This is a genomic window from Actinomadura spongiicola (genome assembly GCF_003432485.1).
GTDB classification, from domain to species: domain Bacteria; phylum Actinomycetota; class Actinomycetes; order Streptosporangiales; family Streptosporangiaceae; genus Spirillospora; species Spirillospora spongiicola.
On the sequence record NZ_QVNQ01000006.1, the window covers coordinates 1 to 56663 of the forward strand.

At 72.2% G+C, this 56663-nt stretch carries 56 protein-coding genes and 1 pseudogene (1 of these 57 running past the window's edge); 42 read left to right on the forward strand and 15 right to left on the reverse strand.

From position 1 onward, the window contains the following. Positions 1-386, forward strand: a pseudogene (locus tag D0T12_RS19740) (NDP-hexose 4-ketoreductase); the annotation flags it as partial. Positions 387-509: 123 nt separating this feature from the next. Then, positions 510-1175, forward strand: coding sequence for an ArsR family transcriptional regulator (locus tag D0T12_RS19745; protein ID WP_117401139.1), 666 nt, complete (start codon positions 510-512; stop codon positions 1173-1175). Positions 1176-1194: 19 nt separating this feature from the next. Here D0T12_RS19745 and add read toward each other — a convergent pair whose 3' ends face one another. Together add and D0T12_RS19755 are read right to left on the reverse strand one after the other, a co-directional pair. Further along, positions 1195-2172 carry an adenosine deaminase gene (gene add, locus D0T12_RS19750; protein WP_117401140.1) on the reverse strand — a complete coding sequence of 326 codons (978 nt, stop codon included), beginning with the start codon at positions 2170-2172 and terminating at the stop codon, positions 1195-1197. Positions 2173-2727: 555 nt separating this feature from the next. After that, a complete protein-coding gene (locus D0T12_RS19755; protein ID WP_117401141.1) occupies positions 2728-3612 on the reverse strand; it encodes an HhH-GPD family protein in 885 nt (294 codons plus the stop codon). 135 nt (positions 3613-3747) lie between these two features. Here D0T12_RS19755 and D0T12_RS19760 point away from each other — a divergent pair, with 135 nt between their 5' ends. Beyond that, positions 3748-4305, forward strand: coding sequence for a hypothetical protein (locus D0T12_RS19760; RefSeq protein WP_233526180.1), 558 nt, complete (start codon positions 3748-3750; stop codon positions 4303-4305). Positions 4306-4604: 299 nt separating this feature from the next. Here D0T12_RS19760 and disA read toward each other — a convergent pair whose 3' ends face one another. The 4 genes from disA to D0T12_RS19780 form a co-directional block, all read right to left on the reverse strand. Next, on the reverse strand, positions 4605-5609 hold the full coding sequence (gene disA / locus D0T12_RS19765) for a DNA integrity scanning diadenylate cyclase DisA (RefSeq protein WP_117401143.1): 1005 nt from the start codon (positions 5607-5609) through the stop codon (positions 4605-4607). A 113-nt stretch (positions 5610-5722) separates the two neighbouring features. Further along, entirely contained in the window at positions 5723-7168 is a 1446-nt protein-coding gene (gene radA, locus D0T12_RS19770) for a DNA repair protein RadA (protein ID WP_117401144.1), read from the reverse strand. A gap of 30 nt (positions 7169-7198) precedes the next feature. Further along, positions 7199-8317, reverse strand: coding sequence for an alpha/beta fold hydrolase (locus D0T12_RS19775; RefSeq protein WP_233526182.1), 1119 nt, complete (start codon positions 8315-8317; stop codon positions 7199-7201). 66 nt (positions 8318-8383) lie between these two features. Next, positions 8384-9082 carry a class I SAM-dependent methyltransferase gene (locus D0T12_RS19780; RefSeq protein ID WP_117401571.1) on the reverse strand — a complete coding sequence of 233 codons (699 nt, stop codon included), beginning with the start codon at positions 9080-9082 and terminating at the stop codon, positions 8384-8386. Positions 9083-9269: 187 nt separating this feature from the next. Between D0T12_RS19780 and D0T12_RS19785 the strand changes: the two genes are divergently transcribed. The 17 genes from D0T12_RS19785 to D0T12_RS19865 all read left to right on the forward strand — a co-directional run bounded on the left by D0T12_RS19785 (position 9270) and on the right by D0T12_RS19865 (position 24643). Then, a complete protein-coding gene (locus tag D0T12_RS19785; RefSeq protein WP_117401145.1) occupies positions 9270-10154 on the forward strand; it encodes a sugar phosphate isomerase/epimerase family protein in 885 nt (294 codons plus the stop codon). Continuing rightward, on the forward strand, positions 10151-10756 hold the full coding sequence (locus tag D0T12_RS19790; protein ID WP_117401146.1) for a TetR/AcrR family transcriptional regulator: 606 nt from the start codon (positions 10151-10153) through the stop codon (positions 10754-10756). The genes D0T12_RS19785 and D0T12_RS19790 overlap by 4 nt, the downstream gene beginning before the upstream one ends. A gap of 109 nt (positions 10757-10865) precedes the next feature. Next, complete coding sequence (locus tag D0T12_RS19795) at positions 10866-12056, forward strand: LCP family protein (RefSeq protein ID WP_117401147.1); 1191 nt, start codon at positions 10866-10868, stop codon at positions 12054-12056. Positions 12057-12158: 102 nt separating this feature from the next. After that, complete coding sequence (locus tag D0T12_RS19800; protein ID WP_117401148.1) at positions 12159-13079, forward strand: proline dehydrogenase family protein; 921 nt, start codon at positions 12159-12161, stop codon at positions 13077-13079. Positions 13080-13146: 67 nt separating this feature from the next. Beyond that, positions 13147-13941 (forward strand): pyrroline-5-carboxylate reductase, encoded by a 795-nt coding sequence (proC, locus tag D0T12_RS19805; RefSeq protein ID WP_117401572.1) that lies wholly within the window; start codon positions 13147-13149, stop codon positions 13939-13941. A gap of 73 nt (positions 13942-14014) precedes the next feature. Next, positions 14015-14449 carry a hypothetical protein gene (locus D0T12_RS19810; protein WP_117401149.1) on the forward strand — a complete coding sequence of 145 codons (435 nt, stop codon included), beginning with the start codon at positions 14015-14017 and terminating at the stop codon, positions 14447-14449. 70 nt (positions 14450-14519) lie between these two features. Further along, on the forward strand, positions 14520-15893 hold the full coding sequence (locus D0T12_RS19815) for an efflux RND transporter periplasmic adaptor subunit (RefSeq protein WP_158581544.1): 1374 nt from the start codon (positions 14520-14522) through the stop codon (positions 15891-15893). A gap of 13 nt (positions 15894-15906) precedes the next feature. After that, on the forward strand, positions 15907-16623 hold the full coding sequence (locus tag D0T12_RS19820; RefSeq protein ID WP_325050825.1) for an ABC transporter ATP-binding protein: 717 nt from the start codon (positions 15907-15909) through the stop codon (positions 16621-16623). Positions 16624-16630: 7 nt separating this feature from the next. After that, on the forward strand, positions 16631-17818 hold the full coding sequence (locus D0T12_RS19825) for an ABC transporter permease (RefSeq protein ID WP_117401151.1): 1188 nt from the start codon (positions 16631-16633) through the stop codon (positions 17816-17818). Between the two features lie 32 nt (positions 17819-17850). Next, entirely contained in the window at positions 17851-19071 is a 1221-nt protein-coding gene (locus D0T12_RS19830; RefSeq protein WP_117401152.1) for an acetoin utilization protein AcuC, read from the forward strand. A 7-nt stretch (positions 19072-19078) separates the two neighbouring features. Beyond that, entirely contained in the window at positions 19079-19930 is an 852-nt protein-coding gene (locus D0T12_RS19835; RefSeq protein ID WP_407642097.1) for a phosphatase, read from the forward strand. A gap of 353 nt (positions 19931-20283) precedes the next feature. Then, entirely contained in the window at positions 20284-20487 is a 204-nt protein-coding gene (locus D0T12_RS19840; protein ID WP_021591693.1) for a helix-turn-helix domain-containing protein, read from the forward strand. A gap of 401 nt (positions 20488-20888) precedes the next feature. After that, positions 20889-20987: a 30S ribosomal protein bS22 gene (locus tag D0T12_RS19845; protein ID WP_018654693.1), complete on the forward strand. Its 99-nt coding sequence runs from the start codon at positions 20889-20891 to the stop codon at positions 20985-20987. Positions 20988-21025: 38 nt separating this feature from the next. Continuing rightward, positions 21026-22033 (forward strand): NAD-dependent epimerase/dehydratase family protein, encoded by a 1008-nt coding sequence (locus D0T12_RS19850; protein WP_117401575.1) that lies wholly within the window; start codon positions 21026-21028, stop codon positions 22031-22033. Next, entirely contained in the window at positions 22030-22872 is an 843-nt protein-coding gene (locus D0T12_RS19855) for a lysophospholipid acyltransferase family protein (RefSeq protein ID WP_117401153.1), read from the forward strand. Before D0T12_RS19850 ends, D0T12_RS19855 begins: the two co-directional genes overlap by 4 nt. A 12-nt stretch (positions 22873-22884) precedes the next feature. Next, positions 22885-24051 (forward strand): low temperature requirement protein A, encoded by a 1167-nt coding sequence (locus D0T12_RS19860; protein ID WP_199487577.1) that lies wholly within the window; start codon positions 22885-22887, stop codon positions 24049-24051. A gap of 94 nt (positions 24052-24145) precedes the next feature. Further along, positions 24146-24643, forward strand: a complete 498-nt coding sequence (locus D0T12_RS19865) for a hypothetical protein (RefSeq protein ID WP_117401155.1) — start codon at positions 24146-24148, stop codon at positions 24641-24643. Positions 24644-24798: 155 nt separating this feature from the next. Here D0T12_RS19865 and D0T12_RS19870 read toward each other — a convergent pair whose 3' ends face one another. Together D0T12_RS19870 and D0T12_RS19875 are read right to left on the reverse strand one after the other, a co-directional pair. Further along, positions 24799-25386, reverse strand: a complete 588-nt coding sequence (locus tag D0T12_RS19870) for a TetR/AcrR family transcriptional regulator C-terminal domain-containing protein (RefSeq protein WP_147339557.1) — start codon at positions 25384-25386, stop codon at positions 24799-24801. 233 nt (positions 25387-25619) lie between these two features. Beyond that, entirely contained in the window at positions 25620-26942 is a 1323-nt protein-coding gene (locus D0T12_RS19875) for an MFS transporter (RefSeq protein WP_117401157.1), read from the reverse strand. A gap of 365 nt (positions 26943-27307) precedes the next feature. Between D0T12_RS19875 and D0T12_RS35420 the strand changes: the two genes are divergently transcribed. The 11 genes from D0T12_RS35420 (at position 27308) to D0T12_RS19930 (ending at position 37687) form a co-directional block, all read left to right on the forward strand. After that, the gene (locus D0T12_RS35420) at positions 27308-28084 is read left to right on the forward strand and encodes a hypothetical protein (RefSeq protein WP_158581545.1); all 777 of its coding nucleotides are present in this window, start codon (positions 27308-27310) and stop codon (positions 28082-28084) included. Beyond that, entirely contained in the window at positions 28081-29475 is a 1395-nt protein-coding gene (locus D0T12_RS19885) for a CocE/NonD family hydrolase (protein WP_158581546.1), read from the forward strand. Before D0T12_RS35420 ends, D0T12_RS19885 begins: the two co-directional genes overlap by 4 nt. Next, positions 29475-30869 carry a YcaO-like family protein gene (locus D0T12_RS19890; RefSeq protein ID WP_117401160.1) on the forward strand — a complete coding sequence of 465 codons (1395 nt, stop codon included), beginning with the start codon at positions 29475-29477 and terminating at the stop codon, positions 30867-30869. The genes D0T12_RS19885 and D0T12_RS19890 overlap by 1 nt, the downstream gene beginning before the upstream one ends. Further along, positions 30866-32113, forward strand: a complete 1248-nt coding sequence (locus tag D0T12_RS19895; protein WP_117401161.1) for a YcaO-like family protein — start codon at positions 30866-30868, stop codon at positions 32111-32113. Before D0T12_RS19890 ends, D0T12_RS19895 begins: the two co-directional genes overlap by 4 nt. Before the next feature lie 40 nt (positions 32114-32153). Further along, a complete protein-coding gene (locus tag D0T12_RS19900) occupies positions 32154-33098 on the forward strand; it encodes an ABC transporter substrate-binding protein (RefSeq protein ID WP_117401162.1) in 945 nt (314 codons plus the stop codon). After that, the gene (locus D0T12_RS19905) at positions 33095-34183 is read left to right on the forward strand and encodes a FecCD family ABC transporter permease (RefSeq protein WP_199487578.1); all 1089 of its coding nucleotides are present in this window, start codon (positions 33095-33097) and stop codon (positions 34181-34183) included. The genes D0T12_RS19900 and D0T12_RS19905 overlap by 4 nt, the downstream gene beginning before the upstream one ends. 5 nt (positions 34184-34188) lie before the next feature. Further along, positions 34189-35007: an ABC transporter ATP-binding protein gene (locus D0T12_RS19910; protein WP_407642101.1), complete on the forward strand. Its 819-nt coding sequence runs from the start codon at positions 34189-34191 to the stop codon at positions 35005-35007. A 75-nt stretch (positions 35008-35082) separates the two neighbouring features. Further along, positions 35083-36120 (forward strand): permease, encoded by a 1038-nt coding sequence (locus tag D0T12_RS19915; protein WP_117401164.1) that lies wholly within the window; start codon positions 35083-35085, stop codon positions 36118-36120. Continuing rightward, positions 36117-36785, forward strand: coding sequence for a DUF1980 domain-containing protein (locus D0T12_RS19920; RefSeq protein ID WP_117401165.1), 669 nt, complete (start codon positions 36117-36119; stop codon positions 36783-36785). Before D0T12_RS19915 ends, D0T12_RS19920 begins: the two co-directional genes overlap by 4 nt. A 103-nt stretch (positions 36786-36888) precedes the next feature. Next, positions 36889-37332 (forward strand): helix-turn-helix domain-containing protein, encoded by a 444-nt coding sequence (locus tag D0T12_RS19925; protein ID WP_117401166.1) that lies wholly within the window; start codon positions 36889-36891, stop codon positions 37330-37332. Beyond that, positions 37325-37687, forward strand: a complete 363-nt coding sequence (locus tag D0T12_RS19930) for a DUF4180 domain-containing protein (protein WP_199487579.1) — start codon at positions 37325-37327, stop codon at positions 37685-37687. The genes D0T12_RS19925 and D0T12_RS19930 overlap by 8 nt, the downstream gene beginning before the upstream one ends. Positions 37688-37711: 24 nt before the next feature. Here D0T12_RS19930 and D0T12_RS19935 read toward each other — a convergent pair whose 3' ends face one another. Next, complete coding sequence (locus tag D0T12_RS19935) at positions 37712-38653, reverse strand: phytanoyl-CoA dioxygenase family protein (RefSeq protein ID WP_117401167.1); 942 nt, start codon at positions 38651-38653, stop codon at positions 37712-37714. A 154-nt stretch (positions 38654-38807) separates the two neighbouring features. Between D0T12_RS19935 and D0T12_RS19940 the strand changes: the two genes are divergently transcribed. Beyond that, entirely contained in the window at positions 38808-39527 is a 720-nt protein-coding gene (locus tag D0T12_RS19940; protein WP_117401168.1) for a response regulator transcription factor, read from the forward strand. After that, positions 39514-41280 carry a sensor histidine kinase gene (locus D0T12_RS19945; protein ID WP_199487580.1) on the forward strand — a complete coding sequence of 589 codons (1767 nt, stop codon included), beginning with the start codon at positions 39514-39516 and terminating at the stop codon, positions 41278-41280. Before D0T12_RS19940 ends, D0T12_RS19945 begins: the two co-directional genes overlap by 14 nt. Positions 41281-41290: 10 nt before the next feature. Here D0T12_RS19945 and D0T12_RS19950 read toward each other — a convergent pair whose 3' ends face one another. From D0T12_RS19950 to D0T12_RS19960, 3 genes are all read right to left on the reverse strand, one after another. Then, positions 41291-42181, reverse strand: coding sequence for an HAD family hydrolase (locus D0T12_RS19950; protein ID WP_117401169.1), 891 nt, complete (start codon positions 42179-42181; stop codon positions 41291-41293). A 9-nt stretch (positions 42182-42190) separates the two neighbouring features. Beyond that, a complete protein-coding gene (locus D0T12_RS19955) occupies positions 42191-42379 on the reverse strand; it encodes a hypothetical protein (protein WP_117401170.1) in 189 nt (62 codons plus the stop codon). A gap of 120 nt (positions 42380-42499) precedes the next feature. Beyond that, positions 42500-43165, reverse strand: coding sequence for a sigma-70 family RNA polymerase sigma factor (locus tag D0T12_RS19960; protein WP_117401171.1), 666 nt, complete (start codon positions 43163-43165; stop codon positions 42500-42502). A gap of 249 nt (positions 43166-43414) precedes the next feature. On the opposite strand from D0T12_RS19960, the gene D0T12_RS19965 reads away from it, so the two are divergent. From D0T12_RS19965 to D0T12_RS20000, 8 genes are all read left to right on the forward strand, one after another. Beyond that, on the forward strand, positions 43415-44806 hold the full coding sequence (locus D0T12_RS19965; protein WP_117401172.1) for an antibiotic biosynthesis monooxygenase: 1392 nt from the start codon (positions 43415-43417) through the stop codon (positions 44804-44806). A gap of 47 nt (positions 44807-44853) precedes the next feature. Continuing rightward, on the forward strand, positions 44854-45099 hold the full coding sequence (locus tag D0T12_RS19970) for a glutaredoxin family protein (RefSeq protein ID WP_117401579.1): 246 nt from the start codon (positions 44854-44856) through the stop codon (positions 45097-45099). A gap of 269 nt (positions 45100-45368) precedes the next feature. Continuing rightward, entirely contained in the window at positions 45369-46112 is a 744-nt protein-coding gene (locus D0T12_RS19975; protein WP_117401173.1) for a redox-sensing transcriptional repressor Rex, read from the forward strand. A 49-nt stretch (positions 46113-46161) separates the two neighbouring features. Next, complete coding sequence (locus tag D0T12_RS19980) at positions 46162-47661, forward strand: glutamyl-tRNA reductase (protein WP_117401174.1); 1500 nt, start codon at positions 46162-46164, stop codon at positions 47659-47661. After that, positions 47658-48620, forward strand: a complete 963-nt coding sequence (gene hemC / locus D0T12_RS19985; RefSeq protein ID WP_117401175.1) for a hydroxymethylbilane synthase — start codon at positions 47658-47660, stop codon at positions 48618-48620. Before D0T12_RS19980 ends, hemC begins: the two co-directional genes overlap by 4 nt. After that, entirely contained in the window at positions 48617-50263 is a 1647-nt protein-coding gene (locus D0T12_RS19990) for a bifunctional uroporphyrinogen-III C-methyltransferase/uroporphyrinogen-III synthase (protein WP_407642098.1), read from the forward strand. Before hemC ends, D0T12_RS19990 begins: the two co-directional genes overlap by 4 nt. Positions 50264-50295: 32 nt before the next feature. After that, positions 50296-51300, forward strand: coding sequence for a porphobilinogen synthase (hemB, locus tag D0T12_RS19995; protein WP_117401176.1), 1005 nt, complete (start codon positions 50296-50298; stop codon positions 51298-51300). Positions 51301-51405: 105 nt separating this feature from the next. Beyond that, positions 51406-52068: a bifunctional DNA primase/polymerase gene (locus D0T12_RS20000; protein ID WP_117401177.1), complete on the forward strand. Its 663-nt coding sequence runs from the start codon at positions 51406-51408 to the stop codon at positions 52066-52068. A 39-nt stretch (positions 52069-52107) separates the two neighbouring features. Here the strand turns inward: D0T12_RS20000 and D0T12_RS20005 are convergent, their stop codons facing one another. Further along, positions 52108-53832 (reverse strand): serine/threonine-protein kinase, encoded by a 1725-nt coding sequence (locus D0T12_RS20005; protein WP_117401178.1) that lies wholly within the window; start codon positions 53830-53832, stop codon positions 52108-52110. A gap of 109 nt (positions 53833-53941) precedes the next feature. On the opposite strand from D0T12_RS20005, the gene hemL reads away from it, so the two are divergent. Further along, on the forward strand, positions 53942-55237 hold the full coding sequence (hemL, locus tag D0T12_RS20010) for a glutamate-1-semialdehyde 2,1-aminomutase (RefSeq protein WP_117401179.1): 1296 nt from the start codon (positions 53942-53944) through the stop codon (positions 55235-55237). A gap of 28 nt (positions 55238-55265) precedes the next feature. Here hemL and D0T12_RS20015 read toward each other — a convergent pair whose 3' ends face one another. Together D0T12_RS20015 and D0T12_RS20020 are read right to left on the reverse strand one after the other, a co-directional pair. After that, positions 55266-56135: a dihydrodipicolinate synthase family protein gene (locus D0T12_RS20015; RefSeq protein ID WP_117401180.1), complete on the reverse strand. Its 870-nt coding sequence runs from the start codon at positions 56133-56135 to the stop codon at positions 55266-55268. Between the two features lie 7 nt (positions 56136-56142). Then, positions 56143-56663 carry the 3' portion of an EamA family transporter gene (locus D0T12_RS20020; RefSeq protein WP_117401181.1) on the reverse strand. 400 nt of this gene lie beyond the right edge of the window, so only the last 521 of its 921 coding nucleotides appear in the window; the start codon falls outside the window, past its right edge — the gene reads right to left on this strand; it ends in the stop codon at positions 56143-56145.

Below are 56663 nucleotides of genomic sequence, written 5' to 3' on the forward strand. Positions count from 1 at the left end.
AGCTCACCCCGAACGAGATCATCCAGATCGTGGACCTGATGATCGCCAAGGTCGATGACCGGCTCAAGGACCGCGACATGGGGATCGAGCTTCAGCAGGAGGCCAAGGACCTGCTGGCCCTGCGCGGCTACGACCCGGTGTTGGGTGCGCGGCCGTTGCGGCGCACGATCCAGCGGGAGATCGAGGACCAGCTGTCGGAGAAGATCCTCTACAGCGAGCTCAAGGCCGGGCAGATCGTGCTGGTCGGCACCGAGGGCTTCGATCCCGACGACAAGGAGAACACGGTGGAGAACGCCAAGTTCACCTTCAAGGGCGTGCCCAAACCCACCACCGTCCCCGACAGCCCGCCGCCCATCGAGGGCGCGGTCAACTTCAACAAGGACTGACCAACGTCCAGGAGGGCCCGCACCGGATCCGTTCCGGTGCGGGCCCTTCCGCATGCCGGGCATCCCTGCCCGGGGAGCCGCTCCGTCGCCGTGGATGTCGGACGCGGACCGTAGTGTTCGAACATGCGATCGAATGCGGCGGGATCCGGACGGGAAGGACGCACGCGCGAGGCGCGGGTCGCGCGGGCGTTCCCGCGGGACGTTCGCGCTCCCGCCCCGGCCCAACTCCCGATCTTCCGATCGCGCCTCCAGGGCGAACTCCTCGCCCGGCTGCTGCTCGGCCCGGAACGCGAGATGTCGATGCTCGATCTCGCGGTGATGCTCCACACCGACCTCGCCTCCGTGATGCGCGAGGCGGAGCGGTTGGCCCGCGCGGGCATCCTCGCCCTCCGCCGCACCCTGGCCGGCCGGCTGGTGAAACGGAACCTCGACAGCCCGCTGTACGAGCCGCTCGTCCACCTCCTGATGGTGACCTTCGGCCCGGCGGCGGTGGTGGCGGAGGAGTTCGGCCGGCTGCCCGCCGTCCGGGAGATCCATCTGTTCGGCGCCTGGGCGGACCGGTACGAGCACCCGACCGGTATCCACCCGGCCGATGTCGACGTCCTGGTCATCGGGCACCTCACCCCGGACGCCGCCTTCGACGCCGCGCAGGAGGCCGCCGCGCGACTCGCCCTTCCCGTTCATCCCGTCGTCCGCACCCCGTCCCAGTGGCGGGACGACACCGACCCTTTCCTTCGCGAGATCCGCAACGGCCCGGTCGTGGCCGTCCGGCCCCTCAGGCCGACGTGACAGTCCGGCGCCGCGGTGTTCAAGCGGGACCGGCCGTCAGCCAGGACGTGATGTCCTCGTGGAGGCGGGCCTTGACGGTGGCGGGTGCGAAGGAGGCGTCCACACCCGCGCGGGCCAGGTCGGCGAGATCCTGGTCGCCATAGCCGAAGGTGTCGCGGACGCGGGCGTACTCCGTGGCCAGGGGCGTACCGATGAGCGCGGGAATGTCGGTGTTGAGGGTGACGATCAGACCCGCGTCGCGGAGGCGGGGGAGGGGATGCTCGTCGAGGACGGCGAAGCCCAGAGCCACGTTCGACGACGGGCACACTTCGAGCGCTATCCCGCGTGCGCGGACTTCGGAGACGAGCTCCCGGTCGTCCAGGATCCGGATGCCGTGCCCGAGGCGCTCGGCCCGCCCCGGGCCGAGCGCGTGCCGAATGCTTGCCGGGCCTTCGCTTTCGCCCGCGTGATGGACGACATGGAGGCCCGCGTCGCGGGCGGCGGCGAACACGGCGTCGAACGGGTCGCCCGGGTGGGCCTCGTCACCGGCGAGCCCCACGGCGACGACGCCGTCATGGCGGCGGGCGAGATCGAGGGTCCGCCAGGCGCGCTCGACGGACCGGCGGCGGGAGTGATCGAGGATGAGGCGGCACTCGATCCCGAAAGCCTCCCGTCCGGCCTCCAGGCCCTCCAGGACGGCCGTCAGCGGCATGTCCAGGTCGCCGAGCCGTTCACCGTGCGCGGCGGCGGTGAAGGACACCTCGGCGTAGCGGGTGCCCTGCGCGGCCTCGTCCGCGCAGAACTCGTAGGCGATCCTCCGGAAGTCGGCGGGACGGCGCAGGCAGGAGCGAACAAGGTCGTTCTGCGCGAAGAAGGCGGCAAAGCTCCCGAACGTGCCCACATCATCGGGCACCCGCACCCCGTTGGCCGCGCCGATCTCCCGCAGCGTGGCCCACCGCACGGCGCTCTCCAGATGGACGTGCAGATGGACCTTGGGCAGGCTCAGCAGATCGCGCACGTCCGCACCGTAGGCTAACCAGACACTGCTGACCAGTCATTATTTCGCGTTGCCCAAAGCCTCGACTCAGCCTCAGCCCGCGCGGACGCGTGACCCGCCTGGTGGAGCGATGCCGGAGGCGAGTGGAGCCGGGTGGATCGCGAAGCGATGTCGCGTTTGTCTTAGGGATGGTCACGTAGTGAGCCGTCAGGGGAGCGGAGTGGGCCGTGCCTGTAGTCAATGCAGTGGCCTCAGCCCGCGCGGACGCGTGACCCGCCTGGTGGAGCGATGCCGGAGGCGAGTGGAGCCGGGCGGATCGCGAAGCGATGTCGCGTTCGCCCTAGGGATGGTCACGTAGTGAGCCGTCAGGGGAGCGGAGTGGGCCGTGCCTGTAGTCAACGCAGTGGCCTCAGCCCGCGCGGACGCGTGACCCGCCTGGGTGGAGCGATGCCGGAGGCGAGTGGAGCCGGGCGGATCGCGAAGCGATGTCGCGTTCGCCCCAGGAACGGTCACGCAGCGAGCCGCCAGGCGAGCGAAGTGGGCCGGTCCTGTAGTAAACACAGCGTCGGCGGACGGTCAGGTGGGGAGGGCGTAGCGGCCGTCGTCGAGGGGGTCGACCAGGCCGTCCGCGATCAGGCCGTCGAGGGCGCGTTCCCGCTGGGGGCCGTCCGACCAGACGACGTCGATGGCCGGTTTCGGAACCGGGCCCTCGGCGTCGCGGAGGACGGCGAGGATGCGGCCCCGGCACTGGCGGTCGGTGCCCGCGTACGTCTGGCCGCGGCGCGGCGGGCCGTCGTAGGCGGGCCGGCCGTTCCGCTGCCACGCGCACCTGTCGAGCACCGGGCAGTCGACGCATCGGGGCGCGCGGGCGGTGCAGACCAGCGCGCCGAGCTCCATGGCGGCGACGGACCAGCGGGCGGCCGTCGCGGGATCGGCGGGTAGAAGGGTCTCGGCGAGCCTCACCTCGGCCCTCGTCTGGGACTTCGGCGGGTACTCGGCGCCGGTCAGCATCCGGGCCAGGACGCGCCGGACGTTGGTGTCGAGGACGGCGTGCCGCTGCCGGAAGGCGAAGCTCGCGACGGCCGCGGCGGTGTAGGCCCCGATGCCGGGCAGCGCGAGAAGGTCCTCGTGTGACGACGGGACCTCGCCGCCATGCCGTTCGGTGATCGCGCGGGCGCTTGCGTGCAGCCGCAGCGCGCGGCGCGGATAGCCGAGCCGTCCCCAGGCCCGGACGGCCTCCCCGGACGGTTCGGCCGCCAGCGCGGCGGGCGTCGGCCAGCGGGTCAGCCAGGCGTCCCACACGGGCAGGACGCGCGACACCGGTGTCTGCTGGAGCATGATCTCGCTGACCAGAACGCCCCACGGTGTGGCGTCCGGGGCCCGCCACGGAAGGTCGCGGGCGTTCGCCTCGTACCAGGCGAGGATCGGGGCGGTGTAGGCGGTGTCGTCGAAGGTGTTCATGGCGCGCCGCCATTGTGGCACGCGGCGGGTCGTCCGCTCTTTCCGGACCGGGAAATGCATACTGAACGTATGGGGTTGGACGCTGAACGTGACCCTGGCGGTTCTCGACTCGATCCATACCGGCGGCGTCGTGCGGTGGCCCTGGCCTGCGTTCTCGGCGTCGTCGGCGCGCTCGTCTGGGCCTGCGCGGGTGACCCGGGGAGCGAGGAGCCGGTGCGGCAGGCGGGCGCGGTCGCCGACGCGACGTCCGCGCCCCCGCCGACGGCGATGCCGACGGTCACCGTCACCACGACGACCACCCCGAAGCCTGCGGGCGACGGTGGCCCCTGCCGCGCCCGGGACCTCGTCGTCAACCTGTCGGGGGCCAGGGACGCCTACGTGGGCCGCGACCGGCCCGAGTTCCGGGTCACGGTGGTGAACATGGGCGGGGGCTCCTGCGTGTTCGACCGGGGGTCGGTGGACGTGCGCGTCACCTCCGGCTCCGACCGGATCTGGTCATCCGCCGAATGCCGCCGCGGCGAGGCGTCCGGTGCCACGTCGAAGGCGACGCTCCGTCGCGGCATTCCCCTGGTCGAGAACGTCGTCTGGAACCGTGGGCGCGGTTGTGGCCGCGGCACCGCGGCCCGCCCCGGCACCTATGTCGCCGACCTGAGGGGTCACGAGGTCAAGCGGCAGGTCTTCCACCTCCGCTGAGCAGAGCACGGGCCTTGAGAGCTGTCGTTGGTGAGGCCGGGAGGGTGGTTGAGGCGCGGTTCCGCGGCCCGTCCCGGCACCTACGTCGCCGACCTCAGGGGGCACGACGTCAGGCGGCAGGTCTTCCACCTTCGCTGCCGGATGAGGGGCCTTGAGACGTGTCGTTGGTGAAGTTCGTCGTCTGGGGCCGTGAGGGTGGTTGTGGGCGCGGTTCCCGGCTTATGTCGCTGACCTGAGGGGGCACGACGTCAGGTGGCGGGTTTCCGTCTGCGTTGATCGGGGGCGGGGGCGGGGGCGGTTCAGACGTAGCGTTCGAGGATGGAGGACTCGGCCAGGCGGGAGAGGCCTTCGCGGACGCTGCGGGCCCGGGACTCGCCGACGCCGCCGACGGCCTGGAGGTCGTCGATGCTGGCGGCGAGAAGTTTTTGCAGGCCACCGAAGTGCTCGACGAGCCGCTCGACGACCATGCTCGGCAGGCGGGGGACCTTGGCGAGGAGCCGGAAGCCCTTCGGGCTGACGGGCAGGTCGAGCGCGTCGGGGCCGGAGAAGCCCATCACCTCGGCGACCGTGGACAGGTCGAGCAGCTCGGTGGCCGACAGCGTGTCGAGCGCCGAGAGGATCGCGGCGACGCCGCGGGCGCGGGTGTCGTCGGACGGGTAGTCGCGGACGATCAGTTCCCGGTCGACGTCGACGCCGGAGACCAGCTCGTCGAGCTGGAGGGACAGCAGCCGGCCGTCCGTGCCGAGTTCGACGACATAGCCCTCGATCTCGAGCGCGGAGAGCGTGCCGGACACCTCGTCCAGCCGCAGTTTGTAGCGTTCGAGCGTCGCCAACGCCTGGTTGGCCTTGGACAGGATCGCCGCCGAGTCCTCAAGGACGTAGCGGATGCCGTCCAGGTACAGCGCGATGATGTGCATCGACTGGCTGACCGAGATGACCGGGCACCCGGTCTGGCGGGCGACGCGTTCCGCGGTGCGGTGGCGCGTGCCCGACTCCTCGGTGGGGATGGTCGAGTCGGGCACGAGGTGGACGGCGGCGCGGACGATGCGGTTGTGGGTGTCGTCGAGGACGATCGCGCCGTCCATTTTGGCGAGCTCGCGCAGTCGGGTGGCGGAGAACTCGACGTCGAGTTCGAAGCCGCCCGTGCACAGGTCGCGGACGGGTTTGTCCCAGCCGAGCACGATGAGGCCGCCGGTGTGGCCCCGCAGGATCCGCTCCAGTCCGTCGCGAATCTGGGTGCCCGGGGCCACCGCTGCCAACGTGGCGCGGCGGCGTTCGTCATGACCCTTGTCGTGTGATGGCACCTGACCCCCGGAGGTCGCTGGACGGCGTCAGTTTACCGAGGAGGGCCGCGTGCCGGTTCCTCCCCTGGTCGCAAGCGTCGATCGCGCTGAGTGACACTGTAGTGCCATTCGCGTTACGGTGCCGTGAAAGAGACCTGGAGGGCCTGCTGGAGGCTGTCCACCTCCATGACCTTCATTCCCTCGTAGCTGGTGAGTTGCGGGTCGGCGCGGCGCAGCGGCCCGTCGGCGAGTTCGAGGGAGCCGCGCGGGACGACGGCGTGCTTGAAACCGAGCCGGGCGGCCTCGCCGAGGCGCCGCTGGACGCCGGGCACGACGCGGACCTCACCGGCGAGCCCGACCTCGCCGAGGGCGATGAGGGTGCTCGACAGCGACTGCTCGACGGTCGATCCCGCGACGGCGAGGGCGAGGGCCAGGTCGACGGACGTCTCGGTGAGCCGGACCCCGCCGACCGTCGACACGTAGACGTCCTGCTCGTGCATGGAGATCTTGCAGCGTTGCGCGAGGACGGCGAGGACCATCGCGACGCGGGAGGTGTCCAGCCCGGACGTGGCTCGCCGTGGCGACGGCAGATGCGACTTGGCGACCAATGACTGCACTTCGGCGACGAGGGGACGGCGGCCTTCGAGCGTCACGGTGACGCAGGTACCGGGAACGGGCTCGTCCCGCCGGGTGAGGAACAGCCCGCTCGGGTCGGGCAGCCCCACGATGCCGACCTCGGACAGGTCGAAGCAGCCGAGTTCGTCGGTCGGCCCGTACCGGTTCTTCACGGCGCGGATCATGCGGAGCCGGGAGTGCCGGTCGCCCTCGAAGTACAGGACGACGTCGACGAGGTGTTCCAGCAGCCGCGGCCCGGCGATCGCGCCGTCCTTGGTGACATGGCCGACGAGCACGACGGTGATGCCGCGTTCCTTGGCGACGCGGATGAGGTTGGCGGCGACCTCCCGGATCTGGGTCACGCCGCCGGGAGCGCCGTCGACCTCGGACGTCCCGACCGTCTGGATGGAGTCGACGACGAGCAGCGACGGCTCCACCGTGTCGACGTGCCCGAGGATGGCGGACAGTTCGGTCTCGGCCGCCAGGTACAGGTCGTCGGTGATCGCCCCCACGCGGTCGGCGCGCAGCCGCACCTGCTCGGCCGACTCCTCACCCGTCACGTACAGGACGCGGGATCTCTCGTCCGGGTCGCGCCGTTCCTTGCCGGTGCCGGCCGCGGGGGACGAGGCGAGCGCGGCGACCTCCAGCAGCAGCGTCGACTTGCCGATGCCCGGTTCGCCCGCCAGCAGCAGCACGGCCCCCGGGACGATGCCGCCGCCGAGGACCCGGTCGAGTTCGTCGAGGCCGGTGGCCTTCGTCCGCGCGGACCGCACGTCCACCTGCCCGATCGGACGGGCCGGGGCGCTGACCGGCCCGGCGGACACGACCCGCGCCGGGGTGGCGGACGCCGCCTCGGTGACCGTGCCCCAGGTCTGGCACTCGCCGCAGCGCCCCACCCACTTGGACGTCTGCCAGCCGCACTCCGAACACCGGTAGGCGGCCTTCGCCGTCTTCGCCTTCGCCATGGCGAAAGCGTAGAGCCGCCATGTGACAACTCAGGGCGTGGAGAACGGCGGCACCGACAGGAGGAGCTTCTGGAGGTGGTCGGTGACGAGGTCGGGACGTTCCATCATGACCATGTGTCCGGCGGACGGGACGATCTCCAGCCGCGCGTCCGGCACACAGGCGGCGATCTTGAGGCTGTGCTCGATGGGGGTGAGCCGGTCGTGCTCCGCGCCGAGGACGAGGTTGCGGGCGCCGTGCAGGGACGCGCAGTCGCTGATCACCTCGGTCGTGATCATCGAGCGGAGGAAGCCGGCGAACGCGTCCATCCGGGTCTCGACCATCATCCGCTCGGTGAACGCGACGGCGGCGGGCCCGGCGTCGGGACCGAACGCGATCACGTCCTCCAGGAGGGTGACGGCGCCGCGGCCGAGGTGACGGACCCGCTCGACGGCGGCGGACCCGGCGCCGAGCGCGGCGAGCGCGCCGGGCAGGACCCGGTGGGCGGTGCGCGCGAGGAGCGCGGGACCGCCGAACGTGATCTCGCTGAGGCCGCTGGCGGAGGTGCACAGCAGCGCGGTGGCGGCGATCCTGCCGCCGATGAGGTCGGGGTTCTCGTCCGCGTAACGCAGGATGGTCATGCCGCCCATGGAGTGGCCGACGAGGACGACGGGTGTCTGCGCGGGGACGGTCGCGTCGATGACGGCGGCCAGGTCCGCGGCGAGGCGGGAGAGCGCGTAGCCGTCGCGGGCGCAGCCGCCGGACCGGCCGTGGCCCCGGTGGTCCCAGAACACGAGGCGGCCGTGGCCGCGCAGGGCCTTGCGCTGGAAGTGCCAGGAGTCCCGGGTGAGCGTCCAGCCGTGGCAGAACACGACGGCGAGGTCGGTGCGGTCGTCGTCGTCGATCTCGGCGTACAGGCGGGTCCCGTCGCCGGCACGGACGGAGACGGGACGGCCGCGCAACGACCCGAACGGCTCCCCCGCGAACGGGTCGGGACGCAGTTCGAGGCGGCGCAGGGCGCGTCGCTGGACGGCCAGCCCGGCGAGCCCGGCACCGGCCCCGGCGGTGCCGAGCGCCGTGGCGGCGAGGATTCCGCGCAGCGCCCACCCCCGAGCGGCGTGGTTGCGCGGCGTCATGGGAGCGATGGGGCTCGACTTGGCGGCACGGCCCATGGCCGATCCTCCCGTTCCTCAAGGTCGCGGCACGCCGTCCGACAGGCCGTCCGACTCGTCGGTAACTCAGGGGCAACGCCACCACAAATTGACGGCATAGTCCACCTCCAGGCCGGGGTGCTCGCGCAGGCAGGCGTCCGCCAGTTCGGGAGGGAACTCGATGCGGAGGACGGCGGCGAAATCCTCCCGGTTCTGGAAGGACCAGCGAATCGTCAACGGCTCGCGGGTGTAGCCGCGCCGCGTCCAGAACCGCTCGACGGCGTCCGGGTCGTATTTCGGCAGGCTGCGCCTGAACCAGCGGCCGAACGTCGACCGTGTCGCGTCGTTGTCGATGATGAAAATCGCGCCGCCGCGCCGGACGACCCGGTCGAGTTCCCTGAGTCCCGGTTCGCAGCCCGGACCGAAGAAATACGCCCATCTGGCGTGGACGACGTCGACCGACGCGTCTGGAATCGGCAGCGCCTGCGCGGTGCCGACGCGGACGGTGACGTTCGGCAGGTCCCTCGTCCGGCGCGCGGCGGCGGAGGCGAGGCCCGCGTGCGGCTCGACGCCGATGACCCGTCGCGCGTCCACGGCGAAGAACGGCAGGTGGAAGCCGGTGCCGCAGCCGACGTCCAGGACGTCCGAATTCGTCCACGGGCGGATCGCGCGCATCGCGTCGGCGAGCACGCCGTCCGGGTCCACGGCGCGGTTCTCCACCTCATAGATATGAGGCGTGTTCCAGATGTTGGGGCTCGGCACGGCGCCCCGGGCGATCTCGGCCACGGGCACCGAGGGTAGCCACCACGGGCCGGTCACCACGGGCCGGTTCACTCCGGTGCAAGAGAAACCAGCATCACGCGGGGCCAGGGTTTCATCACCGCGAAGGCCGCATAGGCTTTGCTTGCGTACAGCACCTTTCGACCGTCGGCCCTACGACCACTGCCGAGCGACCATTCCTGGCGAGGAAGCCTTGACCGCGCAGCACAATGGCGTCCCTTCACCGGCCCTCCGTGTTCCGGACGCGCCGATCACGCTCTCCACCGCGTCGGTGTACCCGGAGAAGGTCCCGAGCGCGTTCGAGATCGCCGCGCTGCTCGGCTACGACGGCATCGAGGTCATGGTCTCCACGGACGCCTCCTCGCAGGACCTGAACGTTCTGCGGCGGCTGTCCGACTACCACCAGATGCCGATCACGTCGATCCACGCGCCGTGCCTGCTGCTCACCCAGCGGGTCTGGGGGCGCGAGCCCTGGGGCAAGTTGGTGCGTTCCAAGGAGGTCGCCGAGGAGCTCGGCGCCGAGGTCATCGTCGTCCACCCGCCGTTCCGGTGGCAGCGCGAGTACGCCAAGGAGTTCGTCGACGGCATCGCCCGCATGCAGGACGAGACGGACGTGCTGTTCGCCGTGGAGAACATGTTTCCGCTCAAGGCGCGCGGCGCCGAGGCGGGCATGTACCTGCCCGACTGGAACCCGGTCGACCAGGACTATCCGCATGTGACGCTCGACCTCTCCCACACCGCCGTCTCCGGTTCCGACGCCCTCGACATGGCGGAGAGCCTTGGGGACAGGCTGCGGCACATCCACCTCGCCGACGGCGTGGGCATCACGAACAAGGACGAGCATCTCGTGCCCGGCCGTGGCAACCAGCCGTGCGCGGAGATGCTGGAGAGCCTCGCCGAGGGCGGTTTCGGCGGCCATATCGTCATGGAGATCAACACGCGCCGCGCGGCGAGCCGGGTGGAGCGGATGGAGGACCTCGCCGAGGCGCTGGCGTTCACCCGCCTGCACCTCGCCGCCGCCGACCGCACCTGGCAGGTCACCCCGGCGGGTGAGGTCACCCGCCGGGGCTCGCGGTGACCGACCCCTCGCGGGGCGCGGGACGTTCCGGGCGCGGTCCCGGGCGGCGGCCCGGCCCCACGGAGACGCGGGAGGAGATCCTCGCGGCGGCACGCGACCTCTTCGCCGAGAAGGGCTTTGACGGGACGTCGCTGCGCGCCATCGCCCGCGCCGCCGGAGTCGACCCCACCCTCGTCCACCATTTCTTCGGTAACAAGGAAGGCGTGTTCGTCGAGGCGCTGCGCTTCCCGATGGACCCGGCGGTCGTCCTGTCGCGGGTCGCGTCCGTCCCCAGGGACCAGGCCGGGGAGCTGATGGTTCGGACCTTCCTGGAGGTCTGGCGGGACGAGGAGCGCCGCTCGCCGCTGCTCGCCATGCTCCGCTCGGCGATGACGAACGAGCGCGCGGCGGCTCTGCTGCGCGAGTTCATCACGTCCGTGCTGTTCAGCCGGGCGGGGAAGGCCGTCGACGCTCCTCCGCTCCGCATCCAGGCCGCGGCCGGTCAACTGATCGGGTTGATGATCCTGCGCCATGTCGTGCGCGTCGAGCCGCTGGCGTCCGCCTCCGAGGACGAACTGGTCGACATCGTGGCGCCCACCATCCAGCGCTGTCTCGCGTCCTGACGACCCCTGCGCCGCCGGTCGGGTTTACCTCGGCCCCGGGGTCGCCTGAATCGGACATCCCGTTCGGCTCGGGCCTTCCCCGCATGATCGGGCTGGTAGCTTCGGCGGCATGACCTCCGGAGATCTTCCCGGCGCCCCCGCGCCACAGCAGTCCGGCGAGCCACGCGAGGGCGGCGGCGCCCCGGGCGGCGGTCCGGGCGGTCCGGGCGGTGGTGCGAGCGGCGGGGCCGGGACGGACGGCGCCGAGAACGCGGTGTTCTGGGGGGACGGCGGCGACGGCACGCGGGAGCGCAGGCGCCGCTGGCCCCGGGTCCTGATCGCGGTCGGGGTGTTCGTCGCCCTGGTCGTGGCGGGCCTCGGCGGGCTGGTGTGGCAGCGGCAGTCGTCCTACAACGGCAACATCGACCGTATCCAGGGCGTGATGCCCGCGGGGCCGCAGCGGCCGGGGCCGAACGTGAAGGGCACCGAGAACTGGCTGCTCGTCGGCTCGGACTCGCGGGCGGACGCGGCCACGACCGGCGAGGGCAACCAGGTCTGGAAGCCGGGCGGGCAGCGCACCGACACGATCATGCTGTTGCATCTGCCGGCGGACCGGAAGAAGGCGTACATCGTCTCGTTCCCGCGTGACTCGTGGGTCGAGATCCCCGGCTACGGCAACCAGAAGATCAACGCGGCGTTCTCGTTCGGCGGGCCGAAGCTGCTGATCGAGACGATCGAGAACCTCACCGGGATCCGGGTCGACCACTACGGCGCCATTGACTTCGAGGGGTTCAAGTCGATGACGGACGCGCTCGGCGGCGTCACCGTCAACATCAAGCAGAGCGTGTACGACCCGGCGCGCAAGAAGCAGTGGACGGCGGGCCAGCAGAAACTCGACGGTGAGGAGGCGCTGCTGTTCGTCCGGCAGCGCTACAACCTGCCGAACGGCGACTTCGACCGGATCAGGCGGCAGCAGGCCTTCCTCGGCGCCCTCGCCAAGCAGGCCGCGGCCCGTGGGACGCTCACGAACCCGCTCAAGCTCGACCGGTTCCTGTCGGCGCTCACCAAGTCGATCAGCGTGGACGAGGAGGTGTCGGCGGGCGACCTGCGTTCGCTGGCGCTCAGCATGCGGAACGTCCGGGCGTCGGACGTGGTGTTTCTGACGGCCCCGCACAAGGGCACCGGAATGCGCGCCAAGCAGAGCGTCGTGTTCCTGAACCAGGCGAAGGCGAAGACGCTGTTCGAGGCGGTCAAGACCGCACGCATGGACGAGTACGTGCGGCAGCACGGCGGTGGCAGCGGTCTCGGCACGGTGTCCTAGCGGGCTCCGGAGCGTCGGGTCCGGAGGGCCGGGTCCGGAGCGTCGGGTTCTGAGCGGCGAAGATAACCTGGTCGTGAGGTCCGTTAACGAGGAGTTCGCACAGTGCTTCGTCAGGCGTTGCTCGCCGCGTCGCGCAGTGGCGGCGCGCGCAGGGTCGTGGAGACCGCGCCGTTCACGGACGACGTCGTCCGCCGGTTCATCGCCGGTGAGACGATCGAGGACGCGGAGCGCGTCACCACCGACCTGACCGGCGAGGGCCTGCTCGTCACCCTGGACGTGCTGGGTGAGGACACCCACGACAAGGGGCAGGCGGAGACGAGCGTCCAGCGGTACGTCGAACTCTTGGAACGGCTCGGCTCCTCCGGGCTCGGTACACGCGCCGAGGTGTCGCTGAAGCTTTCGGCGGTCGGTCAGACCTTCGACGAAGACCTCGCCCTCGACAACGCGCGCCTGGTGTGCGCGGCCGCCCGTTCGGCCGGTACGACGGTCACGCTCGACATGGAGGGGCACACCACCGTCGACTCGACGTTGCGGATCGTCCACGAGCTGCGGCGCGACTTCCCCGACGTGGGCGCCGTCGTCCAGGCGTATCTGCGGCGGGCGGAGGAGCACTGCGCGGAACTGGCGTACGAGGGGTCGCGCGTCAGGCTGTGCAAGGGCGCCTACGCCGCGCCCGCGTCGGTCGCGTTCACCGACAAGGACGAGGTCGACAGGTCGTTCGTGCGGTGCATGAAGGTGCTCATGGCCGGCAAGGGCTACCCGATGCTCGCGACGCACGATCCGCGGCTCATCGACATCGCCGGCGCGCTGACCGTGCTGAACGAACGGGACGCCGACACGTTCGAGTACCAGATGCTGTACGGGATACGTCCGCAGGAGCAGCGCAGGCTCGCCGCGCAGGGCGCGCAGGTCCGCGTCTACGTCGCGTTCGGGCACGACTGGTACCGGTACGTCATGCGGCGTCTCGCGGAGCGGCCCGCCAATCTCCGCTTCTTCATGCGCGCCCTGGTCGGACGGTCCTGAACCGCGCCGGGGAAGGGCGCGGCGATAGGCTGGACCGATCGATGTTCTCCCACGTCAAGGTATGCCGATGATCGCGATTCTGGGTGCCGGGAAGATGGGCGAGGCGCTGCTGTCCGGGGTGCTCCGGGCCGGGCGCCGCCCGTCGGAGCTGATGGCGACCGTCCGCCGCGAGGAGCGGGCCGCGCTGCTGCGGGAACGGTACGGCGTCGAGATCGTGTCGAACGCGGAGGCCGCCGCGACGGCCGAGACGCTGGTCCTCGCCGTGAAGCCCCAGGACATGGGCGTTCTGCTGGACGAGATCGGTGCCCGGGTCCCGCCCGGACGGCTCGTGATCTCGATGGCGGCGGGCATCACGACCGGGTTCGTCGAGGCGCGGCTGCCGGAGGGCGTGCCGGTGGTGCGGGTCATGTCGAACACGCCCGTCCATGTGGACGAGGCGATGAGCGTGATCTCGGCCGGGTCGCACGCCGGGGAGGAGCATCTGAAGCTGGCGGAGGAGCTGCTGTCGCCGGTCGGGAAGGTGCTGCGCATCCCCGAGTCGTTGCAGGACGGCGCGACGGCCCTGTCCGGCAGCGGCCCCGCGTACTTCTACTACCTCGTCGAGGCGATGGTGGACGCGGGCATCCTGCTCGGCATGCCGCGCGCCGCCGCGCTGGAGATGGTCGTCCAGTCGGCGGTGGGCGCCGCGGTGATGCTCCGCGACTCCGGGGAGCATCCGGTGCTGCTGCGCGAGGCGGTCACGTCCCCGGGCGGGACGACGATCTCCGCGATCCGCGAGCTGGAGCGGCACGGCGTCCGCGCCGCCGTCCTGGAGGCCATCGAGGCCGCCCGGAACCGGGGACGCGAACTCGCCGAGGGATGAACCCGGCCGCCTCCGATCGAAAGTTCATCTTTCAACATTGAGCCGATCGGGGGGTTCCGCCCGTGTAGGAGGTATGGGACTCATACTCCGCCTGCTCGTCGCCGCCGGACTGGCGGCCGACGCGATCGTGCACTGGAGATTCGCGCCGGAGATGGCCTTCGTCCAGGGCGGTTCCATCGACGGTGAGCTGCTCTTCCGCGTCCAGGCGGCGGTCGCCGGGGTCGTCGCGGTGCTGATCCTCACCTACGCGACCCGCTGGACGTACGCGCTGGCCTTCCTGGTGGCGGGCAGCGCGGTCGGCGCGCTCCTCTTCTACTACTACGTCGACGTCGGCGCCCTCGGACCGCTGCCCGCCATGCACGAGCCCGTCTGGTACACCGAGAAGACGATCAGCCTGGTCGGGGAGGGCGTCGCGACGGTCGCCGCGCTGGCCGGGTTCCTCACCGCCACGCGTGGGGGACGCCAGGACGACGCGGCCCCGGGGCGCGAGCGCGCGGGTCACGCCTAGCCCGACATCAAGATCAGTTGTTTCGGGCGTTTCGGTCATCGAGTCCGTTGCCGTCCCTTACGATGCCCACGTGCCCTCCCGGCTCCGCAAGAAGCATTACCTGTCCGCGCTGGTGGCCGGTGGCCTGCTCGCCGGTGGTCTCAGCGCGTGCACCGGCGGAGGCGGCGACGCCACGGTCCAGGTGGGCCGCGTCGAGCGGGGCGATGTGGCCGAGGTCGTGGAGGCGCCCGCCACCGTGTCGGCCCGTGCCACGGCCGTGCGCCGCGCGCCCGCCAAGGGCACGGTCAAGCGCCTGTACGTGGCGGACGGCGACCGCGTGCGCGAGGGCGACGTCCTCGCCACGATCTCCTCACCGGAGGCGCGGGAACGGCTCGCGCAGGCCCGCGAGGCCGACCGTTCCGTGTCCGCAGGGTCGGGGACCATGCCCACGCGTCTCGACCTGTCCGGCTACCAGCACCGGACGGACCGGTCGGCCCGCGAGGGGTTCGCCGCCGCCCGGAAGATCGCCCTCAGGATCGCGGATCCGCGGCAGCGCGCCCTCGTCCTGGCCGGGATCACCCGGGCGGAGGCGGAGTACCGGACGGCCGCCGCGGCGGCGCGCACCGCGGTGGCCAGGCTGAACGCGGGCCTCGGCAGCGTCGGCGCGACGATGTCCTCGATCACCGCCGCGCAGCGCGTGCAGACGCGGGCGGCGGTGCGGGCCGCGGAACGCACCGTCCAGGAATTGACGATCAGGGCCCCGTTCGACGGCGTCGTCGGTCTCGGCGGGCCCGCGGGCGGGGCACAGGGCGGCCTCGGCGATCTCTTGGACCAGCTTCCGCAGGGCGTTCAGGCTCAGGGCGGTCCGGCGGGTCTGGGGGATCTGGGCGGTGGCGGCGCGGCCAAGGACGCCTCGGCCATCGCGACCGGCGCGCCCGTGGTCGGCGGCGACGCCATCGTGACGGTCACGGACGTGTCGAGGCTCTCCCTCTTCGCCGACGTGGACGAGACGGACGTCCTCCAGGTCAGGAAGGGCGTTCAGGCCGATGTCGAGTTCGACGCCGTCCAGGGAGGCTCCTACAAGGCCGAGGTGACGGGAATCGGTGTCACGCCCAAACAGTCGAACGGCGGCGGCGTCACCTACAAGGTGACCCTCGCGCTCGGCGAGGGGACCCTGTCGGGCGGCGGGACGGCCCCGCGCCCGAAGCCCGGCATGAGCGCGGTGGTGTTCCTGCGGGTCCGCGACGCCCGGGCCGTGCTCGCCGTACCGTCGTCCGCGATCGTCAGCAGCGGACGCGAATCGGTCGTCTGGGTGGTGTCCGGTGGACGCGCCCAACGCCGGGTCGTCGGTCTGGGCGCGCAAGGGGACGCCACCGTCCAGGTCACGCGCGGCCTCCAGGAAGGCGAACGGATCGTCGTTCGCGGCGCCGACTCCGTGGAGCGGGGACAGGAGCTGGACCCGTGACCACGGACGCGCGGTGACCGAGACCGCCGCGGAGCGGGCGCCCGCCGCGCTCGAAGCGGTGGACGTCACCCGCACCTACCGGATGGAAGGCGTGGACGTCACCGCCCTACGCGGGGTCAGCGTGCGGATAGACGAAGGTGAGTTCGCAGCCATCCTCGGGCCGTCCGGGTCGGGCAAGTCGACGCTGATGCACCTGCTCGGCTGTCTGGACCGTCCGACGACCGGGACGCTGCGCATCTCCGGCCGGGACGTCGCCAAGCTCTCCGACGGGGAACTCGCCGAACTCCGCAACGCCCACGTGGGTTTCGTCTTCCAGTCGTTCCACCTTCTCGCCCGGACCAGCGCCCGCGACAACGTGGCCCTGCCGCTCGTCTACCGGGGCGTGTCGCGGACGGAGCGGCGCCGCCGCGCCGCCGAGGCCCTCGCCACGGTCGGTCTCGAACACCGCCTCGGGCACCGTCCCGGCCAGCTGTCCGGCGGCGAGCAGCAGCGCGTCGCGATCGCCCGCGCGCTCGTCGGCGACCCCGGCGTCGTCCTCGCCGACGAGCCGACCGGCAACCTCGACACCCGCACCGGCCACGACGTCATGGACCTCCTCGAACGCCTCAACGCCGAACGCGGCGTCGCCGTCGTCCTCGTCACCCACGAACCGGACATCGCGGCGCGTGCCCGCCGCCAGATCCACATCCGCGACGGCCGCGTCGAACGCGACGTGCGGGACGGGACGTGAGCCGCACATGAGGTTCGTCGAGTCGTTCCGGGTCGCCGCCGACGCGCTGCGCGTCAACCGGCTGCGCAGCGCGCTGACGATGTTCGGCGTGGTCGTCGGCGTCGCCGCGGTCGTCGTGCTGGTCGCGATCGGCACCGGCGCCCGCGACCTCGTGCGGTCGGAGATCGAGGGCCTCGGCTCCAACATCATCTTCGTCGCGCCCGGCGAGTTCGCCCTCGGCTCCGCCCCCAGCATCAGCCGGATGCGGCTGGACGACGTCGGCTACCTGGGCCGCGTCACCGGTGACGAGGAGGGCATCGCGGTCGGGCTCAGCTCCGGCGAGACGGTCCGGGCCGGGCGCGAGGAGACGTTCGCGAACGTCGTCGGCACGAACGACCACTACAACAACGTGTTCGACCGTCCGCTGCGCCGCGGCAGGTACCTGAGCCGCACCGACGTGGAGACCCGCCGCCGCGTCGTCGTGCTCGGCGCGGGCACCGCCCGCCGCCTGTTCGGCGACGTCGACCCGGTCGGACGGCAGATCTCCGTCGCGGGCGGCACCCGGTTCCGGGTCGTCGGCGTCCTGTCGGAGATCGGGTCGACGTTCGGGCAGGCCCGTGACTCGGAGGTGCACGTCCCGGTCACCACCGCGCAGCGCCTGTTCGGCGTGAACCGGGTCGACTTCATCGCCGTCCGCGCCCCGTCCAAGGACGACGTGCCGCGCCTGCAACGCGACATCGTGGACGCGCTGGAGTCCCGGTACCGGGGCGAGAAGTTCTCCGCGATCACGCAGACGCAGCTGCTCGGCACGATCGGCACGGTCCTCGGCGCGCTCACCGGCGTCCTCGCCGCGATCGCCGCGATCTCGCTCCTCGTCGGCGGTGTCGGCGTCTCCAACATCATGCTCGTGGGTGTCCGGGAGCGGACGCGGGAGATCGGCCTCCGCAAGGCGCTCGGCGCGCGGCAACGCGACATCCTCGCCCAGTTTCTGGTGGAGTCCGTGCTGTTGACGACGCTGGGCGGTGTCGCGGGCATCGTGCTCGGCGTCGCCGGCGCCCTGACGATCTCCGCGTTGTCGCCGGTTCCGGCGGCGATCACCTGGTGGTCCCCGGCGGTCGCGTTCGCGGTGTCCGCCGGCGTCGGCGTGTTCTTCGGGGTGGTCCCGGCTCGTCGCGCGGGCCGTCTCGACCCGGTGATCGCGCTGCGTGCGGAGTGAAGGCGTGAGCCGGGCCGCGATACCGTGAGTGCATGTGCAGTGCCGCGTCCACCGGGTCGTCAGGCCCCGAGAACTGCGGGCTGGAGATCTTCTGGGACGAACGGCTCGTCTCCTACGACTTCGGCTCCGGCCACCCGCTGAACCCCGTGCGCGTCGAGCTGACGATGGCGCTGGCCCGGGAACTCGGCGTACTGGACCGGCCGAACGTGCGGGTGTCGGGGTTCGAGCCCGCCGACGACAAGCAGCTCCGGCTCGTCCACGAGGAGCCCTACATCGCGGCCGTCAAGCAGGCGGGCGCGACCGGCGCGGCCGATCTCCGGCACGGTCTCGGCACCCCCGACAACCCCGTGTTCCCGGGCATGCACGAGGCGTCCGCCCTGGTCGCGGGCGCGTCCGTGGCCGCCGCCGAGGCGGTGTGGTCGGGACGCGCCGAGCACGCCGCCAACATCGCCGGTGGCCTGCACCACGCGCTCGGTGGCGCCGCCAGCGGCTTCTGCGTCTACAACGACCCGGCGATCGCCATCGCGTGGCTGTTGCGCAACGGCGCCGAGCGTGTCGCCTACGTCGACATCGACGTCCATCACGGCGACGGCGTGCAGGCCGCCTTCTATGACGACCCGCGCGTCCTGACGATCAGCCTGCACGAGTCGCCGCGGACGCTGTTCCCCGGCACCGGATTCCCGGACGAGACGGGCGCCGCGGGCACGTCCGCCAACATCTCGCTCCCGCCGGGCGCCGGCGACGGGCCGTGGCTGCGCGCGTTCGACGCGATCGTCCCGCCGCTGCTGCGCCGGTTCCGCCCGGACGTCCTCGTCACGCAGCAGGGCGCGGACGGTCACACGCTCGACCCGCTCGCGCACCTCACCCTCAGCGTCGACGGGCAGCGGACGGCGTACGGGCTGCTGCACGCGCTCGCGCACGAGACCGCGGGCGGCCGCTGGATCCTCACCGGGGGCGGCGGCTACGAGCTGGTGCAGGTCGTCCCCCGGGCGTGGACCCACCTGCTGGCGGAGGCGGCGGGCGCCCCGATCCCGCCGGACACGCCGACGCCCGGGGGGTGGCGCGACTTCGTCCTCCGGCGCACCGGGCAGGTCGCTCCGCGCCGGATGACGGACGGGACGGACACGGCGACAGTGGAGGTCAACAGGTGGGGCGACGGCTACGATCCGGCGAGCCCGATCGACCAGGCGATCCTGGCGACGCGGCGAGCGGTGTTCCCCGAGCATGGAATCGACCCGATGACGGACGAGTGACGCCCCGATGACCTCGATCCCCCCGGTACCGACACGGGACGAGCTGCGCGCCCACCTCGTCCGGAACATGATCGCGGGCGAGGTGGCGACACCTCGCGAGAACAATCTGCGGCACTACCGGCGGATGGTCGCCGGGCACCCGTACTACCAGTTCGGCCTCGAACTGAAGCCGTCGTGGACGGAGCAGACCGTCCTGGAGATGATGGTCGAGCGCTGCGGCGTCGACCCCGACCCCCGCCACGAGTTCGGTGTCGACACGATCGACCCGGAGATCACGCTCGACACGCTGGAGGCGATGGGGGACCGCATCGGCCTCGCCGCCCGCCGCCGCGAGAACGTGGTGATCGCGACCGGTCATCCGGCGACGCTGACGCCGCTGTACCAGGCGGTCGCGCGGGCGCTGGACGGGGCGGGGTGCCGCCTGCTCACGCCCGCGGCGGGCTGGACGTACGAGATCGAGACCGGCCACGGCGGCTCGGACCTGCGACGGATCGTCTACGCCCCGCCGGGCGTGGCGATGCTGGAGGACGACCACCGGACGCATCACACGCACGACCCGCAGCCGATGGAGGCCATGCTGCGCGAGCTGGCCGGTACCGTTTCCGCGGACTCTCCGGAAGCTAAACCTGATTTTTGGCCGGATCTGGCCATCGCCGATCATGGCTGGGCCGGAGCCGCCGGTCAGGCGGGCATCGACACCGTCGGATTCGCGGACTGTAACGATCCCGCGCTGTTCGCGGGCGCCGCCGAAGGCAAGATCGACGTGGTCGTTCCGCTCGACGACGGCGTGTCTCCGCAGCTCTACGCGCCCCTGACCGCCTACATCCTGGGCCGCGCGGGTCTGCGGGACCCCGGCTGACCCGATCCGCCCGGCCGCCGGACCCCCGTGTTGGGGCCGCTCGGCTGTGACTGCGTGTGACAGGCGGGCCGTATAGAGACGCATGAGCTTGCGCAACGCCATCGGTGACCCGGGAACCGCAGGTCAAGCCGGGGTTCTGGTTGACAACCGTTCGTCCGGCCACTCGTTGTGCCGTCATGTCCACGCTGTGTACGGACTCAGCACTGTGTCCTTCAGGTCAGGTCGGGATACGGAAATGTGCGGAACTCCCCTCTTGCGACTGCCGGTACGCGATTTACGCTGGAGGATGTACACGTGCGTGATCAAAGTCACCCGAAGGGCCGGTGCGCGGCACGTGTGGAAGAGGGCGTCCGATGACCTCAGGCGAGCGACCTCTGAGCGAGGTCAGGTTCCTGACCGTGGCCGAAGTGGCGGCGGTGATGCGGGTGTCCAAGATGACCGTCTACCGCCTCGTCCACTCGGGCGAGCTTCCCGCGATCCGCGTGGGCCGCTCGTTCCGGGTTCCCGAGCAGGCCGTTCACGACTACCTGCGCGACGCGTACATCGAAGCCGGATAACGGGTAAGGGCGGGGCATGAACCATGACCCCGCCGCCTACTCCACACCCGGCCGTGCAGGGGGCGTCGGGACGGCCCCCAGGGATCGTCCCGAAGCTGGGGAACAGGGCGAGGACCGGTGAACGGTCCGGACATCGAGTGGGACGGGCGGTGGCGGCCACGGCCACCGGGCAAGCCCGCCCACGCGGAACGGTGCCCGGCGCCGCGCGACGCGCGGTGCCAGGCCCCGTACGCCCGTGGCATCTCGCACGTCCGCCAAGCGGCTCCATCAAGCGGCCCAACGCGTGAAACCGCTCGGTACAGCGGTACCCTTGGGCGGCGGACCGTGCGCGCGTTTCGAGTGATGCTCGCCTGCGGCACGTCCGTCTCCTGCACACCACCGGATATGCCGAGCGAGGTCTCGTGGGCTCTGTCATCAAGAAGCGTCGCAAGCGGATGGCCAAGAAGAAGCACCGCAAGCTGCTGAAGAAGACGCGCATCCAGCGACGCAACAAGAAGTAGCCGTCACGCCGTAAGGGGTGGGGCGCACAGTGTCCTCCTTGCCCGCCGCCGCGGCCCGTGTCGTCCTCGTCACGGGCGTGTCCCGTTTCCTGGGGGCGCGGGTCGCGAACACGCTCCAGGCCGACCCCGGCATCGAGCGTGTCATCGGAGTGGACACCGTGCCGCCCGACACGTCGCACGGCGTGTCCCTCGGACGCACCGAGTTCGTCCGCGTCGACATCCGCACCCCGAGCATCGCGAACCTCATCGCGTCGGCCGGGGTCGACACCGTGGTGCATCTCAGCCTCGTCACGTCCTCGTCCGTCCCGCGGGCGAAGGCGAAGGAGCTGAACGTCATCGGCACGATGCAGCTTCTCGCGGCGTGCCAGCGTTCGCCCGACACACGCAAGCTCGTCGTGCGGTCCTCGGCGGCCGTCTACGGTTCCTCGCCGATGGACCCGGCGGTGTTCACCGAACGGGACGAGCCGGTCGAGGCGCCGCGGTCGGGCTATGCCAAGGACGCGGGCGAGATCGAAGGCTACGTCCGCGGGCTGACGCGGCGCCGGTCCGACCTGGCCGTGTCGGTGCTGCGGTTCGCGAACTTCCTCGGCCCCGGTGTCGACTCTCTCGTCACCCGGTATCTGCGGCTGCCGGTCGTCCCGACGGTGCTGGGCTTCGATCCGCGGCTCCAGTTCGTCCACGAGGACGACGGCGTCGAGGTGCTGCGGCGCATGACCGTCGAGGACCACCCCGGCTGCTTCAACGTCGCCGGAGACGGCGTCCTGCTGCTCTCCCAGGCCCTTCGCCGAGCGGGACGCCCTTCCGTGCCCGTCCCGTCGCCGTCCCTGTCGATGCTCGGTGACATGGGACGACGGTTCGCCGGACTGTCCGGGTTCTCACCGGAGCTGCTGCGCTGGCTCAAGTACGGCCGCGTCATCGACACCACGGCTCTGGAGGACGAGTTGTCGTGGCGTCCCAAGTACAGCACCGAGGCCGCATTCGCCGACTTCACCGCCGCCCAGGGCCACGGCCCGCTGACCGCCCTCTTCGGACGGACACCGCGATGACCGAACCCGGCACTTTGGAACGCGGCATAGCATCCGGCCTCGCCTTTCTGCGGCGCCGCCTGGCCGGCGACTACGAGGTGGACGAGTTCGGCTATGACCCCGACTTCGCGCGCACGGTCCTGCTGCCCCCGGCCCGCGCCCTGTACGAGCACTGGTTCCGCGTCGAGTTGAGCGGCGTCGACAACATCCCGGACGGCGGCGCGCTCCTCGTCGCGAACCACTCCGGCACCATTCCCATCGACGCGCTCATGCTGTCGGTCGCCGTCCACGACCACGCCGATCGCCGGATCCGCCTCCTCGGCGCCGACCTCGTCTACCAGATCCCGGTCCTCGGGCACCTGGCGCGCAAGGGCGGGCACACGCTCGCCTGCAAGTCCGACGCCGCCCGCCTGCTCGCCAAGGGCGAACTCGTCGGCGTGTTCCCCGAGGGCTTCAAGGGCGTCGGCAAACCGTTCGCCGACCGGTACAAGCTCCAGCGCTTCGGCCGCGGCGGCTTCGTCGGCACCGCCCTGCGCGCGGGCGTCCCCATCGTCCCGTGCGCCATCGTCGGCGCCGAGGAGATCTACCCGAAGATCGGCGACATTCCGCCCCTGGCCCGCCTGCTCGGCCTTCCGTACTTCCCGGTCACTCCGACGTTCCCGTTGCTCGGCCCGGCGGGTCTGATCCCGCTGCCGTCCAAGTGGATGATCCGGTTCGGCGAGCCCATGACCCTCGACGAGTACGACGCCGACAGCGCCGACGACCCGATGACGGTCTTCAACATCACCGATCATGTGCGGGAGAACGTCCAGGGGATGCTCTACGAGACCCTCCTCCGCCGGGGTCCCGCGTTCCTTTGACAGAGTGAGCGCATGGATGCGCTCCGTAGTCGGATGGTCGCCCGTGACGTGGACGAGCCGCACCGCGCGGCCAGCCCGCTCGAACTGCTCTTCGACCTGACGTTCGTCGCGGCGGTCTCGCAGATCGCCGGGCAGCTCGCGCACGCCACCGAGGAGGACCACACGGGCGACGCCGTGCTGCCGTTCCTCATGGTGTTCTTCGCCATCTGGTGGGCGTGGATGAACTTCACGTGGTTCGCGTCCGCGTACGACACCGACGACGTCCCGTACCGGGTCATGACGTTCGTGCAGATGGCGGGCGTCCTGCTCCTGGCGGCCGGGGTGCCGGACGCGTTCGACGGCGACTTCACCACCGTCACGATCGGTTACCTCGTCATGCGCGTCGGCCTGGTGTCCCTGTGGATCCGCGCCGCCGTCGCCCATCCCGAGTCACGCGGCACGACGATCCGGTACGCGGTAGGAGTCTCCGTCCTCCAGGCTCTCTGGCTCTCCTACCTCGCGCTGCCGGGGGACGGCTCCCGCTGGCTGTTCCTCGTGCTCGTCGTCCTCGAACTGTCCGTCCCGCTGATCGCGGAACGCGCGGGCACCACGACCTGGCATCCGCATCACATCGGGGAACGCTACGGCCTGTTCACCATCATCCTGCTGGGCGAGAGCGTCCTCGCTTCGACCAACGCCGTCCAGGACTCGGTCGAACACGGTCTGAGCGGCGAACTCGGCACCATCGCTCTGGCGGGCCTCGCCATCCCTTTCACGCTCTGGTGGATCTACTTCTCCGAACCCGCGGGCGAGGGCCTGGCCGTCCGCCGCGACTGGTCGTTCGGCTGGGGCTACGGCCACTACGTCATCTTCGCCGCGTTCGCCGCCGTCGGCGCCGGGCTGGAGACCGCGGTCGTCTCCGCGGGCGACCACATCAAGGCCGACGAGAAGACCGTGATCGCCGCGGTCGCCGTCCCGCTCGCGCTGGCCCTGGTCATGCTGTGGCTCCTGCATGTTCCGATGCGCCGTCCGTCCGTCCGCCTCGAAACGATCGTGCTCACGGCGGCTCTCATCCTTCTCACCACCCTCGCGGCCCCCTCCCTCGGCGTGGCCGCGACCCTCGTCATCCTCGCCGCCCTCCTGGCCCTCCTCCTGACCGCCACCCTCCTCACCCGACGGCCCAGAACAGCGGCCCCTTGAGAACCAGAGCGACCGGCGTGTTCACCGCCGGTTCGGCGTCATACTGGGGCCTGGTCATCCGTCGGGCAGGGCGAACAAGGAGTTAGGGACGTACATGAGGCTCGACCGCTTTCACCCATGGGCAGAGCAGACTCTCACTGATGCGAAGAGTCCGGCGATCTCCGAGGTGGAGTCCGGTGTGGACGGGCTCACGTTCGGTACCCGCATCGTCTTGGCCAATAAGGCTCAGGTGCATGTCCAGTGGGTTCGTACGGCCCCACCTAGCGGGGACGCCTCGGGTTCAGACGAGAAGATCGTCACAGGGCAACCGCCCACGCCGGTCGATATCCCGGAGTTGGCGCCCACAGGGCCCTACACCACCGCTGACGTCGAGCGTCATCTGGTTGCGTTGCTGAACAACGGCGGAAACGACGAACTGATCGATGTTCGCGGCTACTCGCAAGATGCCAAGCTCGGCACGACCCAGCAGCCGTTCGGAGTAAGGGTTCTGTGCCATTCGGGCGCGGTCATTTTTGGGCTCTTTCGCCACACACTAGGTGCTGGGCAACAGCGCACCAAAGAAAGTGAGTTCAGGCAACGAGAGGCCCTCTGATGGCGAACCGCCCGTCCTGTGGCGCAAGCACTTCCGCTGGTCAGGGCCAGCCCACGCCCACGCATCAACCGGCCGGATCACGTGCGACGTGCCCCGGCAGCGGCCAGCCGCCGACCTGAATTCACCGCGGCCAGAACCGTTTTCCGACGAGAAGGCTATGGTGCCGGGTCGGGGTCAGGGGGTAGGCGTAGGGCTTGGACGAGGTCGGCGACGTATTCCTCGCGTGGGGGCAGGATGTCGTCACCGAGCAGGAGGACGGTGAAGACATAGTTGAGGCAGGCGCCGAGCAGCAGCCGGGCCGCGCCCGATGTCTCCACGTCCGCCGCCACCCGTCCGAGTTCCTGTTCCTGGCGGAGGTAGGCGGCGACCGCCTGCTCCGCCTGGTGCGGGCCGAGTTGCCGGGGGAGCATCACCTCCCGTAGCCGGACCAGTTGCGCGGGGCTGGCCAGAACCGCCGCCTTCGCCGTCAGAACCTCGTTGTAGAAGCCGATGGTCGCCTCCGCGACCAGCATGAGGTTCTTGCGCACGTCGGCCTGCCCGACCTGGGCGTGGAGATCGGTGACCGTGCCCACGTAGATCGGCAACCGGTCCTGCAACAGCGCGAGGTAGAGGTGCAGTTCACCGTGTTCGACGTGCCGGACCGAGTACATGGCGTCGCTGACGGCCTCGACCACGCGGCGCCGCACCATGTCGGCTCGACTTTCGGGGACGGAACTGGGCGCGGATTCCGGTATGGGCCGCATGATCTCCCTAGATCATTTCGACATTCCTGTCGGCGTACGGTACATAGTCCACCGGTTCGCGGACGGGCGCGCATGCGTATGGCCACCACACGTAATGATCGTTCCTGCCCGGCGGAGCGTGGTCGGCGTCAGGTGTAATGGCCAAGCCACGATAATGGGGTTCGCGTTTTCTAGGCAACGAAAACGCAATCTCGCTTCGAGTCGGTGTGCCGCCCTGTCATGATCGGCGCCGGTTAGGCATGTCCGTTTTCTGTTGTCTTGGGGCGTACGGTCATGTCGGTGCGGTTGCGGTCGTGTGTCGAGGGCCGGAGGACGGCGCCGGTGCGCAGGGCGAGCAGCCAGGCGAGACCGGGGGCGGCCATGAGGGTGCCGAGGATGACGAGCAGGACGCGGTGGCCGAGGACGTCGAGGAGGGCGCCCGCGGCGAAGGCGGAGAGGGCGAGGGCGCCGGTGGCGACCGCGCTCCACAGTGACATCACGCGGCCGCGGATCTCGTCGCCCGCGGCGGACAGGAGGGCCGCGATGGCGGTGGGCCCGTAGACGACGTCGGCGAGGGCGGCCATGCCCCATAGGGTCAGGGCCGCCCACGCGGCGGTCGGGAGGCCGAGCAGGGCCGTGCAGACGCCCTCGCCGAGGCAGGACAGCCCGATGACCAGAAGTCGGGTCCTCGGGTCCGCGCGCTGGAGGCGCGGGGCGAGGGCGAGCAGCCCAGCCGCGCCGACGATGCCCTGGACCGCGTAGAACCAGCCGGTGCCTCCGTCGCCGAGGTCATGGACCCGCAGGGCCAGATGGATCATGGCGGTGATCATTCCGCCCAGGCCGAGGCAGAACACCGCCTCCAGGCAGAGCAGCGCGGCGATCAGCCGGGTGCGTCGAGCGGTGCGCAGGCCCTCCCGAAAGGAGGCGGCCCAGCCGGACGCCCGCCGCGCGGCGCCGCGTCGGCCGCCCGCGGTGACCAGTGCGGTGAGCAGCAGGGACACCAGGAACGACAGCGCGTTGACCACGAACGCCCAACGCCACCCGAACAGGCCGATGACCGCCGCTCCGGCCAGCCCGCCGACGGCTTGGAAGAGCAGCCCGTTGACCTGCACGGCCGCCGAGTACAGCACGTACTCCGCCGGCTGCACCAGGGACGGCATCCAGGCGCTGCGGGCGGCCTGGAAGACGAAGCCGGTCGCGGCGGACGCGAACGTCAGGGGGTAGACCAGCCACAGCGTCCCCGGCGAGTCGGCGAGCAGGAAGGACAGCGCCAGGACGGCGAGCAGCCCGTCCCCGGCGAGCATGATCGTACGGCGGTCCGCGCGGTCGGCGAGCACGCCGCCCCACGGCCCGATCAGCAGGCCCGGCAGGTACCGCAGCGCGAGCGCGGCGCCCGCCGCGAGGGGTTCGCCGCTGTGCTCGTACACCATCGCGTACACCGCGACCGCGCTGAACCAGCCGCCGCAGACACTGATCAGGTTGCCGAGCCACAGCCGCCGGAAGTCGCGGTTGGCGACCAGCAGGCTGACCAGGCCCCGAGCCGGGGGATCGGACGCGGTTCGGAGGGGTTTGTCCATAACGGGTCAGCTTAGAGACGTTGACAACCGTTTTCATTATCGTTGTAATGCGTGTTCGGGACGTGGGCTCGCGGGAGCGGGTGAAGTGCTGATGTTCCTGAAGCCACGGGGACCTCTCCGGTGAGGCGCACGGCCCGAGCGATCGCGATCCCACGGAAGAGAACGGAGGTGAGCACGCATGAAGGTCACGAAGCTGACGGTCTCCAAGAGCCGCGGCCAGCTCCACTCGTCCAACCACGCCACGGCGCGGCAGTCCAGCATCGCCTGGCGCTGACGTGAGGCGGTGACATGAGGAGGGGCCGGGTGCGGGCATGGGCGAATCACGCCCGCACCCGGTTCTCCAAGACTAGGGACGGGAAGGCCGGATGGACGAGGACATGCGCTGGGCCGGTGGGGTGTCGCTGATTCCGGCCGGTGACGGCTGGCTGGTGCACACTCCCGCCGAGGAGTTCCTGGCCGTCGAACCGGGGGACGGCGGCGTCGGCGAGCTGCGGGCACCAGAGTTGCGACCGGTGTTCGAGAAAGAGGGCGTCCTCGCCCCACCCGCCCCTCGCCACGGGATCGTCGGGGTCTCCGGAGGCGGCCCGCTCGCCGAGACCCTCTGCTCCCTGCTCACCCGGACCGGCGTCACGGTCCGGCGCGGCACCGAACGCGACCTGGCCGACGAGGCGCCCGAGCTGGCGGTGCTCGTGGCGTGCGCGGCCTGGCTTCCCGACCGGCGGTGGACCGAACTGGACGCCCGATGCCTGGAGGCCGGGCTGCCCTGGCACCGAGGCCACGCGGAGGGCCGCCGCTGGTACACCGGCCCGTTCCGCACCGGGCCCGGGGACGTCGGGTACGCCGACACCAGGGTCCGGCGGCTCGCCGCCAGCCCGTGGCCCGCCGAACTGGCGGCCTACTGGCGCTGGCTGGACGACGGCGGAAGCCCCCAGCCCGACCCGGCGGACGCGCTCGGCGCCGCCATGGCCGCCGCGCTGATCGCCGTGGACGTGCGGAGCTGGCTGTGCGGGGAAGCCCCGCCCGGCCGCGGCGCGCAGCTCGGCGTGGACCCCGCCACCGGGCAGGTCAGCCGCCACCCGGTGCTTCCCGTCCCCGCCGGGCTGATGCGCGAAGTCCCCGAGCCGGTGCGGCCGGTCCCATGAGCGACCGCCGGATCGAGACGGACATCGCCGTCCGGGCCGCCGACGGCGTGTCCCTCGTCGGCGACCTGTTCCTGCCCGCCCGGACGCCCGCGCCGGTGGTGGTCCTGCGCACCCCGTACGGGGCCGCCGGGGCGTGGCCGCAGGCCGCCGCGCTGGCCGACCACGGTGTCGCCGCCTACGTTCAGGACCTTCGCGGCCGGCACCGTTCCGGCGGGACGTTCACGCTGGGCCGCGACGAGGGCTCCGACGGCGCCGCCACCCACGACTGGGTGAGCACGCGGCCCTGGTGCGACGGCCGGGTGCTGTTGGCCGGGACCGGATACGAGGCGTTCGCGGCCTGGTGCGCGGCAAACCATCCGGCGGTCTGGGCGGTGGCGTCGCGGCAGCCGTGGCCGGTGCTCGGGACGCCGCCGCTGGACGAAGAGCTGTGGTGGCGCACCGAACTCGCGACGGGGCCCGCCGTCCGGCCGGGGCTCTTCGAGTTGGCGTTCGCGCTCGACCCCGGGCTCGGCGCCGATCTGGGCGACCCGGCGCTGCCCGAGCGGTGGCCGGCGCCGGTGGGACCCTGGCCCCCGGAGCCCGACGCCTTCGGAACGCGGGCCCGCGACGTGGCCCGTCGGGTGCGGGCCACGTCCGTCCCGACCCTGCACGTGGGCAGCTGGTTCTGCCGTTCGGCGGAGACCACGCTGAGCCACGCGGCGCTCGCCGCCGATCCCACCGTGGTCATCGGCGGTTGGGCGTCTCCGCTCACCCATCGGCTCTCGCCCGAGTGCGCGATCGCCGTGCCCGACGAGCCCGACGCCGACGACCTCATGCTGAGCTGGCTGGCCACGCTCGCGCGGGGCGGCAAGTGGACCGATGCCCGCAGATGCCTGGTCCTCGGCGCCGGATGGCGGGACCGCGACCCGTGCCCGCCCGCCCGCGCCCCGTACCGGCAGGAGCCCCTCGCCGCGGATCGAACCGTTCTCGTCCACGATCCCGCCGACCCGTTCCCCTCGCTGCCGCACTCCGCCGATCTGGCCGCCGTCGCCGACCGGGACGACGTCGTCCGGCTGACCGCCGAAGGCCCGCTGAGCTGGCACGGATCGGCGCTGCTCGCCGTGACCGTCCGAGCCGAACGCCCCGTGGAGCTGGTGGCGACCCTCGTCCACGAGCGCGCCGACGGCGTCCGCGTCCGGCTCGGTGACGGCACCGCCGCCCTGCCCGGCGGCACCGGCCGGGCCGAGCTGCGGCTGCCGCCCGTCGCCGCCGCCCTGCCCGCCGCCGACCGGCTGCACGTCGAGCTGACCGCCGGACGCGTCCCACGCCGCCGCGCCCCGCGTGAGCCCGCCCGGTACGAGATCGAGCCCCGCCCGCTGCGGCTGCCGCAGCCCGCCGCCGAGGAGGCGTGATGAATCCCGAAGCGCTGGTCGACCCGCGCACCGGAGTGATCACCCAGGTCGTGCACACCGAGCCCGAGCCGTGGTGGCCGCCCAGCCTCGACGTGTGCGCCACGCACATCGCCGACATCGCGAGCCTGCTGCCCTGGCCCGCCGACCGGGTCTCCACCGGCACCGCGTTCGGCGACCCCGGCCGGGCCCGGCTCGGCGCCATCGGTGAGGCGGTGGAGCGGTACTGCGGCAACTTCGTGCCCGCCGACCTGCGCCGGGCCACCCGCTCCGAGCTCGTCGCCGCGGGTGAGAACGCGGTGGACCCGGCCGACCTGGCGCTGTACTCGGCGGCCCAGTACGCCGTGCCGGGCTGTCCGTTCGTCCCCTTCGCCGACCACCTGCCGGTGCTGTGGACGCGGGGTGTGACGCTGCCGTCGGAGGAGCCGGTGTGGGTACCCGCCTCGCTGGTGTACATCAACTACCACCAGCCGCCGCGGCTCGCCGAACCGGTCACCAACTTCGTGATGCTCGCCGGGATCGCCGCGGGCACCGACGACCGGATGGCCCGCGCCGCCGCCCTCGAAGAGGTCATCGAACGGGACGCCACCGTCATCTGGTGGGCGAACCGGCTGCCCGCCCGTCCCGTCCACGTCGACCATCCCCGGCTGACTCCGATCCTGGAGCCCGAGCCGGAGGCGGGGCCGGGCTGGGCGCGGGCGGTCGGTGCGCGCGGGCCGTGCCGGTACCGGGTCGTGGCGCTGCCGACCGTGTTCGACGTCGCCGTACTCGGTGTCCTGCTGGAGGACCCCGAGCACGAGTTGGCGGTGTTCGGTGTGGCGGCGCGCCCCGACCCGGCCGCCGCGGTGCGCAAGGCGCTGGCCGAAGCGGTCACGCTGCGCCGCTACGCGCTCGGGCTGCTCGACCCGGACGGCGACATCTGGACGTCCGCCCGCGAGGGCACCATCCCCATCGAGTGCTTCCACCCACACCGGGCCGACCGGCGGTATGCGGACTCTTACCGCGCCGACTACCGGGACGTGACCGACCTCGGCTGCCACAGCCAGATCTGGTTGGATCCGGGGCTGCGGCCCCACCTGGAGCCCATCACCGGCGACCACGCGCCCCTCGCCCTGGAGGAGTTGCCGTCGCCCGGCGGAGACCCCTGCGACCTGTACCTCGGGAGGCTGGCCGCCGCCGGGCTGACCGCCCACGCCGTCGACGTGACCACCCCGGACGTGGCCGCCACCGGGTTCCGCGCGACCCGCGTCGTGGTGCCCGGCGCCTACTCGAACGCGCCCGCCGCGTTTCCCTTCCTCGGCGGCACGCGCCTGTACACCGACCCGGTCCGGCTCGGCCTGCGGCGGGTCCCGATCACCGAGGACGAGATCAACCTCGTCCCGCTGCCGCACACATGACCGCCCGGCTGCTGGATCCGCGCTGCGGGCCGGTGCGGGCTCTCGACACCGGCCGCAGCCACGGCGTGCTGCACACGGCGACCGCCCACCTCGCCGACACCGGGGCGTTCGCGTTACCGCTCGGCAACCCGGTCGTCGGCGGCACCTCGTGGACGAGCCCGGACGACGCCGCCCGCCGCGCCCTGGGCGAGGCCGCCGAACGCTACGCGGGGCATCTGGTCCCGGCCGGGCGGCTGGTGCGCTCCACCTGGCGACGGCTCGGGGCCACCGCCGTCGACCCCGCGGCCCTGGCGCTGTACTCGTCCCGCCAGCACGAGCGCCCCGGGTTCCCGTTCGCCGGGCTGGACCGCGACGCCCCGATCCACTGGGTCACCGGTCGCACCGCCGCGGGCGTCGAATGCCCGGTCCCCGCATCGCTGGTGTGGCTCGCGCCCGGCGAGCACGCGGAGATCGACGGGCGTCCGGCGCACCTGCCGATCGCGGCGGGCATCGCCGCCGGGCCCTCCCTGCCGGCCGCCCGCTCCGCCGCCCTGGCGGAGGTCGTCGAACGGCACGCGCTGGCCACCGCCTGGTACGGGGGCCGCGCCTTTCCACCGCTGGCGGGGCCGCCACTGCCCGTCCCGGACGGGGCGCGGCTCCGCTGGTTCCAGGTGCCGAACGCGCTGGGCGCCCCGGTGGTGCTGTGCGTCGCATGGGGTGACGGCGACCGGCTGGGCGCGGGCTGCGCCGTCGCCCCGAACGCCGACGATCCGGTGGCCGCCGCGGGGGCGAAGGCCGCCGCCGAGGCACTGGTGTCGCTCGACACGCTGGACGCGGTGATCGACGGGATGCCCGAATGGTCCGGCGTGCTCAAACCCCACCGCGACGACCGGCGGTACGCCGACGCCTACCGGCCCGACCTGTCCGATGCCACCGACCTGGTCTGCACGCTGCAACTGCTGGCCGACCCCCGCGTCGCCGCGCGGGTAGGCGCGCGGCTGACCGGCGGACGCCCCGGCGGCCGGTGGCGACCCGCCCGGATCGACCTCGACGCCGCGCTGGCCGCCTGTCGCCTTCCGGTCGTGACCGTCGACATCACCCCACCCGACCTGGACCGACTCGGCCTGGCGGTCGCGCGGGTCGTCGTACCGGGGCTGCGCTCCACCGGCCCCGCCGCCTTCCCGTTCCTCGGCGACGGCTCCGACCCCCTGCCCGCCGACCCCCTGCCCCCCGACACGGAACGGCTGCCGATTCCCCATGTCTGACCTCCCCTACGGACCGCCGACACACAGAAGGAAACCCCTGATGAAGAAGCTCGCCTCGTTGGCGCTCGCCGCCGTGGCCGTCCTGCCGACGGCGTGCGGCGACTCCGGCGGCACGAACGCCGCGGCCTCTGCCGCACCGGTCACCGCCCGCAACTGCGGCACCGACTACACCTTCACCGGCGCCCCCCGGCGGGTGGTCGCCTCCAGCACGCCCGCCACCGAGGTGCTGCTGGCGCTCGGCCTGCGCGACAGGATCGCGGGCACCGTGGCGGCCAAGGACATCGTTCCCGAGTACGCCGCCGCCCTGCGCGGCGTCAAGGTCATCGCCGAGAGCGCGTTCCCCCCGCCGTCCAAGGAGGTCGTCTACGCGGCGGACCCCGACCTGGTGGTCAGCGGCTACCCCGACGACTACGGCCCCAAGGCGATGGGCGAACGGGCCACCCTCCGCGAGGAGGGCGTCAACACCTACCTGCTCTCGGCCAACTGCCCCGGCCACAAGGCCAAGATCGAGGACGTGTACGCCGACGTGCGCGCGCTCGCCAGGGTCTTCGGCGTCCCGGCCCGCGGCGAAGCCCTCGTCGCCAAGCTCCAGGGGCAGGTCAACGCGGTCGAACCGGTACCGGGAACGCCGAAGGTCTTCGACTACGCGGGCGGCCGGGAGAAGCCCACGACGGCCGGTTCCACGGCGCTGGTCGACGACCTGATCCGCCGCGCCGGAGGCGTCGGCATCTTCCCCGAGGTCACCTCCTTCAAGCAGGTGAGCTGGGAGGAGGTCGTCAAACGCGACCCCGACGCCATCCTGGTCGAGGACCAGGCGTTCGAACCGGCCGACAAGGCCATCGCCTGGATGAAGACCTACGGCCCCCTCAAGGACGTCACCGCGGTCAAGGAGAACCGGTTCATCGTCATCCCCGTCAACGACACCCAGCCGGGCGTGCGCGGCGGACGCGCCCTCACCACCCTCACCGAGGGGCTCGCCCGGTGACGGTCAAGGCCCCCGGGGCCGGGCGGCGCCACCAGGCCCCCGGGCCGCCGACGGTCCGGCGCGTCGCCCTGCCCGGCCTGGTCGGCGGCCTGGCGGCGATCCTGGCCCTGTCGATGATCGCCGCCGTCGGGCTGGGCCCGGTGTCCATCCCCTTCGGCGACGTCGCCCAGATGATCGGCCACCGCTACCTGCCCGGCGTGGTGGACACGGCCCCCACCGGACCGCGGTCGGTGATCGTGCTGGACATCCGGCTACCGCGGGTGCTGCTCGGCGCCGCCGTGGGCGCCGGGCTGGCCGCCGTGGGCACGGTGCTCCAGGCGGTACTGCGCAACCCGCTCGCCGACCCGTACCTCATCGGCGCCAGCTCCGGAGCGTCCTTCGGCGCGGTCCTGGTCATCATCGTCGGGTTCAGCCCGTTCGGCACGTTCTCCCTGCCGCTGGCCGCGTTCCTCGGCGCGATGGCGACGTTCTCCCTGGTCATGCTGCTGGCCGGCGGGCGGGGGCTGCTCGCGCCGACCCGGCTCATCCTGGCCGGGGTCGCGGTCGCCGCGTTCACCGAGGCCATCACCCACTATCTGGTGCTGACCTCCCCGGACAAGGAGGTCCGCTCGGCGATGTTCTGGATGCTCGGCGGGCTCGGCGGCACCCAGTGGCGTGACATCGGCGTACCGATCGCCGTCGTCGTCGTCGGCACCCTATGGTTCTGGACGCAGAGCGGACGGCTCAACGCGCTCGTCCTCGGCGAGGAGGGCGCCACCAGTCTCGGCCTGGAGGTCGACCGCGTCCGGCGACGCCTGATCGTCGGCTGCGCGCTGGTCATCGGCGCGGTCGTCGCCGTCAGCGGCGGCATCGCGTTCGTCGCCCTGATGGTCCCGCACGCCGTCCGGCTGGTGGTCGGCGGCGACAACCGGCGCGTCCTGCCGCTGGCCGCCCTGACCGGCGCGATCCTGCTGGTCTGGGTGGACGTCGGCGCCCGCATGCTCAACAGGCCCGACGAGATCCCGATCGGTGTGATCACGGCGGTGCTCGGCGCGCCGTTCTTTCTCGTCCTGCTGCGCCGCGCGGACCGGCGGAGGTGGCAGTGACCCCCGTGTCCGTGGAGATCGACGACCTCGCCTGGGCGCCCGCCCGGCTGTCGGACATCACCCTGCACGTGCCGCCCGGCCAGATCGTCGGGCTCCTCGGCCCCAACGGCAGCGGCAAGTCCAGCCTGCTGCGCTGCGTGTACCGGAGCCTGCGGCCCGACACCGGCACCGTCCGCGTCGACGGCGCCGACGTGTGGCGCACCCCCGCCCGCGCGGTCGCCCGCAAGGTGGCCGTCCTCACCCAGGACGCCCCCGCCGACCTGGAGAACTCCGTCGAGCAGATCGTCGCCCTCGGGCGCATCCCCCACCAGGGGCCGCTCGGTGGGCTGTCGGTCGCCGAACGCGTCCTCATCGCCGACGCCATGCGCCGCTGCGACATCGCCGACCTCGCGCACCGCTCCATGGCCACCCTGTCCGGCGGGGAACGCCAGCGCGTCCAGCTCGCCCGAGCCCTGGTACAGGAGCCTCGGCTGCTCATCCTGGACGAACCCACCAACCACCTCGACCTCCACCACCAGGTCGAACTGCTCCGGCTGCTGCGAAGCCTCGGCGTCACCGCTCTCATCGCCCTGCACGACCTGCAACTGGCCGCCGCGGCCTGCCACCGCCTGGTCGTGCTTGACCAGGGTCGCGTCGTCGCCGACGGCGCCCCCGCCGACGTGGTCACCGCCGATCTGCTCCGCACCGTCTACCAGGTGGACGCCGACATCACCCTGGGCCCCGACGGCCTGCCCCGGATCGCCGTCCACCTGTACGACCCGTCCACCGCACCGGTCACCGCACCGGTCACCGAGGGGCACGACCCCGTGGGCACCGAGGGATGAGGGAGAGATGACCGGGACCGCCGGAGCGGTCGGGAATGGTCGGAGTGCCGGTGTCGCCCGCCTGCCTCTGGAACGATGACGGGCATGAGCGACCGCGCCGGCCTCCGGGTGGCCGAGGACGATCTTCTTCCGCCGCCGGACTGGGGACGCCGCGGAGCCGCCGCGCCCGGGGTCCGTGCGGTGTGGGTGTTCGGGTTGCTCGCCGCGGTGCTGGTGGCCGGACGGATCTGGGTCGCCCCGGAACTCGGCGCACGCGAACTGGACGCGTGGGCGACCATCTTCGTGGCGGTGTGCGTGCAGGCGCTGCCGTTCCTGGTGTTCGGGGTGGCGCTGTCTGCGGCGATCACCGCGTTCGTCCCGGCGTCGGTGTGGCGGCGGGTGCTGCCGCGGCGGCCGGGCGTCGCGGTGCCGGTCGCGGGGGCCATGGGGGCGGTCCTGCCGGGCTGCGAGTGCGCGTCGGTGCCGGTGGCGGGCGGGCTGATGGCGCGCGGGGTGGCCCCGGCCGCCGCGCTGACCTTCCTGCTCGCCGCCCCCGCGATCAACCCGGTCGTGCTGGTCGCCACCGCCGTCGCGTTTCCGGGGAACCCGGAGATGGTCGTCGGCCGGTTCGCCGCGTCGTTGCTGGTGGCGGTGCTGGCCGGGTGGGCGTGGCTGCTGCTCGGGAAGGGCGAATGGCTCAGGATCCCGTCCCGGCCGCACGCCGAGGGCACGGCCGGTCGCCTGGAGGCGTTCCGTCAGGACATGCGGCACGACGTCCTGCACGCCGGAGGCTTCCTGGTGGTCGGCGCCGCCGGGGCCGCCACCATCAACGTCGTCGTGCCCGCGGGCTGGGTGGACGCCGCGGCGGGAAGCCCGTGGCTGTCGGTGCTGCTGCTGGCGCTGCTGGCGGTGCTGATGTCCATCTGCTCGGAGGCCGACGCCTTCGTCGCGGCCAGCCTGACGCAGTTCTCGACGACGGCCCGGCTGGCGTTCCTGGTCGTGGGGCCGATGGTGGACCTGAAGTTGATCGCCCTCCAGACGGGCTTCTTCGGTCGCCGGTTCGCCGTCCGTTTCGTTCCGCTGACCTTCTGTCTCGCGGTCGGGGTCAGCGTGGCCGTGGGAGGTCTGCTGTGAGCAGGGCCGCGCAGAACATGCTGCTGATCATGGTCGCCGCGGCGATGCTGTGGATCACGCTGGGCAGCGGCGAGTACGTCAACTACGTCCGGCCCGGGTTCCGGTTCCTGCTGGTGCCCGCGGCGTCGGCGCTGCTGGTCCTGGGCGCCGCCGGTCTGCGCCGCGAGTGGCGGCACACCGCTCCGGCCGACCACGGGCACGATCACTCGCGGGGGCCGCGGGCGGCCTGGCTGCTGTGCCTGCCGATCCTGGCCGTCTTCCTGGTCGCCCCGCCCGCGCTCGGCTCGTTCACCGTCAGCCGCGACACCGGCCGCGCGGCGCCGCCACCCGTCCGTCCGGACGAAGGGTTCGAGAGGCTGCCCACGAGCGGGGCGCCGATCTCCATGACCATGCAAGAGTTCCTCGGCCGCGCGTGGGAGGCGCAGAACCGCGACCCCTCCGCGCTCGCGGGCGTGCCGGTGCGGCTGACCGGCTTCGTGGCCCCGGCCCGGCAGGGCGGCTGGCATGTCACCCGACTCAGATCGCGTGCTGTGCGGGGGACGCCGTGCCGTTCCCGGTGCGCGTGCGCGGTCTCCCGCGTCCCCCGGAGGACGCGTGGGTCGAGGTCGTCGGCGTCTGGAGGCCCCAGAAGCCCGGCACGAAGGGCACGGTCGTGCCGGAACTGAGCGGCCGCTCCCTCCAGCGGATCAAGAAGCCCAAGAACCCCTACGAGTGAAGGGCTTCCTTAAACGCACGTATCGCTCCCTATATGGGGTAGCTTAGGGAGCGATGGGGGATAAACTGTACTCGGTCGAGGAGGTCGCCGACCTCCTGGGCCTGCATGTCCGCACCGTGCGGGGTTACATCCACGCCGGACGTCTGCGCGCGGTGCGGATCGGTAAGCAGTACCGGATCGCCGCCGCCGACCTAGAGGCTCTGATCGGGCGCCCCGGGGTCGGCGGCGGCGGCGCGTCGGTCGAGGTGTCGAGCATCGTGCAGGTCGAAGGGGTCGACCGGATCGCGGCCGACCGGCTCGGCACGCTCGTGCTCGCCGGGGTGAACACCGGTGGGGACTCGGATCGGCAGTTGCGGGTGCAGGTCGTCCATGACGTGGAACGGAGCCGGATGAAATTCGTGATTCTGGGCGGTGCCGCCGACACCGCCGACCTACTGCGGCTGCTCGACGATGTGCTCACCGGGGACGTGCTCGCCCGGGAGGACGACGGTGGCTGACGAGATGCGCGAACTGGGCGGCACCCAGGTGCTGGTGTGCGACCCGGACGGCCCGCCGGTGGCCACCGTGGACGATGCCCTGGACCTGATCGGCGCGGTGTTCCTCGGCGCGGAGGTGGTGGCCGTGCCCGCGAGCCGGTTCGACGAGCGCTTCTTCCAACTCGGCACCCGGTTCGCCGGGGAGGTCATGCAGAAGTTCGTCAACTACCGGCTGCGGCTGGCGATCGTCGGCGACATCACCCGGCACGTCGAGACGAGTTCGGCCTTGCGCGCGCTCGTCCAGGAGTCGAACGGCGCCGGGCACGTGTGGTTCGTGCCCGACCTGGAAGCACTGACCGCACGACTGCGCGGGTAGCGGTCTCCCCGAGGAGCGCGACGGTCAGCGCAGGTAGTGGTGGCTGCGGTCGAGCAGTCCCCGGGCCTTGAGCTCCGCGCGCAGCGGGATGGCGTCGTCCCACACCCCCGACTCCAACGTGAAGCCGAAGTGGCTGGCGGCCTCGTCGGCGTCGCCCAGCAGTTGGCGGCGCAGCGGACTCATCTGCCGCCACCAGTCGCCGTGGCGGTTGATCGCCACGTCGTCGCGCCAGCGGATCCAGCGGTAGGTGTAGCAGAGGAACACCATCTTGCGGGTGACGGCCGACAGGTTGGGCGAGCGGGAGTGCCACAGCCGCCGGTCGAACACGAACGCGTCACCCGGCTCGGCGGAGATCTCCACGGTGCCGGGCGGACGGGCGTAATGACCGTCCGGACCCTGCTCGGTGCGCTCCAGGGTGTTGGAGTACTGGCTGCCCGGCAGGACCAGGGTGCCCCCGCGACCCGGTTCTGACAGGTCGCTGAGCACGTAGGCGACCTTGAGGGAGAACATCGGCCGGGGTTCCATGTCGAGGTCGGCGTTCTGCCGGTAACCGTCCTGATGCCAGCGCCAGGCGGGCGGCTCGTCCCGGGTGACCGGCGGGTTGACGTCGATGTGGCTGTGGTGCACGTAGATGTTCCAGCCCAGCTGCCCCCATACGCAGGGGAACGTGGCGGGGAGATCCAGCAGTTCGGTCAACGTCTCGTCACGGAACACCGCGCCGAGCACGTGCATGCCGCCGTTCGGGCCGAGGCGTCCGGCCCGCCGCTCGCCCGCGTGCACCCGGTCCACCGCCTGCTCGACGCGGTTCCGCAGCGGCTCGTCCAGCGCGCCCCGGATCAGCAGGAAGCCCTGCTCGGCGAAGGTGCGGCGGTCGGCGTCGCTGAGACGCGCGTACCGGTCGCCGTACGGACGGGACGCCTGCTCGGCGGGCGTGACGGTGGGCGGTGAGGGTGTGACCTGGACCATATCGCTGTCCCTTCGGAGGGCAATCGGAGGGCGATTTCCGGCGGGAGAAACCAAAGCCGATGATCATGAAGATCCGATGAAGAACTCACGGAGAAGCGATCATGGTCGCGGTGCGGGCGCGGAGCGGATCGGGCGCGAGCGCTACGGTCGGGGCATGCGCACCGGCTCACGCGTCCTGGTCGCCGAGGACGATCCCAAACAAGCGCGGCTCGTCCAGGTGTACCTGGAACAGGCCGGGCACAGCGTGATCGTGGTCGGCGACGGCCGGCGAGCGCTGGAGGAGACCCGTGCCCGCCGCCCCGACCTGCTGGTGCTGGACGTGATGATGCCGAGCGTGGACGGCCTGGACGTGTGCCGCGTCCTCCGCGCGGAGTCACAGGTGCCGATTCTGCTGCTGACCGCCCGCTCCCGCGAGGAGGACCTGCTCCTCGGCCTGGACCTCGGCGCCGACGACTACGTCACCAAGCCGTACAGCCCGCGGGAGTTGACGGCGCGCGTGCGGGCGCTGCTGCGCCGGGCCGGGGCGCTGCCCGGAGCCGGCGCGGGCCCGGCAGGCGGGGAGGCGGTGCTGCGCGTCGGCGAACTGGAGGTCGACCCGAACCGGTTCGAGGTGCGGGTGGCGGGACGCCGGGTGGAGTTGACCGCCAAGGAGTTCGGGATCGTGCAGATCCTCGCGGCCGAGCCCGCCCGGGTCTTCACCCGAGCGCAGATCCTCACGCTCGCCTTCGGGTTCGACCACCACGTCCTGGAGCGGACCGTGGACGCGCACGTGATGAACCTGCGCCGCAAGATCGAGCCGGATCCCGCCGACCCGGTCTACGTGCAGACGGTGTACGGGCGCGGGTACCGGATGGGGCCCGGTGCCGCGCGCTAGGTGGTCGGTTCCCGGACTGCGCCGCTTCCGGGTCCGGGTGTTCGCCCTCATCGTGCTGGTCACGCTGGTCGCGACCGGGGCGACCGCGTGGCTGACGGTCCGCGCGACCACCGCGCAGCTCACCGAGTCCGTCGCGGTGGAGAAGCGCACCGCCGATCTGATCAATCAGACCCTGGTCGACTACGCGACACTGCACGGCACCTGGGAGGGCGTGGACGGCGTGGTCCAGGGCCTGGAGGAACGCACCGGGCAGCGGATCCGGTTGAGCACGCTCGACGGGATCGTCGTCGCCGACACCGACATCTTGAAGGGGTGGACCGCCCGGGCGCCGTCGACCCGTCCGGCGACGATCCTGGACGCCCGACCGCAACTGTCGGTCGACCAGGTCATCGTGCGCTTCGGTGCGCCCTCCCCGCGGGCAGGCGCCACGGACTCGGTCGGGTTCCTCGGACTGATCGAGCAGCGGCGCCATGTGCTGCGCCTGGCCGCCTGCCTGACCCGTGACCGCATCCCGATCAACCGGCGGGTCGTCTACGGCGTTGGCTGGACGGTCGAGGCGTCGGGCGGCGTCAACGACGGGACGCTGGAGCGTTGCCACCGGGAGAGCCAGAGCACCGCGACGGAGCGGAAGGCCGACCAGAGGGGTTTCACGGACTGCCTGGCGAGAACCCGGCCGCCGCCCTACGGGACGTCCGCCCCGAACGGGGATGCGCGCCGACGCTGCACCGAACACGTCTACGCCCGACGGCTGGAGCCGGTGGCGCCGGTCCCGTTGCAGCTCAAGCTCGGTTTCAGCAACGACCAGGCACGCCGGGTCAGCATCGAGCCGCAGCGGGCCTTGGCCGCGGCCGGGCTGGTGGCCGCGTTGATGATCGTGAGCACGGTGCTGCTCAGCCGGCGCATGCTGTCCTCGATCGCCGCGGTGAGCCAGGCCGCGCGGCTGCTGGGCGCCGGCGACCTGTCCGGGCGGGTGCGGGTCCGCGGCGACGACGAGATCGCCGACCTGGCCGTCGCGTTCAACCGGATGGCCGACTCGCTGCAACGCGGCGAGGAACGGCAACGCCGGATGATCAACGACATCGCGCACGAGCTGCGCACGCCGCTGGCCAACATCCGCGGCTATCTGGAGGCCCTGCACGATGGGGTGCTGCCGCCGGACCGCGAGCTGTTCGCCTCCCTGCACGAGGAGGCGGTGCTGCAACAGCGGTTGATCGACGACCTCCAGGAGTTGGCGTTGGCGGAGTCGGGCGAGCTAATGCTGAACCGCGTCCGGGTGGACGCCGACGAACTGCTGGAGACCCTGCGGACCGCGCATCGCGCGAACGCCGAGACCGCCGGGGTGGCGCTGGAGGTTCTAACGCCGGATTCGGATCCGCCGCTGGTCGACGTCGACCCCGACCGGCTGCGCCAGGCCATCGGCAATCTGGTGACGAACGCCGTGCGGGCCGCGTCGCCGGGCGGCTCGGTGACGCTCGCCGCGCATCCGTCGGACGACCCGCGCGAAGGCGGCACGGTCATCACCGTGACCGACACCGGGCACGGCATCGCGCCGGACGACCTGCCGAACGTCTTCGACAGGTTCTGGCGCGCCGACAGCGCCCGTGGCCGCGACACCGGCGGGCGCGGGCTCGGCCTGGCCATCGCCCGGGAGATCGTCCTCGCGCACGGCGGGACGCTCACCGCCGAGAGCACCCCCGGGACGGGCTCGACCTTCACCATCCGGCTGCCCGCCGCCGGCTCCGGGGAGGGCTGAGCGGGTCCCCTCAGTTCGCGCGGTAGTGGCGGCGGAGCGCGATGCCGGCCGCGACGCCGCCCGCGATGGCGCCGGCGCCCGCCGCGGCGGGCAGCGCGATCATCGTCACGCGGCGGCCGGTGCGGAAGTCGTGGATCGGCCAGCCGTTCGCCCTGGCGTGTTCGCGGAGTTCGGCGTCGGGGTTCACCGCGTGCGGGTGGCCGACCGCCGTCAACATCGGCAGGTCGTTCATCGAGTCGCTGTAGGCGGAGCAGCGGGACAGGTCGAGGCCCTCCCGCTGCGCGAGTGCCCGGACCGCCTCCGCCTTGGCGGGCCCGTGCAGCAGGTTCCCGACGAGGCGTCCGGTGTACACGCCGTCGCTCGTCTCGGCGACGGTGCCGAGCGCGCCGGTGAGGCCGAGCCGGTGCGCGATCGTCCGGGCGACCTCCACGGGCGTGGCGGTGACGAGCCACACCTGCTGGCCCACGTCCAGGTGCTGGAGGGCCAGCGTCCGGGTGCCGTGCCAGATCCGGTCGGCCATCACCTCGTCGTAGATCTCCTCGCTGAGCCGGACGATGCCGTCGACCTTCTGCCCGGCGACGAACGCGAGCGCGGCCTCCTTGGCGCTGCCGATGTGCTCGGAGTTCTCGGTGCCCCGCACCCGGAACGCGGCCTGGCCCCAGGCGAACATGGCGAGGTCACGCATGGTGAACAGCCGGCGCGCCGCGAGCCCACGCGCGAAGTAGTAGATGGACGCCCCGCGCATCATCGTGTTGTCGACGTCGAAGAACGCGGCCGCGGCGGGGTCGGGCGCGGGCAGCGGCGCCTGGTCGGCCGCGGCCGCGGCGGCCGCCTTACCGGCGCGGACCGGATCCTCGTCCCTGCCGCGGGCCCAGAACGGACGCTGCCTCAACGAGATCATGGAGTGAGCCTAGTCAACCGCCTCTCCCCGGCCGTCGCCTCGCCCGCGGTTGCGGCAGTCCTCGCTCCGGTCGCCCGCGGCCGCGACGAGCCGCGCCCGCAGCACCTCGCGGAACCGCGGGTCGGGCCCGGCGTCGCTCGCCCGCAGCCGGGCCAGCGCGTTTCCCTGTTCGACGATCTTTCCTCGCCCGGTTCTCACTGGTCGCTCCCTTGCGGAATCCAGGCGTCAACGCTCTCTTGCCCGCAAAACGATCGGAGGGGACGGCGGGTTACGGGTGAGTTCGACCGGACGGTGTGCCCGGGACACGGGGAGGGCGGATCAGTGGCGCAGGTCGTCGGGAAGGAGGCGTGCCAGGGACCGGACGGCGCGGTACTGCAACGCCTTGATCGCGCCCGCCTTCTTGCCCATGATCAGGGCCGTCTCGGCGACCGACAGACCGTGCAGGAACCGCAGCACGATGCATTCCTGCTGCTCGGAATTGAGCCGGCGGACGGCCTCCAGAAGGGTCCGGTTCGTCATCGAGTCCAGGACGGCCCGCTCCGGCCCCTCCTGCGGGCGGTCCGGCTCGACCAGTTCGGCGGTGCAGATCTCCAGCCGGTAGCGGCTGGACTTGAAATGGTCGGCGACCAGGTTCCGCGCGATCGTGACGAGCCAGGCGCCGAAGTCCTTGCCCTGCCAGTGGAAGTCGCAGATCCGGCGAAGCGCGCGGAGGAACGTCTCGCTGGTCAGGTCCTCGGTGAGCGAGTGCGTTCCGACCCGGTAGTAGACGTAGCGGTAGACCAGTTCGACATAGTGGTCGTAGAGGGACCCGAACGCCTCGGCGTCGCCGTCCCGGGCGCGCAGGACGAGCGTCTTGAGGACCTCCGCGCGGTCGGTGTCCCGTCCGCCGGCCCGGTCGGCGCCGCGTCCCGCGGTGCGGTCGGGGGAGCCTCGTACGGGCCGGGGGAGCGGAAGAAGTCCGGCGTCGAGGGACAAGCTGCTCATGCAGTTCTCCTCGGGGCGTACGCGACCTCCGGCGTGATTTGCCACTCTAGATACCGAGAGGTACGCGAGGCAATGGCGGACGCCGCCCAATGGCGTCCGGGGGCGTCCGGCGGTGTCCGGTCGCGGCCAGCGGCGTGTGCGAGCAGGCGGGAAGCAGGGCGGAAGCGGCGTCCGGGTGAATGTCCACCGGACACGTTCACCCGGACGCGGTTACCTCTCCGCCTCCCGCATCGGGCACCATGGGGCGCGATGGTCGATGCTCTGCTCGCGATCCTTGCGGCCCTGGGTGCCTTACTGGCCACCGGGTTGCTGGTTTCGCGTGCCTCCAAGGAACGGCTGCTCTACCTCATCGCCTGGTCCTTCACCCAGGTCGGGCTGTCGTTGGCGCTGCTGTCCATGGGGGTCGGCTTTCTCGCGGGGTTCAACGGCCTGTTCTTCCGCGTCATGGAGCTGGGCGCCGCGCTGATCGGGCCGGTCTGGCTCGCGCTTGGCATGATCGAGCTGATCGCACGGTACGTCCAGGTGCGGTTCGCGGGCTGGCTGTTCGCGATCTCCTACACGGTCGTCGCGACCGTCATCCTCATCCTCGACCCGCTCAAGGGCAGGCTGACCAAGGACCTGCCCAAGCCGGGCTCCACCTACGACGCGCTGCCGCTGCTGCTGATCGACGGCGCGCACGTCGTCGCGGTGATCGCGCTCGTGGGATGCACCGGGGTCACCGCGTGGCTGGCGAGCCGGCGGGACCGGGAGGCCGGCGAGCTGCTCATCCCCGTCGCGCTGGTCGCGCTCGCCGGTGTGCTGGTGGTCAGCGGCACCCGCGGGTTCCTGCCCGCGCCGATCGCGGTGATCGCGCTCGGCGGCGCGGCCGGGCTCGTCTGGTACGGCGCCATGCGCACGATCCCGGTGTACGAGGACGAGGACGGCTACGAGGACTATGACGAGTACGACGACCGGAACGACTACAAGGACGAATATCGGGAGGAACCCGTGACCGGGTACGAGGAGCAGGGCTACACACCACCGCGGCACGAGCCCGTCCCGGCTCCGCCCCCGCAGCCGGACCCGAGGCGCGGGGAGCTGCGGTTCCCCGACCCGGTGCCGCCGGCCGCTCCGGTGCCGCCGCCCGCTCCGGCCGAGGAGCTGCGCTTCCCCACCGAACCGGCGGAGGAGTTCCGCTTCCCGGGCGACCCGGCGGGCCCGACCGCCGTGGACGGCGTCGACCTGTTCGGCGGGTCCGTGGGCGCCGTCGGCGTTCCCGAGCAGGCGCCTCCGGCCCCGCAGCCGAGGCGGGCGATGGGCGGCGAGCTGTTGGGCGCCTGCGGCCAGATCACCGTCTACACGCTGCTGGACGGTCGCGAGGAGGCCTTCGACCGGCTCGCCACCGACCTGGTGAAGGCCGCCCTGGTCGCCGAGCCCGAAACGATGATCTTCGCCTGCCACGAGGTGGTGGGCAGCCCGACCCAGCGGATCTTCTACCAGCTGTTCCGCAACGACGCGGCGTTCGCGGCGCATCGCCAGCAGCCGCACCTGCAACGGTTCCTGGCGGAGTCGCGCACGCACGTCCTGACCACCAACGTGATCGAGCTGCGGCTCGGCCCCGCCAAGGTGCCGCTGCCCGCGCCGGAGTTCCCCGGGAGGTGACGGACGTGACGGACGGCGTGACCGGCGGCGACGGCGGCGACGGGATCATGATCACGCTGCTGGGGAAGCCGGGCTGCCATCTGTGCGACGACGCCCGCGCGGTGATCGAGCGGGTCGCCCGTGACCTGGACGTCCCGTGGGAGGAACGCGACATCACCCGGTCGGAGCGGGACACCGAGCTGTATTGGGAGCAGATCCCGGTCACGCTGATCAACGGTGTCCAGCACGACTTCTGGCGGGTCGACGAGCAACGCCTCCGCGACGCCGTCAGGGCCCTGCGCTCCTCACTCTGATCACACCCCGACCGAATGTCTGGTCGGTCACATCCGGGCGCCGACCGGGCCGCGCGCCGGGCCCGGGAAGTCCCTGCTGGCACGGGCCTTTCGTGATCACGGTCGGCCCGGCCGCGGACCGTGTCACCGGACCCGACTTTGTGCGCGTGTTCACAAGGGCTAACCTGGAGGACAGCCCCGGAGCGGTCGGGTCGCGGCCGTCCGGCCCGTGCGAGCCGAGGCGCGGGGCCCGCGCGCCCCGTCCCCAGCGTCGAGCCGAAGAGCAGGCCGTGACATCTCGACAGAACCGCCAACGCGACCGCGCGGGCCGCGGCATCCCCGAAGCCACCGTGGCGCGGCTGCCGGTGTACCTGCGGGCCCTCACCGGGCTCCAGGAGCGCGGCGTCGCGACCGTGTCGTCCGAGGAACTCGCCGCGGCCGCCGGAGTCAACTCGGCCAAGCTCCGCAAGGACCTGTCCCACCTGGGCTCGTATGGGACGCGCGGCGTCGGGTACGAGGTCGAGTACCTCGTCTACCAGATCTCCCGGGAACTCGGCCTCACCCAGGACTGGGTCGTGGCGATCATCGGTGTGGGTAACCTGGGCCGTGCGTTGGCGGGCTATGGCGGTTTCGCCTCCCGCGGCTTCCGCGTGGCGGGCCTGCTCGACGCGGACGACTCCATCGTCGGCCAGGACATCGCCGGGATGACGGTGGGGCACATCGACCGGCTGGAGGACATCATCGCGGACCACGGCGTCTCCATCGCCGTGATCGCGACCCCCGCGGGCGCGGCCCAGGGGGTGTGCGATCGCGTCGTCGCCGCGGGCGTGACCAGTGTCCTGAACTTCGCGCCGGTCGTGCTGACGGTCCCCGACGGGGTCGACGTGCGCAAGGTCGACCTGTCCATCGAGCTGCAGATCCTCGCGTTCCACGAGCAGCGCAAGGCCGGGGGCCCCGACGGTCTCGCCTCCCTGGCCGGGGGCGACGGACCGCCCGGCACCAAGCAGTACGTGGAGACGGTCGTCGAGGCATGAGGGAAGCGAAGCGCCGGGTCACGCGCCCGGGACACGCGGGAGGCAGTCCGTGAGCATTCTGGTCGTGGGGCTCAGCCACCGGAGCGCGCCCGTGACGGTGCTGGAGCGGGCGGCGGTGGCCGGGGACGACCTGGTGAAGTTGCTGCGCGCGGTGCACGCGTCCCCGAACGTCGCCGAGGCCGCGATCGTCTCGACGTGCAACCGGGTCGAGATCTACGCGGTGGTCGACCGGTTCCACGGCGGAGTCTCGGCGATCTCCGAGCTGCTGGCCCTGCACTCCGGGGTCCCGATGGACGACCTGACACGGCACCTGTACGTCCACTACGAGGAGCGGGCCGTCCAGCACGTGTTCGCCGTGGCGTGCGGGCTGGAGTCGATGGTCGTCGGCGAGGGGCAGATCCTCGGGCAGATCCGGCAGGCGTTCCGCGTCGCGCAGGAGGAGGGCACGCTCGGCCGCGACCTGCACGACGTCCTCCAGCAGTCGCTGCGCGTGGGCAAGCGCGCCCACCACGAGACGGGCATCGACAAGGCGGGCGCATCGCTGGTCGGCGTCGGCCTGGACGTGGCGACACGGTATCTCGGCCCGCTGGAGGGCGTCCGCGCGCTGGTGGTCGGCGCCGGTTCGATGAGCTCGCTCGCCGCGGCGACGCTGAGCCGCGCCGGGGCCCGCGAGGTCGTCGTGGCGAACCGGACTTACGAGCGGGCCGTGCGGCTGGCGGAGTCGCTGGACACGCCGTCCCGGGCCATCGAACTGGACGTGGTGGACTCCGCGATCCCCGACGCCGACCTGGTCGTCTCGTGCACCGGCGCGACCGGGCTGGTGCTGACGGCCGAGCGGCTCCAAGAACAGGGCGTCGGCGCCGACGGGCGGCGCCGCTTCTTCCTCGACCTGGCGTTGCCGCACGACATCGATCGGTCCGTCCGCGACCTGGCGGACGTCGGGCTGGCCGGGCTCGACGACCTGCGGACGGCGGAGGAGGCCGCGCACGCCATCGGCCCGGCGGCCGTCGAGGCCGTCCGGCGGATCGTCTGCGACGAGGTGGAGGCCTTCGTCGGCGCCGCCCGCGCCGCCGCCGTCGCGCCGACGGTCGTCGCGCTGCGGAGCATGGCCGCCGGCGTCGTCGAGGCCGAGTTGTCCCGTCTGACGGGACGGGTGCCCGAGATGGACGACCGCGCCCGCAAGGAGATCGAGCACACCGTCCGGCGGGTGGTCGACAAGTTGCTGCACGCGCCGACCGTCCGGGTCAAGGAGCTGGCGGCGGCGCCGGGCGGCGACTCCTACGCCGACGCGCTCCGCGAGCTGTTCGACCTCGACCCCAAGGCCCCGGAGGCGGTGGCCCGCGCCGACATGCGCGACGAGACGATGGGGTGGAGCGCTCCCGCACATACGGCCGTGGACTGCGCCGAAGCCGACTGTGTGAGCACGATGCCGTCCGGCCCGGACGGTCAGGGCGTGACGACCGTACAAGACGTGAACGCGCAAGCCGCGAACGTCCGGGCGGTGAGCACCCGTGAGTCCGTGGCCGGGCGCGAAGGAGACGAGGGATGAGCGGAGAAGAGAGCGCGGAAGCGGCCCGGGAGGGGAGCCCGCTCGGCGCGGGCACGCGCCCGCTGCGCCTCGGCACGCGCAAGAGCCTGATGGCCATGACACAGTCCCAGCAGGTCGCGGACGCGTTGACGGCGCGGACCGGGCATGCCGTGGAGCTGGTCGGGGTAACGACGCAGGGTGATGTCTCCAAGGCCCTGCTCGCCCAGATCGGTGGGACGGGGGTCTTCGTCAACGCCCTCCGCGACAGGGTGCTGTCCGGCGAGGTGGACTTCGCTGTGCACTCGCTGAAGGACCTGCCGACGTCCGAGTCCCCGGGAATCGCCCTCGCCGCGACCCCCCTTCGCGACGACCCGCGCGACGCCCTGTGCGGTCCCGCCAAGCTCGCCGATCTGCCGCGCGGGGCCCGTATCGGCACCGGCTCGGCACGCCGGGCCGCGCAGCTGCGCGCGATGCGTCCCGACCTCGAGATCGTCCCGATCCGCGGCAACGCCGACACCCGGCTCCGCAAGGTCGCCGACGGTGAGGTGGACGCGGTCGTCCTCGCGTACGCCGGCCTGAAGCGGATCCGCCGACTGGACGCGGTCGCCGAGGTCTTCGAGGCCGACCAGATGCTGCCCGCCCCCGGGCAGGGCGCGCTCGCCCTCGAATGCCGCGCCGACCGCGCCGACCTTCGGGCGCTGCTGGAAACCGTCGACGACCCCGCGACCAGGCGCGCCGTCACCGCGGAGCGGACGGTGCTGGCCGTGCTGGAGGGCGGGTGCTCCGCGCCCGTGGGTGCGTACTCGGTCGAATTTGATGAAAGGCTCCACCTGACGGCGACCGTCGTGTCCTACGACGGGAGTCGCCAGTTGAGGCTGTCCGCAAGCGGCCACCCGGATGACGCCGAACGGCTCGGACGCGATCTCGCGAACCGGCTGCTCGCGCAGGGGGCCGACCAGTTGATAGGGGAGCGCGATTGAGCCCCGCCGCGAAGAGCACGATTCCAGCGGGCACGGCGCCGCCGGTCGGCGCCGGTTCGGCCACGAGTTCAGAGGACCCCGCGGGCACGGCCGCCGAGCACGGCCGGGTCGCCATCGTCGGGATGGGGCCTGGTGATCCCGGCCTGTTGACGCTCCGCGCCGCCGCCGAGCTGGAGCGCGCGGACACGGTCATCGTGAGCCGCGCCCACTGCCCGCCCGAGATCCTGGCGCACTGCCGTCCCGACGTGGAGATCATCGATTCGGCGGACGGCGACCCGGTGCAGCACGCCCGGCGCGCGGCGCGCGAGGGACGGCGGGTCGTACGGCTGCTGTGGGGCGACCCGGGGCTGGCGTGCGGGCTGGCCGACGAGGGCGGCGCGCTGGCACAGGCCGGTGTCCCGTTCGAGGTGGTCCCAGGCGTGTCCGCCGTGACGGGCGTGCCGGGGTACGCGGGCATCCCGCTCACCGACGCCGACAACCGCGAGGTCAGGGTCGTGGACGTCGCGCGGGGCGGGGTCGACTGGGAGCGGTTCGCCGCCCCCGGCGCCACCCTCGTGATCCTCAACGCGGAGAACGCGGTCGGGGAGGTGTGCAAGAGCCTCGTCGCCGCGGGCCGGCCCGACTCGACGCCCGCCGCGATGACGAGCCACGGCACCACCACCGAGCAGGAGACCGTGGTGTCGACGCTGCAGAAGCTGGCGTCCGACACCAAGGGCATGGAGTCGCCCGCGCTGATCATCGTCGGGGACGTGGTGGGCTGGCGCGACCGGCTGTCCTGGTTCGAGACGAAGCCGCTGTTCGGCTGGCGGGTCCTGGTGCCGCGGACGAAGGAGCAGGCCGCGTCGCTGTCGGACCAGCTGCGCGCTTACGGGGCCGTCCCCGACGAGGTCCCGACGATCTCCGTCGAGCCGCCGCGCACCCCGCAGCAGATGGACCGCGCCGTGAAGGGCCTGGTCACGGGCCGGTACGAGTGGGTGGTGTTCACCTCCACCAACGCGGTCAGGGCCGTCCGGGAGAAGCTCGTCGACTACGGGCTCGACGCCCGCGCGTTCGCCGGGTTGAAGGTCGCCGCCGTCGGTGAGCAGACCGCCGCCGCGCTCGTCGAGTTCGGCGTCCAGCCGGATCTGACGCCGTCCGGGGAGCAGTCCGGCGAGGGCCTCGCCCGGGAGTGGCCGCCCTACGACGAGGACCTCGACCCCATCAACCGGGTGCTGCTGCCGCGCGCCGACATCGCGACCGACGTGCTGATCGCCCGGCTGACGGAGCTCGGCTGGGAGTGCGACGACGTCACCGCGTACCGCACGGTGCGCGCCGCGCCGCCGCCCGCGCCGATCCGTGAGGCGATCAAGGGCGGCGGGTTCGACGCCGTGCTGTTCACCTCGTCGTCCACGGTGAAGAACCTGATCGGCATCGCCGGCAAGCCGCACAAGGTGACGGTCATCGCCGTGATCGGTCCGCAGACGGCGAAGACGGCGGAGGAGTACGGGCTCCGCGTCGACGTCATGGCCGAGAAGCCGTCGGCGGCGGCGCTGGCGGAGGCCCTCGCCGAGTACGGCACCCGGTGGCGGGCCAGCCGGGCCGAGGCGGGGGAGCCGCCCCGCAAACCCAGCCAGATGCGTCGCGGCGCCCGCCGCCGCAGGTGAGGCGATCCGCCGCGAGGAACGGGGAGAAGAACATGTCCGCTCAGTTTCCGGTCGCGCGGCCGCGGCGGCTGCGGCGCACGCCCGCCCTGCGCCGGATGGTGGCCGAGACCCGGCTCGACCCGGCCGACCTGGTGCTGCCGATGTTCGTCAAGGAGGGCATCGCCGAACCGCAGCCCGTCTCGTCCATGCCGGGCGTCGTCCAGCACACGCGCGACAGCCTGCGCAAGGCCGCGCACGAGGCGGCCGAGGCGGGCGTCGGCGGGATCATCCTGTTCGGCGTTCCGGCCGTGAAGGACGGCACCGGCTCCGCCGCCGACGACCCGGACGGCATCGTCCAACTCGCCCTGCGCGACCTGACGTCCGACCTCGGCGACGCCACCGTGATCATGACGGACCTGTGCCTGGACGAGTACACCGACCACGGGCACTGCGGCGTCCTCACCGCGGCCGGCGAGATCGACAACGACGCGACGCTGGAGCGGTACGCCGCCATCGCGCTCGCGCAGGCCGCGGCGGGCTCCGCGGTCGTCGGCCCGAGCGGCATGATGGACGGCCAGGTCGCCGCGATCCGCGCGGCGCTCGACGGCGCGGGCCACACCGACGTCGCGATCATGGCGTACTCGGCGAAGTACGCGTCGGCGTACTACGGCCCGTTCCGTGAGGCCGCCGAGTGCGCGCCCCAGTTCGGTGACCGGTCCACCCACCAGCAGGACCCGGCCAACGCCGACGAGGCCGTCCGCGAGGTGCTCCTCGACCTCGACGAGGGCGCCGACATGGTCATGGTGAAGCCCGCGGGCGCCTACCTCGACATCATCCGCCGGATTCGTGACAGCGTGCACGTCCCCGTCGTCGCCTACCAGGTGAGCGGCGAGTACGCGATGATCGAGGCCGCCGCCGAGAAGGGCTGGATCGACCGCACCAGGACGATCATGGAGTCGCTGCTGTCGATCCGCCGCGCCGGCGCCGACATCACCCTCACCTACTGGGCCACCGAGGCGGCCAGGATTCTTCGGGCGTCGAACGTTCGGGATGTCTAGTCACTTGGGGTCGTTTCGGGGGGTTGCCGTGTCGGCACCCACCCGCGCCGGGCATCATCGGTAGCCAGGAACCCACGTTCGACCTTGGGGTATTAGGGGGCGGAGATGCTGGCTGTCTCGGGGAACAGGCGGTTGAGGGCGGCGCGCGACCGGATGGCCTCGGCCGCGCGGGAGTACGCCGAACTCGGCTGGCCCTGCTTTCCCGGCGCGCATCCGCCGAAAACCGGTGTCCGCAAGGGCGGTGACCGGGCGTGTTCGTGTGACCGGATCGGCTGTCCCGACCCGGGCGCGCATCCGGTGTCGGCGGCCTGGGCGCACCAGGCCACCGTGGACTCCGCCGTCATCGGACGGTGGTGGTCCGAACGTCCGCAGGCCAACATCATTCTGCCGACCGGGCGGGTCTTCGACGTGTTCGACGTCCCCGCCGCCGCGGGCGCCGCCGCCCTCGACCGGATCGACCGCGACGACCTGCCCGTGGGGCCGGTCGCGTCGTTCGGCGGCGACCGGCACCTGTTCTTCGTCGCGACCCGCGGCGCCCCGGTCGACGAGGACGAGTGGTGGTCCTGCCACCTCGACTGCTTCCCGGAGGACGTCCTGGAGACCCCCGGCATGCGGTGGCACTGCCGGGACAGCTACGTCACCGCGCCGCCGTCCCGGCTCCCGTCGGGGCGTGAGGTCGCCTGGCTGAGGCCCCCGGCGGCCGGGCCGCTCCCCGACCCGCTCCGACTCCTCGAAGTCCTCGCCGACAGCTGCGACACCGCAAGCTGATACGACACCGCTACTGATACGACACCGCCGGTTGACCGGTTACGGCGCGTTGGCGGGCGCCTGGATGGCGGGCTTGCGGCCCCATCCGGTGTAGGAGCCGCGCAGCATCTGGTTGCGGCCATTCTCCGCCCCGGCACGGACCCAGAACTTGATGGGACGGTGCTCCGCGTCGAGCTTGACGGCGAACGCGATCTCCTGGGCGCCGGTCGCCTGCGCCATCCGCGAGTACATGGGCCCGACGCCGGGGCTCCGCGCCAGCGCCGCGGCCGGGGCCGCACCCTCGTAGATCACGCCGGACCTGTTCGACGTGGTCTGCCTGAGCTTCGTCGCCGACCGCAGCAGCGCGGTCAGGTTCACCACCGAGCTGCCGGCGCGCACCTGGTCGGCCAGCGCCGGGTAGCCGCGCCCGCCCAGCGGCGACGACCTCCACGTCTTCCCGGCGCGGACATAGAGCCGGTTCTGGACGATCACGGCCCGGACCGGTTTGCGGGCCGCTCCCGTCCCCGACAGCGTCAGCGTGTAGGACGGCGGCCCGCCGGGGACCACGCCGAGCGTTCCCTTGCCTGCGACGGGGAAGCCGCAGCAGCCCGACTGCCGGTAGGTGAACAGGGCGCCGGGCGCCTGCGTGACGGCCTGGTCGATCCGTGCGATGAGCGGCCCCGGGTCGACGCCCCCGGCGGGCAGCGTCGGCTGCGGGCTGCTGACCTGCTGCGCCGACGTCGGTTCCGCCGGAGGTTCCTTCGCGTCGCCCGTCAGCAGCGTCGCGGCGCTGATCCCCGCGATGACGACGGCGAGGGCGGCGATGGCGGGGACGGCCCACCGCGTCCGGGAGCCCGCCCCTCTGGCTCCGGAGGCGACGATCGGGTTGCGTCCGCTGCTGCGGGCCGGCTTGGGCTTCGGCGGTTCGGGCTGGAGGGCGGCCTGCGCGGCGAGTTCGGTGACGCGTCCGCGGCCCTGCGCCTCCCAGGACGGCCCGTACGCCGACACGGCCGCCTCCTCCAGGGCGGCGAGGTAGTCCGCGGCCGACGCCGGGCGCCGCTCGGGATCCTTCGCCAGGCCCCGGTGGATCAGGTCGCGCAGCGGGCCGGGGACCTCGTCGGCGGGGATCGGCGCCTCCCGGTGCAGCCGCGCCATGTTCCGTCCGGCGAACGGAGGCTGTCCGGTGAGGCACTCGTAGAACACCGCGGTGGCCGCGTACAGGTCGGTGGCGACGGTGACGGACGCGCCGTCCCACAGTTCGGGTGCCGCGTACGGCGGACCGGACTGCGCCACCGTCCCGGCGGACGAGGTGCCGAAGTCGGTGAGCCGCGCGTTGCCCTCCCCGTCGATCATGATGTTGCCCGGCCGGAGCGCGCCATGGACGAACACGGCGTGCTCGTGCACCGCCGCGAGGCCGAGGAGCACCCCGCCGAACAGGGACAGGGCCGCGAGCGGTCCGGTGGGGCCCTGCACGGCGAGGACGTGCCGCAGGCTGACGCCCTCGACGTACTGCATCACGATCGCGGCGCCGTCCGGGGTCTCCACGAAGTCGTACAGGTCGACGACGTTGGGGTCCTCAAGCTGGGACAGGCTCCGCGCGGCGGTGCGGAACCGCGTCAGGAACACCTCGTCGGCGCACAGCGCGCCGTCGAGGTACTTGATCGCGACCTTGGTACTCGTCAGGTCGTCGACCGCGAGCACCACCCGGCCCGTGGCGCCGTCACCCAGCTCCCGCCCGTGGGTGAAGCCCGGGACCGTCCAGCCGTTGACCACCGTGAAAGCCATCCCCCTCCGATTACGCCCGCCCGGCGTCGATGCCGTACTTGGTGGAATATCGGCCCGTACCCGGCGAGGTCAAGGCAAGTCGCCGAACTGCAACTGAGAGACTGAACCGGTGACTGGTATTGATCTCTCTCAGCAGTGGTTCGATCGTGCCGTCGATGTGGTCCCCGGGGGGGTGAACTCGCCGGTTCGGGCGTTCGGCGCCGTCGGCGGGACGCCCCGTTTCATGGCGTCCGGGCGCGGCCCGTACCTGACGGACGCGGACGGCACCGAGTACGTCGACCTGGTCTGCTCGTGGGGTCCGATGATCCTCGGTCACGCGCATCCGGCCGTCGTGGCGGCGGTGCGGGACGCGGCGGGACGCGGCACCTCCTACGGGGCGCCGACGCCCGGGGAGGTCGAGCTGGCCGAGGAGATCGTGGCGCGGACCCCGGTGGAGCGGGTCAGGCTGGTCAACTCCGGCACCGAGGCGACGATGTCGGCGATCCGGCTGGCGCGCGGCTTCACCGGACGCACCAAGATCGTGAAGTTCGCGGGCTGCTACCACGGGCACGTGGACTCGCTGCTCGCCGCGGCGGGCTCCGGCGTGGTCACGTTCGGGCTGCCCGACACCCCCGGCGTGACCGGCGCGACCACAGCGGACACGCTGATCCTGGCGTACAACGACGTCGCGGCCCTGGAGACGGCGTTCCACGAGCACGGCGCCGACATCGCCTGCGTCATCGCCGAGGCCGTGCCGTGCAACATGGGCGTGGTGCCGCCCCTGTCGGGCTTCAACGCGCTGCTGAAGCGGCTCTGCGAGAGGTACGGCGCCCTGCTCGTGCTCGACGAGGTGCTCACGGGTTTCCGGGCGTCGAGGTCCGGATGGTTCGGGATCGAGGGCGTGGCGGGCGACCTGATGACGTTCGGGAAGGTGATGGGCGGCGGGCTGCCCGCCGCCGCGTTCGGCGGACGCGCCGACGTCATGGACCAGCTCGCCCCCGCCGGACCCGTCTACCAGGCGGGCACCCTGTCGGGGAACCCGCTCGCCACCGCCGCCGGGCTCGCCACGCTGCGGCACGCGACCGACGAGGTGTACGCGGCGGTCGACCGGGCGGCGGAGATCGTGTCCAAGGCCGTGTCGGAGGCACTGACCCGGGAGGGCGTCCCGCATTCGGTGCAGAACGCGGGCAACCTCTTCTCGGTGTTCTTCGCCGACGGGGCCGTGGGCGACTTCGCCGCCGCGCAACGTCAGGACGTCAGGGCGTACGCCGCGTTCTTCCACGCGGCGCTGGAACGTGGCGTGTACCTGCCGCCGTCCGCCTACGAGGTGTGGTTCCTGTCCGCGGCGCACGACGAGGAGGCGCTGGGACGCGTTCTGGACGCCCTCCCGCACGCCGCCCGAGCCGCCGCCAGGTCGGCCGCCTGACGACGTCGGGACGGCCGCCTGACGCCGCCTAGACGACGCGGAAGGCACGCAGGGCGGCGGTGACGGACTCGGAGCGCGGCGCGTGCAGCGGCGCGCGCACCGCCGGGCTGTCGATCAGGCCCTCCTCGGCCAGACATGCCTTGAGGACGGACGGCGACGGTTCACCGAACAGCGCCTCCACCATCGGAAGCAACGCGTTGTGGATCGCCAGTCCCCGCGCCGCGTCGCCGTGCCGGACCGCGCGGTCCATCGCGGCGTAGGCGGCGGGCGCGAGGCAGGCGGACGCGGCGACGCCGCCGGACGCGCCGAGCTGGAGCATCGGATAGATGTACATGTCGTCACCGCACAGGATTCCCTGACCCGCGCCGGCGGCCAGCAGGGCGATGGTGTCGGCGTCGATGGCGCCCGCGCACTGCTTCACGCCGGTCACGCAGTCGAGCGCGAGGATCTTGAGGAGCGTGTCGGCACCGAGCTGCTTTCCCGTCCGGTAGGGGATGTTGTAGGGGATTAGCGGGACGTCCACGGCAGCGGCCACGGCCGCGAAATGGTCGACGACGGCGTCGTCGGACGGGCGCAGGTAGTACGGGACGACGACGAGCAGCGCGTCCGCCAGCGGGGCGCGTTCCCGGGCCTGCCGGATCGAGTCCTCGGTGCCCATCGTCCCGGCGCCGACGATGAGCGGCGTTCCGTACGTGATCGAGACGGCGCGGCACACCTCCAGCACCGTCCGCTGCTCGGCGGCGCCCAGCAGCGCCGCCTCGCCGGTCGTGCCCAGCGCGACCAGACCCTCCGCGCCGTTCTCCAGGCAGTGCACGGCGAGCCGTTCGAGCGACTTGGCGTCCACCTCGCCGGAGTGGCTGGAGAACGGCGTCACGAGCGATGCGTAGATTCCGCGCATCGATCTCTCACCTCGTTTCGACGGGTTGTGGGTCGGGCGGCACCAGTTCCACGCGGGGCCGCGGCCGGACGCTCCCCGCGGCGACACCCGCGATGATCAGAGCCGCGGCGACGAGCCGGGGCGCGTCCACGTGCTCGCCGAGCAGCAGGGCGGCCGAGACCAGCCCGAACGGCGGGACGAGCAGCGAGTACATGGCGACCGTGCTGGCCTCGTACCGGCGGATCAGCCATCCCCACACGCCGAAGCCGAACAGCGTGGAGATGTAGGCGATGTACGCGAGCGAGCCGAGCCCGGTCGGAGAGAGGTCGCGCGCCGCGTCCGGCAGGGCACCCGGCCCCTCGAAGATCAGCGACAGGGCGAGCAGCGGCAGCGGCGGCACCAGCGACACCCACACCATGAACCCGAACGCGTCGATCGGGCCCGAGGCGGCCTGGTTCATCTGCCGCATCCCGATGTTCGCCAACCCCCAGCAGGCGGCGGCGCCGAGGCAGACGAGGAACGCGTCGACCGGACTGCCGCCCTCGGACT

Coding starts and splice junctions, on each gene's coding strand:
- D0T12_RS19970 (WP_117401579.1), top strand. CDS start 44,854: ATGATCACGCTGCTGGGGAAGCCGGGCTGCCATCTGTGCGACGACGCC.
- D0T12_RS19950 (WP_117401169.1), bottom strand. CDS start 42,181: ATGATCTCGTTGAGGCAGCGTCCGTTCTGGGCCCGCGGCAGGGACGAG.
- D0T12_RS19860 (WP_199487577.1), top strand. CDS start 22,885: ATGGATGCGCTCCGTAGTCGGATGGTCGCCCGTGACGTGGACGAGCCG.
- D0T12_RS19795 (WP_117401147.1), top strand. CDS start 10,866: ATGACCTCCGGAGATCTTCCCGGCGCCCCCGCGCCACAGCAGTCCGGC.
- D0T12_RS19755 (WP_117401141.1), bottom strand. CDS start 3,612: ATGAACACCTTCGACGACACCGCCTACACCGCCCCGATCCTCGCCTGG.
- D0T12_RS19825 (WP_117401151.1), top strand. CDS start 16,631: ATGAGGTTCGTCGAGTCGTTCCGGGTCGCCGCCGACGCGCTGCGCGTC.
- D0T12_RS20005 (WP_117401178.1), bottom strand. CDS start 53,832: ATGGCTTTCACGGTGGTCAACGGCTGGACGGTCCCGGGCTTCACCCAC.
- D0T12_RS19870 (WP_147339557.1), bottom strand. CDS start 25,386: ATGCGGCCCATACCGGAATCCGCGCCCAGTTCCGTCCCCGAAAGTCGA.
- hemB (WP_117401176.1), top strand. CDS start 50,296: ATGTCCGCTCAGTTTCCGGTCGCGCGGCCGCGGCGGCTGCGGCGCACG.
- D0T12_RS19855 (WP_117401153.1), top strand. CDS start 22,030: ATGACCGAACCCGGCACTTTGGAACGCGGCATAGCATCCGGCCTCGCC.
- D0T12_RS19745 (WP_117401139.1), top strand. CDS start 510: ATGCGATCGAATGCGGCGGGATCCGGACGGGAAGGACGCACGCGCGAG.
- proC (WP_117401572.1), top strand. CDS start 13,147: ATGATCGCGATTCTGGGTGCCGGGAAGATGGGCGAGGCGCTGCTGTCC.
- D0T12_RS20000 (WP_117401177.1), top strand. CDS start 51,406: ATGCTGGCTGTCTCGGGGAACAGGCGGTTGAGGGCGGCGCGCGACCGG.
- D0T12_RS19965 (WP_117401172.1), top strand. CDS start 43,415: ATGGTCGATGCTCTGCTCGCGATCCTTGCGGCCCTGGGTGCCTTACTG.
- D0T12_RS19900 (WP_117401162.1), top strand. CDS start 32,154: ATGAAGAAGCTCGCCTCGTTGGCGCTCGCCGCCGTGGCCGTCCTGCCG.
- D0T12_RS19875 (WP_117401157.1), bottom strand. CDS start 26,942: ATGGACAAACCCCTCCGAACCGCGTCCGATCCCCCGGCTCGGGGCCTG.
- D0T12_RS20015 (WP_117401180.1), bottom strand. CDS start 56,135: ATGCGCGGAATCTACGCATCGCTCGTGACGCCGTTCTCCAGCCACTCC.
- D0T12_RS19940 (WP_117401168.1), top strand. CDS start 38,808: ATGCGCACCGGCTCACGCGTCCTGGTCGCCGAGGACGATCCCAAACAA.
- hemC (WP_117401175.1), top strand. CDS start 47,658: ATGAGCGGAGAAGAGAGCGCGGAAGCGGCCCGGGAGGGGAGCCCGCTC.
- D0T12_RS19885 (WP_158581546.1), top strand. CDS start 28,081: ATGAGCGACCGCCGGATCGAGACGGACATCGCCGTCCGGGCCGCCGAC.
- D0T12_RS19840 (WP_021591693.1), top strand. CDS start 20,284: ATGACCTCAGGCGAGCGACCTCTGAGCGAGGTCAGGTTCCTGACCGTG.
- D0T12_RS19775 (WP_233526182.1), bottom strand. CDS start 8,317: ATGGGCCGTGCCGCCAAGTCGAGCCCCATCGCTCCCATGACGCCGCGC.
- D0T12_RS19830 (WP_117401152.1), top strand. CDS start 17,851: ATGTGCAGTGCCGCGTCCACCGGGTCGTCAGGCCCCGAGAACTGCGGG.
- D0T12_RS35420 (WP_158581545.1), top strand. CDS start 27,308: ATGGACGAGGACATGCGCTGGGCCGGTGGGGTGTCGCTGATTCCGGCC.
- D0T12_RS19935 (WP_117401167.1), bottom strand. CDS start 38,653: ATGGTCCAGGTCACACCCTCACCGCCCACCGTCACGCCCGCCGAGCAG.
- D0T12_RS19895 (WP_117401161.1), top strand. CDS start 30,866: ATGACCGCCCGGCTGCTGGATCCGCGCTGCGGGCCGGTGCGGGCTCTC.
- D0T12_RS19915 (WP_117401164.1), top strand. CDS start 35,083: ATGACGGGCATGAGCGACCGCGCCGGCCTCCGGGTGGCCGAGGACGAT.
- D0T12_RS19835 (WP_407642097.1), top strand. CDS start 19,079: ATGACCTCGATCCCCCCGGTACCGACACGGGACGAGCTGCGCGCCCAC.
- radA (WP_117401144.1), bottom strand. CDS start 7,168: ATGGCGAAGGCGAAGACGGCGAAGGCCGCCTACCGGTGTTCGGAGTGC.
- D0T12_RS19890 (WP_117401160.1), top strand. CDS start 29,475: ATGAATCCCGAAGCGCTGGTCGACCCGCGCACCGGAGTGATCACCCAG.
- D0T12_RS19925 (WP_117401166.1), top strand. CDS start 36,889: ATGGGGGATAAACTGTACTCGGTCGAGGAGGTCGCCGACCTCCTGGGC.
- D0T12_RS19865 (WP_117401155.1), top strand. CDS start 24,146: ATGAGGCTCGACCGCTTTCACCCATGGGCAGAGCAGACTCTCACTGAT.
- D0T12_RS19810 (WP_117401149.1), top strand. CDS start 14,015: ATGGGACTCATACTCCGCCTGCTCGTCGCCGCCGGACTGGCGGCCGAC.
- D0T12_RS19960 (WP_117401171.1), bottom strand. CDS start 43,165: ATGAGCAGCTTGTCCCTCGACGCCGGACTTCTTCCGCTCCCCCGGCCC.